Below are 57671 nucleotides of genomic sequence, written 5' to 3'. Positions count from 1 at the left end.
TAAAAGACCCCAATCCTAAGAAAAGCTTTTTCCTTTTTGACAATACTGAATGATGCATAGGCAAACACCCGTAATAATACTAATTTTAAAAAACGTAATACTATTTAGCAATTTTGATGCCAGTGTTGTGCGTTTAAATAGACATTTAGCTAGGAAAAATATCAGAACTTAAAAAGAAGTGGTACTTTCAACCATGATGGAGGGAAAGCACCACAAAATTAATTTTAACTACTTAATTATTATATAAATTTAGGCTTTTAAATTTAATGAGAAGCGCATCTTTTGATTCTAAAAAGTTAGGGTCTGGATCGATACAGTTAATCGGACACACAGCAATGCATGTAGGCGATTCATAAAAGCCTACACATTCAGTGCAACGTTGTGGGTCGATTTCGTAAACTTTTGCACCTTCATAAATCGCTTCATTGGGGCATTCTGGGAGGCACATATCGCAATTGATACATGCCGTCGTGATCATGAGTGCCATGTCTTAGTTCGCTACATAAGCCAAAGCAGAAGATTGTAATTGCTCTTTTGCATGAGGCAGGTTGCGAATTAATAAAGCATAAGCAATATCTATATCTTGTGGCAGTGGAATCTCTACGATATGACCTGAGCCTTTAGCATTGTCGATTGAATTACCTTTTAGGTCACGCATATGCTCAAGCACAAAAGAAATATTGCCTTTCGGTGTCATCAATTCTAGAGAATCACCTACGAGGAAGCGATTTTTAACTTCAATACGAACATAGTCGCCGTGACGTTCCAATACTTCACCGCAGAATTGTTGATAATCAAAATGTGATGAACCATCTTCATAGTTTTGATAGTCACTGTGAATATGTCGACGTAAGAAACCTTCGGTATAACCTCGATTTGCCAAACCTTCGAGTTGATGCATTAAACGTTGATCAAAAGCTTTGCCTGATAAAGCATCATCAATTGCTTTACGATAAATTTGTGCTGTGCGCGCACAGTAAAAATAGGATTTCGTTCTCCCTTCAATTTTAAGAGATGCAACACCCATATGCGTCAGACGATCTACATGTTGTACTGCACGGAGATCTTTTGAGTTCATAAAGTAAGTTCCATGTTCATCTTCTTCTGCAGCAAACATTTCTTCGTCATTACGTTGAACTAAAACTGTTTGTGTAGTGTTTTCTGAATCCGCGTTTGAACAACATTGTTTAGGTTCGTCTAATTGCTGAACAGGGATGACATCACCATTGGCATCTTCTTTTGCATCATGGATTCTATATTCCCAACGACATGCATTGGTGCAAGCACCTTGATTGGCATCACGTTTATTCATATAGCCCGATAGAAGACAACGACCTGAATAGGCCATGCATAAAGCACCATGCACAAATACTTCTAATTCGATTTCAGGTACATGTTTTTGGATTTCTTCAATTTCCTCAAGTGATAACTCACGAGAAAGGATGACACGACTTAGTCCATAGTCTTTCCAAAATTTTACGGTTGCCCAGTTAATCGCGTTTGCTTGTACTGAAAGATGTATTTGCATATCAGGGAAATGTTCACGCACCATCATAATCAAACCTGGATCAGACATAATTAAGGCATCAGGTTGCATCGCAATAATCGGTTCAATATCTCGAATAAAATTTTTCAGCTTACTGTTATGTGGTTGAATGTTGACAACAACATAGAATTTTTTACCTAAGGCATGTGCTTCATCAATACCGATTTTTAAATTGTCATGATCAAACTCATTATTACGAACACGTAAACTATAACGAGGTTGACCTGCATAGACAGCATCTGCTCCATAAGCAAAGGCATAACGCATATTTTTAAGAGAACCAGCAGGCGACAGTAATTCGGTATTCATGTAAAAACACAAAGGCATATAAAAAATATGGGATTATTCTAGGAAGAACAAGAAAAGGATTCAACCAAGTATTTAAGTCAGGATTTTTAGCATTAAATCCTTATTTGCCAATGCTAGTCTCACCTTTAAATAAGTCTAAATTTATAGAATCTCCAGAAATCTTGCTTAGATAATAAAAAAGCACCCGAAGGTGCTTTTGAATTAGTGACGACGATGTTTACGTTTTTTCTTATATTTTTTAGATTGGTGATTGTCATAATAACGATCTTGACCAACTTGACGACCTAAAGCTGCACCGCCAGCAGCACCCGCTGCTGCACCGATGTAACCACCCGTTGTTCCACCTAGATTTTTACCAACTGTATAGCCACCGACACCACCTAAACCGCCACCGATAGCAGCTTCGGTACGTGTACGTTTACTACTTGCAGCAGCTGCACCACCAGCACCACCAATCGCAGAACCAATCATAGCACCGCTGTTTCCACCAACTTCTTTACCAATTGCAGTACCGACAACACTACCAAGCGCAGATGTTGCTGCTACACGTGTACCATTATCTGCATGAGCAACGGTCATCATAGAGGTACTTGCTAAAATCGCACATAACCAAGCATTGGCTTTCATTTTTAACTCCACGTTCCTATTGGATAGGACATCTTTTGTAATGCGAGCAAATGTAACAAAGTTTGAGATGGAAAATGTGGAGATGCTTTCCTGAATTATTACGGTTTAGTGATTGGATTGTAGTGTTTTGTTGCTTTCGATGAGAAATAGAGCGATAAATCAATTCAAAACCCGAAGTAGATAACGATTTAATCTTGTTTGAAAATACAGAATTATAAAAATAGTAGGCAATGTTCTAACTTGGATATGTTATTTCAAATTTTACACTTCGCTTCAATAAATAAAACTGCTCAGAACAGATAAAACCAAGTGATTTGTGATGAAATGATGGTGGAATAGTAAGTTAGCAAACTTCTCTATGTTATTTAATCAGGAGAATCTGTAAACTATGCGCAATTTTTTGATTTTGCTCGTGCTTCCGCCAGTTGTGTTGCATAGAGTCTTTAGATTTTGAGATATTCCACCCATGAAAGCATCACTCCGTTTAAGATTAGATCAATTATGTGATCGTCATGAAGAGCTGACTGCATTGCTCGCAGATGTAGAAGTTATTTCGGACAATAAACGTTTTCGTAAACTGTCACGTGAACATAATGATTTAACAGAAATTACTGAGGTTTGGGCTAAATATCGTCAAGCTGAAGAAGACATCGAAACTGCTGAAATGATGAAGTCTGATCCAGACTTTAAAGATATGGCAGAAGAAGAAATAAAAGAAAATAAGGCGTTTTTGGTTGATCTCGAAGATCAATTGAATGTATTGATGATTCCTAAAGATCCAAACGATGCCAATGCTGCTTATCTTGAGATTCGTGCAGGAACGGGTGGTGATGAAGCTGCGATCTTCTCTGGTGACTTATTCCGTATGTATAGCAAATATGCTGAAACTCAAGGTTGGCGTATTGAAGTGCTTTCTGAAAATGAAGGTGAGCATGGCGGTTATAAAGAAGTGATTTGTCGTGTAGATGGTGAGGGCGTATACGGTCGCTTGAAATTTGAAAGTGGTGCACATCGTGTACAACGCGTACCTGCCACTGAGTCACAAGGCCGTGTTCATACCTCTGCATGTACAGTTGCGATTCTTCCAGAAGTAGATGTAGACACAACAGTGGATATTAACCCTGCTGATTTACGTATCGATACCTACCGTGCATCAGGTGCGGGTGGTCAGCATATTAACAAAACCGATTCTGCGGTGCGTATTACCCACATTCCTTCAGGTGTTGTGGTTGAATGTCAAGAAGAGCGTTCACAGCACAAAAACAAAGCCAAAGCGATGGCACTACTCGTATCACGTTTAGAAAATGCAAAACGTGCTGCGGCTGATGCGGCAACTTCAGAAATGCGCCGTGACTTAGTAGGTTCGGGTGACCGTTCTGAACGTATTCGTACTTATAACTACCCACAAGGCCGTATGACGGATCACCGTATCAATCTAACTTTATATAAATTAGATGCGATTATGGAAGGTGATTTAACAGAATTGTTGGATAGCTTGCATCGTGAATATCAAGCGGATCAATTGGCTCTGCTTGCTCAGGAAAATGGCGGCTAATGAATATTGCTCAAGCATTAGAAATCAAAGGCGAAATTGATAGCTACGAACGCCAAGAAGCTGCATGGCTACTTGAGCATATCGTAGGAGTCGGTGCTTTGGAGCTAAAGTTAAGGCTTGAGCAAGAGTTGACTGAAATACAAGAACAAGCTTATTTAGATGGGCTGGCGCGTATCGAACAGGGCGAGCCATTGGCTTATGTTACGGGTTCTCAGCCATTTTGGACGCTAGATTTAAAAGTAACCCACGATACTTTAGTTCCGCGTCCTGATACTGAAATTTTGGTTGAAACGGTGCTGAAACTTCCAATCAGTACGAATGCCAATATTGTCGACTTAGGTACAGGAACTGGTGCAATCGCTTTGTCTTTGGCAAGTGAGCGTCCGCAATGGCAGGTTACAGCAACTGATGTTTATCTACCGACCTTAGATGTTGCAAAAGAAAATGCGACTCGACATGGTTTAACGCAAGTTAACTTTGCCTGTGGAGCTTGGTTTGATGCTTTAGAATCGCAAACATTTGATTTGATTGTATCTAATCCACCTTATATCGATCCAGAAGATGTGCATATGCAAAAGCTCAAGTCTGAACCTGAGCGAGCATTAATTGCAGATAATCATGGGCTAGCAGATATTGAAATCATCATTACTCAGGGAAAAGACTGGTTAAAGCCAAACGGTTGGATTGTGCTTGAACATGGTTATGATCAAGGACAGGCGGTACGTAATATCTTTGAGCAACAAGGATTTAGTCAAATCCAAACCATTCAAGATTATGGTGCAAATGATCGCGTTAGCTTAGGGCAGAAATCAGGTTAATCTTGAATATATCGTTGGACTGCTTGTGCTAATTTAGCTTCACCTTGTTGCTCTAAACCATCCACAACACCGACGGCATCAACTTTATCGCGATTTTGACTGAGTTTAAATTTTCCAGTCATTTGCAGGATTTCAATTTCTATTCCAGTGATGCCTTTGAGTTCTTCAGCAATATAGTCACTTGGTGCGTCAGACATCTTCCAAGGTTTAGCTTGTCCCGCCTCATGTGTTCGAGTCAATTTTGCGAGAATACCGCGTAAGGATTTTTCATCTTCTAAAAAGCGAATAGCGCCGTTGACGTGAACCACTTGATAGTTCCAAGTCGGTACGTGTTGATGGTGTTGTTGCTTGCTTGGATACCAGTTCGGTGAAATATAGCCTTGTTCACCTTGAAAAATGACAAGCACCTCTGTTCCATTTCTGATTTGGGTGTGTAGAGGATTATTTCTTGCAATGTGTGCAACGAGAATAGCACGATGATGTTCAGGTTCACGGAGCAGCTTAAATGGTAAATGATTAGCCTCTAAGCCATTGGAGCTTTGGCTAACTAATGTCGCAAAGGGATAATTTTCAATGAGTTGATAAAGCTTCTCATGATCTTTTTCTTCAAAAATCTCAGGAAGATACATTTTTAACCTCCATTTATTACGAATCCAAATTGCTTAAAAAACTCTTTTTGTTGGGGGATGATTTACGGTAAGTACCTGGGCTTACACCACTCCATTTTTTAAAAGCGCGATGAAATGCACTTGGATCATGGAAGTTCAGCTCATCACTAATACTTTGAATGGAATCATTGGTTTTACTTAGGCGTTCAATTGCAATATCGCAGCGGATATCATTTTTAAGCTGTTGATAGCTAACACCTTCTTGTTTCAAGCGCCGTTGAATCGTTGCCGTCGACATATTTAATTGTTGTGCGATATCTTTTAATTCAGCCCATAGTGAAGGCGGTTGCAACAGTAATTGACGACGAATCTGCAAGCTTAAAGAATTTTCATTTTTAAAACGTACAATTAGGTTATAAGGTGTCTGACTCAGAAAATCTTTTAATGCCTGTTTATCTTTCTTAATTTTATGTTTGAGATAATGTGCATCAAATTCAATTTTATTCTGTTCCGCATTGAACTGAATGTCTTCGCAGAAGCGAACACGATAATCTTGTATTTCTACAGGTGGATGGCATCGAAAAGTCATACTTTGAAATGCGATACGTTGATCGCTCAACCAACACATCAAACTGTGCACTAACATTAAAAAAGTTGAATAGGTGAACATACGTTTAGGCTGTTCGTGATCGTGCAAAATCAAATAGGCTTTGTCACCTTGTTGAACAAGTTCACCATGAATATCATCTAAGATTAAACTGAGAAATCTAAGGATTTCTTTTATCGCTTGTTCTAATGTTTCAGCATTGAATGCGAGTTGAGCCAAGAGCTTATAACTGCCACGTCGCATGGGGTGTTGATCCATTCCCAAGAATTCATCATTCATGGTTTCTGCAAGTTCTACCCATAATTGTGCGCATTGAGTTACAGGAACACGCGCTTTGGTCGAGGTTAGCAATTCTGCTGAGATACTTGCACGATTGGCAATACTCACGATATTTAAACCACGACTTGCGGCAACACTTAACGCTTCGCGGATTAAAGCATTAGAAATAGTATCTTTGGCCGAATTTATATCTAAAGGTAAGTTTTTGCTCATACAACAATGAAATACAGGAGAAAAAAATAGATTAAATGCTCAAAAGTTGCATTAAATTTGCTACTTTTTGGAATTGTATCGGAAAAAACTTCGCTTTACTCTGACTTATAAAAATTTATATCTTTAATTTGATAGGAAACGTAAATGAAAATTCAAGGAAAACATTTTGTCATTACTGGCGGTGGTTCAGGATTAGGTGCAGCTACAGCAGAATATCTAGTAAAAAAGGGCGCATCGGTAACGTTGGTGGATATGAATGCTGAAGTTGGAGAACAACAAGCTAAAGCACTAGGCGATCAAGCTGAATTCGTAAAATTAGATGTAACGGATGAGCAAGCCGCTGAACAATTTTTTAAAGATGTTGTAGAAAAGCATGGTGCACTACATGGTTTAGTCAATTGTGCGGGCATTGGCCCATCGGCGAAAGTTGTGGGGAAAGAAGGGGTTCACGATCTTGCGATGTTCTCTAAAACTTTACAGATCAATGTGACTGGTACATTCAATATGCTTCGCTTTGCTGCTGATGCTATGAGTAAAAACACTCTAGCTGAAGGTGATGAAGACCGTGGTGTGATTGTGAATACGGCATCTGTAGCTGCTTTTGATGGTCAGATTGGACAGGCAGCATATTCAGCTTCAAAAGGTGCAGTTGTTGCGATGACTTTACCGATCGCAAGAGAACTAGCACGTCATGCGATTCGTATTATGGTAATTGCACCAGGTATTATGGAAACGCCAATGTTGAAAGGATTACCGCGAAACGTACAAGATGCATTAGGGCAAATGGTTCCATATCCTTCTCGTTTAGGTCGTCCTGAAGAGTTTGCTCGTTTGGTTGCACATATTGCCGAAAATTCTTACTTAAATGGTGAAGTGATTCGTTTGGATGGTGCTATTCGCATGGCAGCAAAATGATGATTTCTGTTTAAGTTTTACAAGCAGGTTTTGCTGATAGACCGTTGTGAAAAGAAATTTTACAACGGTCTTTATTTTAAGGTTCGATGCTTAGACTTGCCCATTTGATTATTACATTTTAATGTTAGGTAAAAGATTTTATGTAGCACAATAAAAATAATCGAGTTTTGGAGCTTATTAATGCAATCTATAAAAACTTTATCAGTCGCATTTACATTACTTTTAACAGGCTGCGTTGGTAATATGAATCCAACGGGTAATATGACTCGACCAAACTATCCATACTATACGACACAACAACCGATAGCCGTTAAAAATATACGTGTACCCGCTGGCACGACACTTGTGTATGAGAAATATGCATTTAAAAAGGGTAAGCAAGAGCGTCTATTACCTGAAGATAAGCTCACAGATATAAAATTACCAGAAGGAAAAACAATTGTTTGGGGAGGTGTACCTGTCACTCAAATTTCTCGATTTTTTAATACAGAAATGCGGGGTTACTCAGTATATGCAGATTTCAATCAGCTTGAACTCAAGCAGTGGACGAAGTTTTCGCAGTTGTGGCAAAGTTGCAATGATGACTTAGGAATTACGGTCAAAGATACCCGCGACTGGTCGTTTAATAAAAATAATATCGCTGATGTAGAAAGTTGTAGCGTAAATTATCAACGATATTTCAAAGATGATGCTCAACAAAAGCAGTTTTTAGATACATTGTATTCTGAGTTAATGAAAGTTGATTCGCCATCATAACCGATGGTTTTACTAAGCTATTGCTTGAGATGAAATACTATTTCAGTGTTGGTATATAAAAGGGAAATGGAACTGCATTTCCCTTTTGAATTAGAGCTGAGCTTTTACTTCTTCACCAATCAAATAAAACGTTCCGCCAGCAATGTAATGAAGACTTCTTAAAGACTTATCGACATCTTCAAAATGCCAGTGTCCATCACGGAAAACGCGTGAATCTGCCCAAGCTGCAATGACTGAACCAATAAATAGATCATGGTTTTGTTGATTATGCGGTTCAGGGATTACTTTACAGATTAACCATGCAATGCAGCCATCAACTAATGGAACTTCTAGATCATCTTTATAAAATAGCTCAGTTTTGCAGTCTGCTAACTTATGAGGATGATCAAACTTACTGATAGTACCCAACTGATGCACCATATCAAGTTGAGCGAAACATGGAACTTGAAGTGCAAAGTATCCACTTTGTTCAACCAACTGGCGCGTTTTGGTACTTTTATCCAATACCACAGTGACCTTCGCGGGTGTTAGCTCTAAAGCACATGCCCAAGCTGCCGCCATAACATCAGCGTCTTGCTCATGCTGAGCTGAAACAAGCACTGTAGGGCCATGATTTAAAAGACGATAAGCTTTAGGTAACTCAACCGCTAATAGATTTTGAGTGTTCATACACTTTCCGAATATTTCTGAACACAACTATTGTTGCATAAAGATCGCTATGATTTACTCATTTTCCCAACGTTTGTAGGCACGATTAAAACTTGAGGTGGATGAATAACCGAGTTTTTTTGCAACTTCTTCTTTCGTGATTAACGGATTTAATAATAACTTACGCGCTTTTTGTTTACGCACGTCGTCATGTAGACTTTGAAAGCTGACCGCTTTCTCTTGCAGCATCCGCTGTAATGTTCTTTTGGTTAAATTCAACTTTTGAGCCACTTGATCAATGCTGAGCAATCCTTCTATTGGATCATCAATCAACCGCTTAACTCGATAAAGAATATCTTGTGTCGCAACTAACTCATCAAGCTCTTTTTGACAGAGCAATTTAAATTTTTCAGAGGTAAGAGGGTCAGACATACTCAAAGGTCGATCTAAAAATTCGGCAGGTGCAATTAAACGAGTATGTGGTTGTTCGTAACGTATTTCTTCAAAAGTAGTATTCAGAATTTTATTAAAACGAGAAAAATAGGGCGGATATTTACATTGTAAATCAATGCTTGGTTTAAAATCAGGAATGAAAAATCTAACTAAGTGAACGAAGCCAGTTAAGAAAAAAATACAACTAAACTCATATGATCGAGTATCTGAAACATCAGTGAAGTTCAATAGAGATGGATCATAAATAATCGTATAGTAGGCTAAATGTTGTTCGATTTTGAAATCAAATTCTACAAACGAACATTGTAAGCTAACGAACTGATTAATCGTTTGAATTGCGTCATAGGCATTTTTAGATATTGCGACAGTAAATCCAAGTAAGCCATGAGAACTGATTTTAATCTGTGTTCCTGCATAAAATCCGATGCCTTCTTCTTGTGTCAGCTCGATCGTACGCTCAATGACTTTTTTAAACGAAGCGAGACTAATTTTATAACTTAGATCATTCAGCTTATCAATTTCTACACCAGTTCCCCAAAAGAGGGTTTCAACTGAAATATCCCATTGAGCCACGACCTCACTTAGTAAATGTGCATAAGAGCTACTTATAAAATGATGTTTATGATGCCGAGGAAGACTCATGATAGTAACTAAATTCCATTTTTAAACTGATCCTGCGACTTTGAAAATAATCCAGCAATGTGAATTTGAAAATGTACATTCATCGGAATTTTCGGATTCGAGCATAATTTTGGCGTCTATTGTTATGAATTTGGCGCAGTTTGTTTTAGTCTAAAATTCACGCAATATTTGTAGGGAGTATAATTTTGCAGTTCATTTGTATGTTTGGAATGAATCCGCATACAAATCGCACGGACTATATAGCTGTAATAAAAACGAAAAATGCTAGGAGCAAAACGTGAAGAAAAAATATTTAAGCGCTATGACGTTGATGGCGGGTATGCTGATGAGCAGTGGATCTGTAGTGCATGCAGGTTTATTCGACTTCTTATCACCAAAGGCATCATGGCAAAATTGTAATGTGAACTCATGTTCAGTCGGCGGTAGTACTTATGTTACCTCTAGTTATGCCAAAACAAAGTATCCAATCTTATTAGCACATGGTATGGCAGGTTTCTCTGCTGTTGGGCCTTTACAGTATTGGAATGGCATTACAGAGGACTTGGTTGGTAATGGTGCAAATGTGTTTGTCGCTCAACAAGCATCATTTAACTCATCAGAAGTACGTGGAGAGCAATTACTTTTACAAGCAAAACAAGTGCTTGCAATTACAGGCGCTCAAAAGGTCAATTTGATCGGACATAGTCATGGCTCACAATCAGTTCGTTATGTAGCGAGCCTTATGCCAACTAAAGTTGCCTCAGTAACTGCTGTAGGTGGACCAACTAAAGGTTCTGATGTTGCTGATGTAGTTTATTCCATCACTCAATCACCAGTAGGGCCGATAGCAGCACCTGTTGTTGCAGCCGCAGTGGATGCTTTCTTTTCTTTAGTGGGTATTGGGTCTGGTCATTATTATGATCAAGATGCAATCGCAGGACTGAATTCACTTACAACTGCTGGCTCAGCGAATTTCAATAGTCGTTTCCCAGCAGGTGTTCCAACGACCGCTTGTGGTTCGGGTACTGAACTTGTCAATGGTGTTCGCTATTATTCTTGGGGCGGTACAGGGGTGTTAACCAATGTATTAGATCCTCTAGACTATGCTTTAGTCGCAACATCATTACTCATACGTGGTGAGAATGATGGCTTGGTGCCGCGTTGTTCAAATCATTTAGGCACAGTCATTCGTGATAATTATAATTTTAACCATTTGGATGAAGTGAATCAGGTGTTAGGCTTGGTTGGTTTCCTACAAAATCCAGTCACTCCTTATCGAACTCAAGCAAACCGCTTGAAGAATCAAGGTCTATAACTACTCAAATATAAGGGAGTATGTTCTACTCCCTTTACCATATAACGGTTCACACAATTAATTATAAATAGAGCAAGGGATTATGAGCGGTAAATTTATAAATCATAAGACAATTATATTTGGTGTTATTACGAGTGTATTGCTCTTACTACTGCTGATTTACTATGTATTTAAACCAGAAGCTCAAACTCAAAACCAAAATATAAATACGCAGACAATACAGCCAGAAAACACAGTTTTAGAAAGTGCAACTGTAAATAATAAACAAGGAAAACTGCCAACCCTAGCAGCATCATTACAAGGTACAGAGATTGACTGTCCAATTCAGGTTGATGCAAATGGGAAACTCATTTTAACGGTTGGTATTCGTAGTTGTTTTGATTATTTCTTTTCTAGCTTAGGTGAAAAAACGGAAACAGAGCTTGTCGCAGATATACGTCAATACTTACTCGCAACATTGCCAGAGTCCGCTTCAAACTATGCAATTTATTTACTTGATCAATATGTTGCTTATATGCATGCACTACAAAACTTAAAACTAAATGCAGGCTTTAAATCTAATAATGTTGATGCTTTGCAAAAAGTCGTAGATCAAATGGCAAAAGTACAACAACAGTTTTTTAATACTGCTGAAATTAATGCTTTGTTTGGTAATGAAAGAAATCTAAATCAATTTAATCTTGAGCAAATGCGTATCCATGCCAATAAAAATCTAACGACACAAGAAAAGGCTACAGAGCTTGCGAAGTTGATTGATGAATTACCTCCAGCGCTGGCCGATGGCGTACGAGTTTCAATGCAATTTGCTGAATTGCAGCAACTTACGAAAGAAATCCAAGCAAAAGGCGGATCAGCTCAAGATTTAAGAAGTATGAGGGAAAGTTTACTTGGGCCTGAAGCAGCTGATCGTTTGGAAAAAGTTGATCAAGAAGAAGCAGTGTGGCAAACGCAAGTTAATCAGTATTTATCTGCGCGGGATCAAATTTTAAAAAGTGATGCAAATGATGCCAGTAAACAACAATCCATTGCTGAATTACGTAATAGTTCATTTGGGACGAAAGAGGATTTATTAAGAGCTCAATCCTATGAAGTGATGCATGATCAAAAAAGTAAAGGATCATAATCAATCATTATTTCTAGCTGTAAGTGCTCTCCATTATATTTCCCTGAAATGACTTGTAGAAATGGAGGGGAACTCACTTCAATAAAAAATATGAATTTGCTATTTATTCGTATTTTATGCAATTTAACTTTCATAAAAATGCGCCGACACTTAGAATCTAATCTGTTCGGAACAGGCTAGAGAATTGTTGTGTCAAACCATTTAGAAAACGAATTTGAGCTAAGTAATGATGAAATGCATCTTTATAGTCGTCAGATTTTATTAGATGGTTGGGACATTGAAGCACAAGAAAAACTCAAACTCGCCAATGTTTTGATTATCGGTGCAGGTGGCATAGGTTGTACAAGTGCTGAGCTGTTGGCACGAGCAGGTGTGGGTAAAATTACGATTGTTGATGCTGATACCATCGAGATGAGTAATCTTCAGCGACAGATTGCATTTACATTGAATGATCTAGGTCGTTACAAAGCAGAGATTTTGGCCAAGCATCTACAAACAATTAATCCCCATATACAAGTGAACTATCAAAATATACGTTTTGACCCAACGAATGCTGATGATTTAGTACAGCATCAAGATGTAGTTTTAGATGGTTGCGATAATTTTAGTACGCGTTACTTGGTCAATTCGATTTGTCGAAAATATCAAATCCCATTAATTAGTGCTTCAGCGATTGGTTTCGAAGGGCAGTTATTTATGGTTGATGCTGAGACCGCATGCTATGAGTGTTTATTTCCTAAAGAAAATCATGCAAATGAAGGGTTGCGCTGCGCAGAATCAGGTGTACTAGCCACTACGCCTGTCATTATAGCGTCATTACAAGCACATCACACTTTGTTGTTCTTAGGCCGTGGATTAATGCCACTTAAACAGAAACTCTTGCTTTGGAATGGTTTAAATCTTTCACAGCGTATTCTGCAATTTGAAAAAGATGCAAATTGTCCAGTTTGTCAGGCAACTTAATCGGTAAACGCCGTGAAATTTGATAAACTAAAACCATCTATGAGGCAATGAAAGATTATGAAAAGAAATATTTTATTCGATGGATTGCGTTCTGTTGCACGTATTGGTGAAACAGTGATGGTTGCAGCACAGGCAGGTGTAAAATACGCAACTGAAAAACCAAGTAACGCAAAACTTATGCGTGAGACTTTTGAATCATTGGGTTCTACTTATATTAAACTTGGTCAATTCATCGCAAGTACACCATCTTTATTCCCTCGTGAATATGTTGAAGAGTTCCAAGGCTGTTTAGATCAAACACCAACTTTGCCTTTTAGTTATATTCAACAAGTTTTAGCTGAAGAATTTGAAGGTAAGAATCTAAATGAAATCTTTAGCTTTATTGATGAAAAGCCTTTAGCATCGGCATCAATCGCACAAGTACATGCGGCTCGATTAGTTACAGGTGAAGATGTTGTATTAAAAGTACAAAAACCTGGTGTGGAAACGATTCTATACACAGATTTAAATGTAGTTCATTGGGCAACAAAACTCCTTGAAAAGGCAGTTCCTAAAATCAAATTTGCCTCCTTGTCTGAAATCGTTGATGAAATCAAAACACGTATGGTACGCGAAGTAGATTTTATCGAAGAAGCACAAAATCTTGATGATTTTGTACAGTACCTAAATGTTTCTGGTAATCAAGCTGCAACTGCACCAAAGGTTTATCATCAATTCTCTACACGCCGTGTTTTAACGATGCAACGATTGTATGGTGTGTCTTTAACTGATTTTGACGTTGTAAAGAAATATGCAAAAGACCCAACACAAGTATTGATTACAGCTATGAATACATGGTTTGGTAGTTTGATGTTATGTAAAAGTTTCCATGCAGATTTACATGCAGGGAATCTAATGCTGCTTGAAGATGGTCGTATCGGTTTTATTGATTTCGGTATTGTTGGTCAATTAAAACCAGAAGTTTGGACGGCATGTATGGCATTTATGGATGCTTTGCAGCATACCAATTACACTGCTATGGCTGAAAATATGCTCAAAATGGGGATGACGCATCAGAAAATTGATACCCAAGTTTTAGCTGACGATCTCGAGCGTTTATTTAGTGGTGTACTTTTAGCCGATCCTCAAGAGATTTTGACTTCAAATCCAGCTGATCTCAATGACATTATGATGGATATGATAGGGGTTGGTGAACGTCACGGCATTAAATTCCCGCGCGACTTTGCGCTATTATTCAAGCAAATGTTATATTTTGATCGTTTCATGCGTGTTCTCGCACCCTATACCGATATTTATGCTGACCAACGTTTGAAAATGGTTCACAATATCGAACCTGCTTCATTCTTGAAGCACTAAAAATTCTTTTAAATCCCCCTTGTTTCAAGGGGGAAATTTTATGTGATGTTGAGTTAATGGACGCCATTATTATAGAAGGGCTAAAAGTTGATACGGTTGTTGGTTGTTTTAATTGGGAACGCCAAATCATTCAGCCTTTGATGTTGGATTTAACGATTCATAATGACTTGAGTCAGGCTGCTCAGTCTGATGAGTTGGAAGATACGCTGAATTATGCTCAAATTTGTGAGTTAGCTGCACAAGTGATCCAACAAGCACAACCTAAGTTAATTGAGCATGCTGCGCAATTGGTTCTTGAAAGTTTATTTACGACTTTTTCTTCGATTGAATCTATTATTATCACTATTCGTAAACCTGCAATTATTGCTCAAGCAACTGCAGTAGGAATTCGCCTTGAACGCAACAGAAACGATTTTTGCGCTCGCACTGGCGAGTAATGTCCAACAACAACATCATTTCAGCTTTGCTTATGCTCAAATTAAGCAATTGGGTGATGTGAAATTTTCTTCTATTTATCAGATTCCATGTCGTGATGGTGTCGGTGCTGATTATTGGAACTCCGCTTGTTTATTAACAAGTACCTTGTCTGTTGAGGACATGATTGAGGCATTAAAAAAATTAGAATTAGAATCTGGGCGTATTCGGCCATCGCATCATATTAGCTTAGACATCGATGTTATTGCATGGGGCAAAGATTTGAACCATATGCAATTTAATCCAAAGAAGCTACCATTAGCAGTAGATGTGAAAATTCCTTTAGTTGAATTATGGCAAGATGATGCGCTGAAATATAATGCAGAGCTGCAATATCCTGTCATTACAATGTAATTTTTATTGTTTGTAACACCATAATAATAGGAATAATTTTATGAAAATTATTTTTCAAATTTCATTTTTAAGTCTTTTACTGTCTGGTTGTGCAGCCATGAGTGTTGATCAATGCAAAACGGCAAACTGGACAAGTGTTGGTGAAAAAGACGGTTCTGCAGGACGAGAGTCAAGATTAGATAAATACTATTCATCGTGTCAGAAAGCGAATATTGTTCCGAATCAAGCGCTTTATGAAAAAGGTTATAAGCAAGGTTTAAGTTATTATTGTCGTCCTGAATCAATCTTCTATGAAGCGATAGAAGGACGCGGGAATTATCAAGTTTGCCCAGTTGAAAAACGTGATGCGTTACGATCATATTATCAAGTTGCTAATGAATACTACCAAGCAAATTCTGAATTTGATCGCTCACAAAATGATGTCAGTTATTATTTGAGAGAATTAGAACGTAAAGATTTATCATCAAAGCTTAGAGATGACTATAAAAAGCGTTTATACGATTTACGCTCAAATAGCAGCAGAGTTCAATATCGTTATCAAGATGCTGTAAGGAACCTTGAACGATTTAAAGCAGAACATGGATTGAATTAATCCAATCCTAAAACCTATGGTGCTGCCATAGTTTTTTTTATAAATAGAACAATTGAAACACATACTAAAAGCTTAAGCAGTGTTTGAATATTCACATGAATTATTTGAAAGGAACGGCATGAAAATTAAATATCTGATATTGGGCTTACTTGCGTGTAGCGCAATGAACTCGGCGTATGCGATTGATGCCAAATATAGAGAGTTACTAATCCAATCAGGTTGTACACAAGTGAGTGAAATGCAAGGTTGTGATATTTATAAAAGCAAAGAACAGAATGCAACGTCGGGTTTCGTCACACCACAACCTCAACAAATGATATCAAATCAAAGCATTCATCAAAAAGATTGGGTTGCTCAAAAAGCTGATGGTTCAAAACTAGCAACCATCAAAATTGATGATGCAAAACGTGTATGGGTGAATAGCAAACGAGTGTTCTTTGTTAAAAAGGGCAAAGATCAGTTACAGTTCAAAAAAGATAAAATAACCTATGTGATTTTTACTGATCAAAATAGATATTCACAAAGTTATTGGCATAATCAAAAAGCAAACATGCATGGCAAGATTCTTGCTAAATGATCTGTGATTGATCATAAAAAAGGGCGTTGTGTTGAAACGCCCTTTATCTTTTATAAATAGTAACTGGTTTTAGTCATGAGTTTAGAAATGGCTGTCATGCTAATACGAACAGGTACAGGTAAATCAACACCACCCGCATTGAGTGCTGTATCTCGATGATGAAGCTCATCTTCATTCATTTGTACTAAGATTTTACGTGAACGCTCATCATGTTCGGGTAATTGTTGAATATGATCTTGTAAATGTTGGCTGACTTGACGCTCTGTTTCTGCAACAAAACCTAAGCTATATTTATCGCCAGCAATTCCTGCAATTGCACCCATGCCATAAGACAATCCATACCAAATCGGGTTAAGTAGGCTGGTGTGACTGTCTAACTCTTTTAAACGATCTTCACACCAAGCAAGATGGTCTTGTTCTTCGATGGCAGCTTGTTGCATTTCTTCACGAACATGAGGGAGTTTTGCTGTCAATGCTTGTCCGTGATAAAGCGCTTGAGCACAGACTTCGCCACTATGATTAACACGCATTAAACCTGCAACATGACGAGCATCACTAACGCACAGTTGTGATGGTTCATGATCTGCTGGATTACCGCGTTGAGCACTCGTTGCACCAGGAACTAAGCTGCGTAATGCTTGGTCAAATGAGTTAATCAGCTTATCTAGACCTGTATACTGACGCATAAGTTAATCCTCTAAAGTGTTTGGAACATTTGCAATAAGTGGTTTTAGTCGTTTCAACAACCAAATGGAAAAAAATGCACTTAAAACAGCCGTAATAATAAATAAGATTTTAATATCAATTTTTAAAATGCTTAAGACTAAAATTGAGAAAATTGCAGATGAAACCATAAATACAGCATTTAAAATATTATTTGCGGCCACAACACGCGCACGATGAGAGCGCGGAGAATAAGCCTGCATCATGGCGTACAGTGGCACGATATAGAAACCACCACTAATACCCAGTAGAGTGACTGCTAACATTACGTGATAATAGACTAAACCTTGAGTAAAAATGTCGCCAAGATTGAGAAGATCACCCGTGCGTTCAGGAACAAAAGCAAGGCTTGTAGCTAAATAAAGTGCAAATACAGTCAGACCAACAGCACCGTAAGGCACCATCTTGATATTGATATCACTACCGCCAATCTTTCTGCATAGTAGTGAGCCAACACCAATTCCTACAGAGAAAAAGGTCAGTAATAAGCTCACGACATTTTCAGAAGCATGTAAGTTTTGCTGAGTGAGTTGAGGAATTTGGGTGAGGTACGTAGCGCCATAAAACCAATACCAAGAATTACCCAGCAAAATAATGAAAACAACAGGAATACCTTTAACGTACTTTAATGTCTGAAAGCTAGTACGGACAAAGTTCCAATCAATTTTTAAGTCTGGTTCAGCAACTTTTTGAGGTAAAATAAATCGGCTACATAAATAGCCTAAGCAGGCAATTGTGACAACTGTGACACTAATCCACAATAAGTTTCCTTCAGACGAGGCGATGACAGCGCCACCTAAAATCATACCGAGTAAAATTGCAATAGAAGTACCCGACTGAAATAATGCATTACCAGACATTAATTCCTGAGGTTTTAAAATTTCAGGCAAGATGGCGTACTTAATTGGACCAAAGCAGGTTGAATGTGTACCCATAAGAAATAAAGCAAACAATAACAGCCACAAATTACCAAGTAAAAAGCCTGCTGTTCCGATGAGCATGATGACAATTTCTAATATTTTAATAAATCGAATAAGCTGAGATCTTTCATATTTATCAGCGATTTGACCTGCTGTCGCTGAAAAGAAAAAGTAAGGTAGAATAAAAAGAAGTGCAGCAAGATTATTTAAAGTACTAATGGGTGCGCTTTGTTGCTGAATCCAACCATAGGTAATGACTAAGAGTAAAGCTTGTTTATAAACGTTGTCATTCAGTGCCCCAAAAAATTGTGTGAAAAACATCGGAACAAACCGACGTGATGTCATTAAGTGGTCATCTTGTTTCATCGTGTGTTCACTTCATTGTGTTTTATAAAAAAATGTGACTTACTGTAAAAATACTACAAAATGCATGTATGATACTTTCAATGTTTGATTGGATGAAAATCAACGATTTGAAGAACTTTTCACCCATCAAAAAAAGATAAATTAAAAATAAGTTTAGAGTTTCACATGCCATCTAAAGCTAAGTTTAAACAGTCAACACTGGTTCATTCTATGCATTTAATATTTAAAATGCAGGGCTTTCCTAAACTTATTTGTAGTAGTTTTTTAATTAGTTCTTGTATATCAGTTGCTTGTGCTCAAGAGCAGGTTTCTGATCTGTCGAAAAATGAAACAATTGAACAACCTACAACAACAGTTGATTCAGACACTGTACAAGAAACAACGACGTTTAATACCCAATTGGTCAATGCTTTACCAAGTTCGAATATCAATGTGCAAGACAGTTTGGACGCGTTAAAACAGCAAGAACAATCCGTAAATCAAATTAACGAATTGAAACCAATTCAGTTAGACGACAACTTAGAAGATTTACCAACGGTCACAGTTGATCAAAATATGGCAGACGAAATTTTCCGTGTTGCTGAAGAAGCAAAAAATGATGCGAAAAATTATCGTGATAATCCAACTAAAACGTCCGATGTATTGGTGAATGATGCTTCGCAGGCGGAATTGACAGAGATTACCAAAGCACCTGTGAATATTGATCAATTGATGCAGGAAATCCAAACAGACAGCAAGATTGTTGTTGAAGCAAATGAATCAGGGCGAACACTACCTGAACTGCAAGTCGATGATGACAAGAAAGATGAAAAAGTTGGCTTCTTTAAAAGAATTTGGAATCGTTTACATCCCGATAATCTACTCAATGCTGAGAAAATACCTCGTATTTCAGCAGATGTTTCAGGTGCTCCCGATGTGTTGGCAACAAATATTAAAGCTAAACTTTCTACTTTTACCCAAGAGTCGTTTGAAGATTTCAACGTTGCATTACCACAGTTAAGATCACTTACAAATCAAGCGGCGCAAGCGGTAGGTTATTACAATGCTGAATTTAAATTTGAAAAAGTCAGTGATAGCAAGGTTAAAGTCAACGTTACGCCAAATGAACCAGTTAAAATCAAAGAGCAAAATATTGAGTTTTCTGGAGCAGGTGAGAATTTACCACAACTGCAAATTCTCCGATTGATTCCTGAGCAAGATGAAGGTGATATCTTCAATCACGGTAAATATGAAGAGACTAAAACTAAAATCGTCAGCGCTGCAACCGACAATGGTTTCTTTGATGCTTATTGGCGATTACACGATGTAAAAATTACTCAACCAGATAAGACAGCGGAAATTAACCTGAAATATGAGACAGGCGACCGTTATAAGCTTAAAAAAGTTGAGTATCGGATGAGCGATCCGAGTAAGCCTTTGCCACTAACACAAAAAGTTTTAGATAGCTTAGCTCCTTGGAAAGAAGATGATGACTATGCTTTCTGGCGTGTTAACGCATTAGCAAACAACCTCACTAATACCCGTTATTTTAACTACACCTTGGTCGATACGATCAAGCCAGACCCGATTCAACCTCCTCTAGAGTTAGCACCTGATTTACAGGCATTGGTTGATCAACAAAATATTCAACAATCACAACTGATGAGTAGCCAACAGAAAGCTGATTTGGCTCGGCAAAAAGTCGTTTCTGCTGAAGAAGTGACTCAAGATGTCGTGGATGAATCACAGTTCTCTGGTGGTGAGTCACAACAATACTCACTTGCACGTGCAATGCCGCTTTCTCATGAACACGATGATGAAGAGGAAGAAAGACAAAAACTCGAAGAGCAGACGCGAATCGAGAAAAAAATCCCTGTTGTTGTGACATTAAATGCTGATCGTTTAAATAGTTTAGAAACTGGTCTTGGTTATGGTACGGATACGGGAGCACGTATTCGTAGCCAATATCGACGTGCGATTGTAAATAAGTATGGACATTCATTTGATGCCAACATCGAGGTTTCACAAATTCGTCAATCAATCGATGGTCGTTATAGCATTCCTTATAAACATCCATTGAATGATTACTTTAACCTTGTCGGTGGTTATGAGCGTGAAGAGCGTGACGATATTGGTCCAGATGTAAATCTGCTTGTTGAATCAGCGGTATTGGGTGGTGAGCGTGTAATTAAAAACCCGCTCGGTGATTGGCAACATACGATGGGTGTTCGTTATCGTCTAGATCGACTCACTAAAAAAGGTGATGTTGATGTAAATGAGTTACCTGATGCATTTAAAGTATCAGGAATGGATTCAGAACAAGAATCTCTATTGTTTGGTTATGAACTATCTAAAACCAATGCCAATTCACGTTTAAATCCAACCAAAGGCTTTAAACAGACCTACAAAGTTGAACTGGGAACTGAATCATTACTTTCTGATGCAAACATGGCGATCTTAACTGCTGGTTGGAGATTTATTTATTCACTAGGTGAAAACGATGACCATCAGTTTGTTGGTCGTGGTGATGCAAGTTATATTTTCACTGATGACTTTAATAAAGTACCTTATAACTTGCGTTTCTTCACAGGTGGGGATCAGTCATTACGTGGATTTGACTACAAGAGTTTATCGCCTGAAGAAGATGGTTATAAGATTGGTGGTCAGGCGTTAGGGGTTGGTTCCCTAGAATATAACTATCAGTTTAAAGATGGCTGGCGAGCAGCAATTTTTTCTGATTTTGGTAATGCTTACGATAAAGATTTTAACAATCCGACAGAATATAGTATTGGTGTTGGTATTCGTTGGAGATCGCCAATTGGCCCAATTCGATTAGATGTTGCATCAGGTATTTCAAATGATAACAATCCTATTCGATTGCATTTCTTTATTGGCCCACAGCTTTAATACAGTTTAAAAATCCTTTAAAAGGTCAAATAATTTTCAGGTTGATTATGACGGAAGTAGAACAGCAATTAACACCTCCAACTGGACCTAAATCAGAACGGCATATTTTCCGTAGTATTGTGCTGATTATATTTATCACGCTTTTACTATTGGTAAGTTCAGTGCTAGTAATGATGTCTACAGATAAAGGTAGCCGCTTTCTACTAGATCGTGTACTTCAGACTCAGCAAATTATTAAGTATGAATACGAAGGTGGGAATTTACTTTCAGGCATTATTCTAAAAAACGTACTTGTACAACTGAAAGCGATAAACGTGTCCATTGATCGTGCGGATGTATCACTTGGTTGGCGTGCAATTTTAAATAAAGAAATACACTTGAGTCATGCCGATATCAATAATCTGGTCATTATTAATAAAAATCCACCATCAGGTAAGCCGTTTGCTTTTGATACAATTAAATTACCTTTTGTTTTGCGCGTAGATGAAGCGACCTTAGATCGTTTAGAAATCAAAACAACAACATCAACTGTTGATTTTAATGATATTTATTTAAAAGATGCATTATGGTCAGGTACAAAGCTGAATTTTGAAGATTCACGTATGGATATGGGCTACTTAGCCCTACAAAATGCCACAGGTGAAATGGACTTTAGTGGTAAATATCCACTGAATGCCAAAGCTGATGTGATCATTCCTGCACTCAATAGTCTAGATATTAAAACCATTAAGCTTGTTGCGACGGGTACATTGGATACCTTAAAGGCAGGCATTGCAACACAAACACCTGATATGTTGACAGGTTGGGTCGTGGTTCATCCTGTACGTGATCATGTTCCCATGAATGGCGAACTATTATTTAAAAACTACCATGTGCCATTACTGAAAGAGCAAAAGCTATTTGCTAAAGATGGTGTTGCACGTTTTCGTGGTGATATTCAGAAATTAGTCATTAATTTAGATACTGATCTAAAGGGCGAACAAATTCCAGAAGGCAAATACAATGCGCTTATGGATACAGACCTAAAAAATCAACTGAATATACGAGATTTTAATGGGCAACTCATGGATGGATCTGTTGCTTTAAATGGTTTGGTGAATTGGCATGAGCATGTTTCTTGGGATATTAAAGGCCGTTTAAGTCATTTGAATCCAAAAAATGAAACCATACCCCAAGTTGCTCAAGACTTTTTACCACCAAATTTAGATGCGAATATTAGTTCATCGGGAACAATGGAAAAAGGTTTGGCATTAGTTGCTGAATTGGCTTTTGATAAATATGAAACATGGAATGTAAAGCTTAACCAAGCTGAAGCGAAGGACAAAAAGCCTCAACCGATGCTATTAGATGTTTCTTGGAAAAATATCGACCGTGCTGTTCCCTATATTGGTTGGTTAAGCAGTGATGAAGGTCAAACCAATATTGTCTTGAAAGAGGGTCAACAAGATATTTATCTATCGACAACTGTACGCCCGCATGAGCAAACACTATTACCAACAGGTAAGTACAATGCACGTCTTGATGTAAAAGGCAGTCTGTTAGATGTTGAAAACTTTAGTTATCAAGCTGCCAAAGGTAGCTTAGTTGGTCAAGCAAAAGTAAAACTCCCATCTGAAAAGCAACAACTTTCATGGCAAGCTCAACTCAAAGCAGAAGATTTTAATCCACAAACAGTTTCGGCTTCAGCACCCGTTAATTTGCTAAACGGTGAAATTAAAGCGACAGGATTTGCCAAGCCAAATCAACAAATTATTAAGCTAGAGCAGATTGATTTAAAAGGTCAGCTTGCTCAAGCGGGTAGTAATGAAACGATTGCTTTAAAAGGTAAAAGTACAGCCGCACTCATTTTCCACGATCAAAAAGCAGGTGGTGGCTTTAAAAGCTTTGCTGTGAACTATGACGGTTCATTGAATGCTTTAAATCAGGGGAATGGTTTATTAAAAATTGATATTGCTGGTACACCAGAATTTATTAAAGTGAATGAACTCAAACATGACGGTGTAGCAGGGAAATTGTTTGCTACAGGTTCAGTAAATCTAAAAGATAAATTAGGTTGGGATATTGATGCTTCATTAGTACGATTTAAACCACAGTACTTTGTTTCTAGTGTCAAAGGTGAAATTTCGGGTCATGTAAAATCACAAGGCGTTTGGTCAGATCAATTGAAACGTATTGATATTCGTCAGTTAAATGCAGCTGGTTTTATTAATAATAAGCCTGTACGCGGTCGTGGAAATCTTACTTTATTACTTGATTCAAACCAAAAAGGCTTTTTGCCGCAACAGTTTGAAGCAAATGATTTGTTCCTTGCGTATGCTCAAAATCAATTGCAAGCAACAGGCAATGCTCAAAGCTTAAAAATCAAATTAAATGCACCTGCACTATATGAGCTATATCCAGGTTTGCAAGGTCGTGCATACGGTAGTTTAAATATCCAATCGCAACCGCGTTTGAAAGCTACAGCAAATATTGCAGTTGATGATTTTGCATTCAATGATTTGGTGAGCACTAAGTCTTTGCGCATCCAAGGTGAATTACCGACATCTGAAACAACGCCTACTTTATTGACTGCAAAAATTGATAATTTACGTAGTGGAAATAAAGAAATTGAAAATGCAGTTGTCAGCCTCGCAGGAACTCGAAAAGCACATCTATTAAAAGTTGAAAGTAAAAATCGCCAGTCAAATTTCTATGTTCAACTTGCTGGTGGCTTCAATGCAAATAATGATTGGTTAGGGCAATTGCAAAAAGGCAACTTTAGCTCACGTCGTGTCAACTTAGTGCAAAGTCAAAACGTGCCAATCATTTATACAACCTCATTGTCTGAACTGTATATCGGTCAGCATTGTTGGCAGAGTTCAAATAGTCAGTTGTGTTTAGATCAGGCAGCACGATTAAGTAAAGCCAAAGGCCATTTCTCTGTTGTCACGAAAAATCTTGAACTCAATGACTTTGCAGCATTTATGCCTGAAGGCTTAGCCGTTACTGGCCAGTTAAATGGTTATGCACGTGGCTCATGGGTAAATGGTAGTCGACCAAAACTTGATGCTAGTCTGGTCACACGTAAAGGTGAGATTGGTTTAGCTGCGGCTGATCCACAAGATATTGCAACGACAGTAACATATGACGAGTTAAGTCTGATTGCGAAAAGTGTGAATGATGGTTTGTTGTTCCGTGTTGATATGAAAACACCTGATATTGGTACAGGTTATGCCAATGTGATTATCAATCCATATCAAAATAACATGCCGATGCGAGGTGAAGTTGCATTTGATGATGTTCAACTAAAAGTATTCAAACCGTTCATCAAAGATGTACGTTCAATGTCAGGTACGTTGGCGCTCGCTGGTAAGGTCAATGGAACACTAACTCAGCCTCAGATTACGGGTGAAATGCGCTTAAAAAATGGTGCGATCAGTATGATTTCGTTACCTGTGAATCTTAGCAATATTCAGCTTTATTCATCGATTCGCCAAGACTCAGCAAGTATTGATGGTGCATTTAACAGTGGTCGTGGTGTAGGGCGTCTCAAAGGTAACTTTGATTGGAAAAATGATCCGCATTTAGCCTTAACATTAAAAGGTGACAATTTACTGGTGCGACAAGCACCGATGATCACTGCGATTGTGCAACCTGATTTAAGTTTGGATGTTTATCCATTCCAACAAAAATTAAGTTTGAAAGGTTCAATTGATGTGCCGCGTGCTCGTATTTCGATGCCAGAAAGTTCTGCAACTGTAGTTAATGTTTCACCAGATGTTCGTGTCGTACAGCAAGGTCAAGATTTATTAGCAACTTTGAAAGCAGCTAAACCTTGGGAAATCCGTGCAGATATGACAGTAACTTTAGGAAATCAAGTCATCTTCCAAGGCTTTGAAAGTAATATTCCTTTAGTCGGTCGTCTACATTTATCTCAACGTGGTTTAGAAACTGCAATGCGTGCCAATGGTGCAATTGGTGTAAGTCAAAAAGTTAAAATTGAAGCTTATGGTCAAAGTTTAGATCTTAATCGAGCAATTGCACGTTTTAATGGGCCATTAGCAAATCCAACTCTTGATATTGATGCAAATAAACCTGTCCAAGGCAGCATGGTTGGCGTACGTGTGACTGGTACAGCAACCGTTCCGAATGTACAGGTTTATAACGATGCAGGTTTATCTGAACAAGAAGCACTAAATGCATTGTTAACTGGTCGAATCAATGAGGGTAATACAGGCTTGAGTAATACCGAAGGCTTTAAGTCGGATGTAAATAACACCATTGCAGCTGCGGGGATTAGTATGGGGCTTGGTGGAACACGAGCGTTAACCAATCAAATTGGACGTACTTTCGGATTGAGTGGTTTAGCGCTTGATGCTCAAGGAACAGGTGATGATACACAAGTGAGTTTAACGGGATATATCACACCTGATCTATTCATTCGTTATGGCATTGGTGTATTCACGCCTGTGAACAAACTTACATTGCGTTATCAAATGAATCGACGATTATATTTGGAAGCAAGCCAGTCTTTAGAAAGGGCGATTGATATATTCTATAATTGGCGTTTCTAATCCATTTCAGTCAAACCTGCTTTATTTCGATGAAGCAGGTTTTTTTGTTTGTGGTTATTTTTGCAAATAAATGTGATACAATTAATATAAGTAATTGAAAATTAAAGAATAAATGACATTTTTTGGAGAAATGAGATGAAATCTGTCACTTTTAGTCAGGTTTTGGCAACTGTAAGCATTTGTATGCTGAGTAGTGTATTTCATGTGAATGCGAAAGAATATTACAAGTGGGTTGATGCACATGGTGTAACAACATACTCAGCAACGCCACCGCCAGCTAAAAAACAAGAACCTCAACTTGATCCTGCACAGAAAAAAATAAATGCTGTGGCACCGCCGCCGATTGCTGTAATTCCACCTCAATCCAATAATGAGGTTAAAACCAATTCAACTATAGTGAAATCAACAGTAAATGCTCCAGCAAAAAATACCACTGTGAGTGCAAAAATAGAGCTGAATATTCCTTTAAAAAGCTGTAATGGGGTGAGATGTTGGGATACGAAAGGTAAGAACTATAACTTAGTTCAGGGCAATACTTATTTGTCATCGACTGGTGGTAAATGTCAAAAAACAGGCAATAACATGCATTGTAGTAAATAATTTGTATGCTTTTATTAATGGAAGCCATGTTTTAAAAACATCTTTTTTGCAAAATGACTGAGTTTCAGTATGATGTGTGCATTCGATTAGCTGCAGTATGATGATGAAAAAAGTTCTATTGATTGCATTGGGTTTAGCTTTGGTTGGTTGTGCTGAAAAAAAGCCGTTAACACCTGAAGAAAAATGGCATGGCTATTGCGTCAGTGTGGGGAATGCAGCACGTTCGATTACTTTAGATCGCCAAAATGGAATTGAACAGAAACAAGCAACAGAACATGCGGGTAAAATCGAAGATGAAACGACACGTAAATTCATTTTTGAAATTATTGAAAATGTATATGCAATTCCAGCAGATCAATTGAAATCTGATCCAGAAGCATTACGTGAAAAGTTAAAGCAAGAATACACTGATAAATGTTTGGCAACACCACATGATAAATTGCCAAACTATAAATTATTCTAATGTTAAAATGAAAAGACAACGTTGTTGTCTTTTTTTATGCATTTAATTCATTGTTTTATTGGACTTTAATCTACTACCAAAGCGGTATTTAAAACAGATGAACATTTCGCTATAAAATAATGGGCATCACGTAGAAATACGGTAGTTGCATTAACTTTTAACGCGAAGTCTAGTAAAATTTTGCTGTCCATATTACTTGTAAAGCTTGTTTAAAGCTGGAACTTACAAGTAATTTTTTAAAGAAGAGGAATAACACCGTGCTAGAAGCTTACCGCCAACACGTTGCAGAACGTGCCGCACTCGGAGTCCCACCGAAGCCGCTTGATGACGCTCAAACTGCTGAATTAGTAGCATTATTAAAAAATCCACCAGCAGGCGAAGAAGCATATTTAGTTGATTTGCTTGAAAACCGTGTTCCAGCAGGTGTTGACCAAGCTGCTTATGTAAAAGCTGCTTTCTTAGCTGCGATTGCAAAAGGCGAAGCAACTTCTCCACTTGTTACTAAAGAGCGTGCTGTTTACTTACTCGGTACTATGCTTGGTGGTTACAACGTAGCACCACTTGTTGAACTTCTTGACAATGCTGAACTTGCAGAATTAGCTGCTGAAGCATTGAAAAAGACTTTACTTGTATTTGATGCGTTCCATGACGTTGCTGATAAAGCAAAAGCGGGCAATGCAAATGCAAAAGCAGTTTTACAATCTTGGGCTGATGCTGAGTGGTTCACTAGCCGTCCTGACGTAGCTGAAGAAATCAAAATCACTGTGTTCAAAGTAACTGGTGAGACAAACACAGATGACTTATCTCCAGCGCAAGACGCTTGGAGCCGTCCAGACATCCCATTGCACGCAACTGCAATGTTGAAAAACGAACGTGATGGTATCAACCCTGAAAAACCAGGTGAAGTTGGTCCTACAACTCAAATCAACGATTTGATCGCGAAAGGCAACCAAGTTGCTTACGTAGGTGACGTTGTTGGTACAGGTTCAAGCCGTAAATCAGCGACTAACTCTGTACTTTGGTTCTTCGGTGACGAACTTCCACACATTCCAAACAAAAAAGATGGCGGTGTGTGTTTAGGTGGTAAAATTGCTCCGATCTTCTTCAACACAATGGAAGATGCTGGTGCGTTACCTGTAGAAATCGATGTTTCTGACATGAACATGGGTGACGAAGTTACACTCAAGATCAACAAAGAAGCAGCGACAGTTACTGCATTCAAAAACGGCGCTCAAATTGCTGAATCAGAACTTAAAACACCTGTACTTTTAGACGAAGTACGTGCTGGTGGTCGTATTAACTTGATTATTGGTCGTGGTTTAACAGCTAAAGCACGTGAAGAGTTAGGTCTTCCTGCTTCTGACTTGTTCCGTCAACCAAAACAACCTGCTGACACTGGTAAAGGCTTCACCCAAGCTCAGAAGATGGTAGGTCGTGCATGTGGTCTTGCTGAAGGCCAAGGTATTCGTCCAGGTACTTACTGTGAACCTAAGATGACAACTGTTGGTTCTCAAGATACAACTGGTCCTATGACTCGTGATGAGTTAAAAGACTTAGCGTGCTTGGGCTTCTCAGCTGACTTAGTGATGCAATCTTTCTGTCACACTGCTGCGTATCCAAAACCAGTAGACGTAACAACTCACCATACATTACCTGACTTCATCATGAACCGTGGTGGTGTATCTTTACGTCCAGGTGACGGTATTATCCACTCTTGGTTAAACCGTATGTTACTTCCAGATACAGTAGGTACTGGTGGTGACTCACATACTCGTTTCCCAATCGGTATTTCATTCCCAGCGGGTTCTGGTCTTGTAGCGTTTGCTGCTGCAACTGGCGTTATGCCACTGGATATGCCTGAATCTGTACTTGTTAAGTTCAAAGGTAAAATGCAGCCTGGTATCACTTTACGTGACCTTGTACATGCAATTCCTTACTACGCAATTCAAGCGGGTGACTTAACTGTAGAGAAGAAAGGTAAGAAAAACATCTTCTCTGGTCGTATCCTTGAGATCGATTTGTCAGAAATGGAAAATGACTTGACTGTTGAACAAGCATTCGAACTTTCTGATGCTTCTGCTGAACGTTCTGCAGCTGGCTGTTCAATCACACTTTCTGAAGAGAAAGTTGCTGAATACTTACGTTCTAACATCACAATGTTGAAGTGGATGATCGCTGAAGGTTATGGCGATGCACGTACACTTGCACGTCGTGCTGAAAACATGCAGAAGTGGTTAGACAACCCAAGCTTGTTGAAAGCTGATGCTGATGCAGAATACTTAAAAGTCTACGAAATCGATCTTGCTGACATCAAAGAACCAATTCTTTGCTGCCCGAACGATCCAGATGATGCAAAACTTCTTTCTGACGTTCAAGGTGACAAAATTGATGAAGTATTCATCGGTTCTTGTATGACGAACATCGGTCACTTCCGTGCGGCTGGTCAATTGTTAGATAAAGTGCCAAGCGGTTCATTATCTACTCGTTTATGGTTGGCTCCACCAACTCGTATGGACGAGCATCAATTGATGGAAGAAGGCATGTACAACATCTACGGTCGTGCTGGTGCGCGTACTGAGATGCCGGGCTGTTCATTGTGTATGGGTAACCAAGCACGTGTAGCACCGAACACAACATGTGTATCAACTTCTACTCGTAACTTCCCGAACCGTTTAGGTCAAGGTGCGAACGTTTACTTAGCTTCTGCTGAGCTTGCATCTGTAGCTGCGGTTCTTGGTAAATTACCAAGCCCAGAAGAATATCAACAGTACGCGTCGCAAATCGACAGCGCTTCTGCTGACATCTACAAATACTTGAACTTCGATCAAATGGGTGAATACACCAAAGAAGCTGATCAAGTAGATACTAAGAAAATCCAAGCAGCTCAATTGACTTGATGTGTTGATTTAGCAAAAATAAGGGCTGATTAATCAGCCCTTATTTTTTATAAAATGAAAAGTATTTTGACGATAAAAGATAATATTTCTGAACTAGTTAACATTATCCATAAAAAGCAGAAGGTTGAGGATCTAGAAATAGCAATTAAAGATTTAGTTTCTTTAATGTTAAAGGATTATCCTTATTTAAAACCGCCAAAATTTTCAATTATTCCGACAAAAACTTTAGCATTTTCTGTTTGGTATGAGGAACCAAATGCAATTACAGAGACACTACTGATTGAGCAAAATGATTTTACTGCTTATCTTTGGAGATGTGATGACCAAAAATGGTATTTGGATGATTTAGATTCTGAACCTCATGAAATTGCTTGCAAATTAATAAAAAATATACCCGTACTTCACTCTATTCCTGAGAACCCTAAAGAGATTAAGCATTTACTTGAAATTGGATTAATATATTTTAATCCAATTTTATTTCCTTGTTTTTCAAATAAAAAGTTAGAGGATAGTAGGGAAGTATTAACATGGGACGATCGCTTTTTATTAGTAGGTACTCAACTGAAGAATCTTAAGCTTTATAGCCATGAAGAATGGAAAGCTTTGATCGATAGAGAAAACTACCACTTAAACTGAGGTTCTATTTATGGCACTAATACATGATTTTGTTTTATTGAATAAAAATGAATTCTCTTATGATGGTTGCTGCGAGCTAGTCGGTAATGTTTCTTATGATGTTTCAATCCATGATGATCTAATTATTTATTTTAATGATTTTTTAAAATGGATACCTACCTATAATCCAAGTTTAAAAGTTAGGCATACTGGTTTAAATTATTATGGTGTAACAGTGATTGATGGAGATGGGGCTAAAGAAGCATTTCAATTGTTTTCTAGTCTAATTAATGTTTTAAAGTTATCACCAAAAATTTTAACGTTAACAGGCACATATACTTTTGTTCATGCATATGATGATGTGATTGATCCAAATGAAAATGTTGATCGTATTTTACGAGAAACAGCAGGTTATGAAAAAATCATTATGCAAAAGAGTGAAGTAATAGGACAATTTGAAATATTGGCAGAACTTATGCAGAAGATCATTCATTCTAATAATAGTTTGTATGTGCTGCATTTGGGTATTTAAATTTAGAGGAACATTTCTATTCGTACAGAATGTTCCTCATATTCAAATCACCAATAACCCAACACTTTCCACCATAGTCCGCCAATCACCACAAAGATGAAGATATTGACGACACTCATGACAAAGCCAGCTTTCCACCATTCACCCAGAGTGGTGTAACCCGAACCGAACACCACAGGTGATGTACCTGTCGCGTAATGTGTTAAGGTCATCATGATGCTTGACGCTGCTGCCATCATTAAGGCAAATAACATCGGTGGCGCACCTAGTGCAAGTCCTGCCGTATAAAAGGCTGCAAACATCGCTGTGATATGTGCCGTGGTACTGGCAAACATATAATGTGCATACAGATAGGCGAGCATTAACAATAAACAGGCAGGCATCCAACTTAGCCCCAATGAGCCGATACTACTTTCAAGTAAACCCGAAAACCAAGTAATCAAACCGAGTTTATTTAAATAAGTCGCCATCATCACCAAAGCAGCGAACCAAGTAATCGTATCCCATGCGCTTTTTTGCGTCAGAATATCATCCCAAGTCAAAACACCTGTAAGCAGTAATAAAGCTAAACCGATGAAAGCAGTTGCTGTTGGATCAACAGCCCAAGCTGAACCCAATATCATTGCAGGAATACCTGCCCATAACAGCAACAAGATTCCAAAAACACCAAGCATAATGATTTCATCTTTACTCACTGCACCCATTTCTTTGAGTTTAGTTTTCGCAAATTGAGCAGCATTGGGTGTTTCTTTGACTTCAGGTGGATACATCCAATACATAATCAAAGGCATGATAATTAAAGCAATCAGACCCGGAACTAACATTGCGATTGCCCATGTGCTCCAGCTCAATGAAATTTCACTATTTGTTGCTTTAGCAACAAGATCAACCACCAATGGGTTTGGGGCGGTTGCTGTAATAAACATTGCTGAGGTAATTGGGTTGGCTTGATAATTGACGAGAGATAAAAATTTCCCCATACGACCCTCAGTGCCTTTGGCTGGATCAGAGTCATAACTGGTAGAAATTGCACGTACAATTGGATGGATAATTCCTCCACCGCGTGCTGTATTACTTGGCGTTACAGGAGCAAGGATTAGTTCAGACAGTACCATACTGTATCCGATACCGATGGTTTTTTTACCCCACACAGCGATAAATAAATAACCTAAACGTGCACCAAGCCCAGTTTTCTGCAAGCCTTTCGAGATCATGATTGAAATACCAATCAACCAGATCAATGGATTTGCAAAGCTACTCAATGCATCTTTGATTGCGCCAGATGGGCTATCATTCGTTACGCCAGTGACGGCAACTAAGGTGATTGCAATGATTGCAATAGCACCAATCGGCATGGCTTTTACGATAATGGCAGCAATCACACCAACAAACATTGCCAATAAATGCCAAGCATTTGGATCAACACCAGCTGGTACAGGAATGGCAAACCAAATAATCAATGTAAGAAATAAAGAAATAAGTGTAGGGATAGGTTTGAATCCCATTTGTTTTCCCCTTGTTATCATGGGTTTAATAAAATTTATAGTTCTTTATGAAAGTATCGTTAAAGAAGCAACCGTTAAGTTTCTATTATCAAAGCATAGGCTAGATTGATTCAAACAGAGTTTTGTTTATAGAGCGTTATAGATCAAGCAATGCATAAATCACTTATCAAACAACCAAGCAACGTGTTACATTTTTAAAAGCTTGAGATAACTATAAGTAGGATATGACTAATTTTTCGTTACAACGATTACGCCTTTTTGTTTATAACAATTTGCACAATGATGACTATCAAACCACTTTTAGTCGATGTGTGAACTATTTCCTTATTTTTCTGATCGTTGGAAATGTCGCTGCGGTTATATTGGAGTCGATCACTGAAGTCTATATTGCTTATAGAAACTATTTTGATATGTTCGAGTTTACCTCGATCGTGATCTTTTCTGCTGAATATTTCTTGCGATTTTGGAGCGTAGCGGAAAATGATCCTACGGATTCTGCATGGAGCCAACGCTGGAAATGGGCAAAAAGTGGTGGAGCAATTATTGATTTAATTGCTATTTTACCTGCTTACTTTAACTTCTTTGTACATATCGACTTACGCGTATTACGTATCCTCCGATTATTGAGACTCCTGAAACTCACGCGTTATTTTGTTTCTCTGCAAATCTTACTCAGAGTCATAAAACGTGAAAAAGGCTCGTTTCAAGCGGTCATTTTCATTTTAGTGATTATGATCGTCATGGCTGCATCAGGAATTTATGTGGTCGAAAATAAGGCTCAGCCTGAAGCGTTTAGCTCTATTCCAAAAGCCATGTGGTGGGCGGTTGTTACCTTAACAACGGTAGGCTACGGAGATGTAACACCTGTTACCAGTATGGGTAAGTTTCTCGGTGCTTTGATCACTATTCTCGGGGTTGGTATAGCGGCATTGCCAGCTGGTATTTTGGCTTCTGGTTTGGCAAATGAGTTGAATCAAAGAAATCAGAAATTAGAACAAGAATTTAGGGAGCTTTTACAAGCACAGGGGAATGATGTATTACATAATCAAGCAGAGCTTGAAAAACTAAGGCAGCGTGTAGGTTTACCTAAAGAGCAGATGCACGAGATTATTGTACAACTCATGCGTGAACATTTGCTTGAAGAGCAAGACAAAAAACAGGGAAAGAAGCATTACTGTCCTTATTGCGGTGAGAATCTTGCTGAATAATTCAAAGATTTATCATAGAAATTTAGATCAGAATTAAGCTTAAAACTCTTAATCATTTTTATAGTTTATCAAGTTAAAAATTAGGCATTGCAGATGCTTAGAGCTTTTTATATTCAAAATAAAAGCTTTGAAAATTAAGTTTTACTTAATAGAAATTAAGATTCATTTAAAAAAGTTAACAATAATCTTTATCATTTGTGATAGTTTCTTATTACCTATCTTTTTTTAAGCTTATTTTAAGTTTACGCATCCTATGAAGTTCTCCCAACATGATTAAGCGGCGTTACCTGATTTTATTATTACTTCCACTGGCATTTATTTCTTTATTTGTCGGTGTGGGTGAGATGAGTCTTGCTGGTCTTTGGACTGGCAATCCTCAAGAGTGGCAGTTGTTTTGGACCAGTCGTTTACCCCGTTTGATGGCGATTATTGTGGCGGGTGCAGGTCTAAGTGTCTGTGGTTTGATTATGCAGTCGCTAAGTCGTAACCGCTTTGTCTCACCAACCACCGCAGGTTTATATGACTGTGCACGTTTAGGTGTACTGGTTTCGATTATTTTACTGCCAAGTGCTTCAATCTTTATTAAAACTGGTTTTGCGATTGTCGTAACGCTCATTGGTGCGATGGCCTTTATGAGTATTCTGGCGACTTTAAAGCATCGTGATACCGTTTTTGTTCCACTGGTGGGGATGATTTTTGGCAGTATCATTTCTGCATTTACCACCTTTATTGCGCTGCAACTGGATTTATTGCAGAACTTGGCAGGTTGGTTGCAAGGGGACTTTTCCACCATTTTAAATGGTCAATATGAGCTGATCTACCTCAGCGTACCCGTTCTGATTCTGATTTATATCTTTGCCAATCGTTTTGTTTTGGTTGGATTGGGGCAAGATTTTGCGACGAATCTTGGACTGAATTATAAGCAGACCCTTTTTATTGGCCTACTACTGGTTTCGGTCATTACGGGTGTGGTGATTGTCACTGTGGGTGCGATTCCATTTCTTGGATTGATTGTACCGAATCTGGTGAGTCTGTATCTGGGTGACAATATCCGTAGAACGCTTTCGCATACTGCATTGTTGGGTGCTTTGCTGGTTCTACTCTGTGATGTATTTGGCAGAGTGGTAATTTTCCCTTATGAAGTCTCTGTGAGCCTGATTATGGGTGTGGTGGGAAGCGTGATTTTCTTGTGGTTGCTACTCAGGAGATATCGTTATGCCTCATAAAACCAAGCTGATAGTTTTGGCTGTATTGGTGATTGCAACGATTGCACTGTACCTCGGCTGGAATTTAGGTGTGGCATGGCAATATGCCTTGAATCTACGCTTAAAAACGGTTGCTGCCATTATCGTGGCGGGTGTGGCGGTCGGTGTTTCGACTTTGGTTTTCCATACTATTGTGAATAATCGGGTGGTGACACCACAGGCTTTAGGATTAGATAAGTTATACGAACTTTCCAAGACGGCGATTATCTATTTCTTTGGTGCCAGTACGTTATTGTCACTGAACTTTGTCACTGATTATCTGATCAGTTTGCTGTTAATGGTGACCTTTGCCTTGCTGCTGTATCGGTTTATTTTCCAGAAAGTCGCACAGCAAAATATCTATTTCCTCCTGCTCGTTGGTCTGATCTGCTCGACTTTATTCGACAACATGACCACGTTCTTTCAGGTTTTGCTAGATCCAGATGAATTTCAGATCGCGGCTTATGCTGGTTTTGCCAGTTTTAATGTCGTGAAAATGGAAACTGTGGGGCTGTCCTTGCTGACCATTGTACCGATTTTATTTTATAGCCTGAAGCACTATCACAAGCTCGATGTGATGGCACTGGGACGTGATCATGCGCTGAATTTAGGGCTGGATTATGACAAGACCAGTCGCTTGCTGTTGATCCTCGTGGTATTGGCATTGGCTTCTGCAACAGCGTTAGCTGGACCAATGATGTTCCTCGGATTATTGGTTCTCAACATTACCTTAGAACTGTTCAAGACTCATCAACATCATATCTTACTGCTTGGTATTATTCTGGTCAGCATTCTTTGTCTGATGCTTGGGCAATTCATGGTTCTGCATGTACTGAATTTCAAAACAACGCTCAGTGTGATTATTAACTTTGTCGGTGGAATTTATTTCTTCTGGATCTTATTGAAGGAAAATAAAAAATGGCAATAGAGCTTAAGAATTTAAGTAAAAGCTATCAACAGCAGCGTGTGGTAAACGCGCTTTCCCTGACAATTGCCAAAGGACGGTTTACGGCGTTTATTGGCCCAAACGGTGCAGGTAAAAGTACTGTACTTTCGATGATGAGCCGCTTAATTGAAGCAGATCAAGGTCAAGTTTTGCTAGATGGGCAAGATCTGCAACAGATGAAAAGTGCTGACATTGCCAAAAAACTGGCGATTTTAAAACAGTCTAACCATACCGAGCTGCGCCTCAGTATTGAGGATCTGGTTGCTTTCGGACGTTTCCCATATTCACAAGGTCGCCTAACGCAGGAAGACCGTGAGGTGATTGATCGCTCAATTGCCTATATGGATCTGGAAGCCTTAAGACACCGACAAATCAGCGAATTGTCGGGTGGGCAGCGACAACGCGCTTATATCGCCATGATTCTGGCACAGGACACCGAATATATCTTGCTCGATGAACCCTTAAACAATCTGGATATGAAGCATTCTTCACAGATTATGCGGGTCTTAAAAGATTTGACCGAGAATCATGGCAAATCGATCATTGTGGTGATTCACGACATTAACTTTGCTTCCGTCTATGCCGATCACATCATTGCCATGAAAGAAGGTGAATTGGTGTATCAAGGGCATCCACAACAGTTGATGGATGAACATATTCTGCAAGATATTTTTGATTTCCATATTCCGATCCAGCAGGTTCAGCAACATAAATTAGGTTTGTATTTTATTAGTTAGGAGTTTGTTATGCGTTTCAAAAAAACATTGCCAGTCATGATGCTAAGTGTGGCATTGGCTGCATGTGGCAATTCCAACACACCTTCGGCAAATCAGGAAAGTAATACTGCTGCTACACATGAAAGCTTAAGTTTTAACAGCAAGGCAGGGCAGATTACCATTCCAGCGAATTTATCGCGTATTGCTGTACTGGATACTAGTGCTTTAAATACCATTCATGCTTTGGGCGCGGACGATAAAGTGGTTGCTTTGCCAAAAGGAACGCCGTTGCCGAAAGTCTTGCAAAATTTCAGTGAAGGTAAATATCTGGATGTAGGGACGGTGAAAGAACCGAATCTGGAAAAAATTGCAGCCAGTCAGCCTGAGCTGATCTTGATGAGTGGCCGAATGGAAAATCTAGTGGGTCAAATCAAGCAAATCGCGCCAACTTACTTTGTCGATGTGGATTACAACGATCAGTTCAATTCTTTTAAGCAGCAAACCTTGAATATTGCTGAAATGGTGGGCAAGAAGTCTGAGGCTGAGCAGCAATTACAAAGCTTGGAAAAAGATATTGCTACATTAAAAGACAAGACTAAAGGTAAAACGGCTTTGGTGATTCTAGTGAATAACAGCAAGATTGCTGCCTATGGCCCAGGTTCACGTTTTGGTAATATTCACGACCTGTATGGATTTACACCAGCAGATCCTTCAATCAAGGTGGGATTGCATGGTATGGCGGTATCGCATGAGTTTATTGCCCAGAAAAATCCAGATTATCTGTTTGTCATTGATCGTGGTGCAGCAATTACTGAAAATCAGGAAGGTGCAAAGCGCGTATTGAATAACAAGATTATTAATGAGTCCAAAGCTGCGAAAAACGGCAATATTGTCTATCTCGATTCGAGTAACTGGTATTTAATGAATAATGGCTTGGATGGGATGAAAGCCATGCTGAAGGAAGTCGCGGATGCTGTAAAATAAAGCTTAATTCGCCGATTTTATAACAAAAACCCGCAGGACTTTCCTCGGGTTTTTTATATGATGTCATAAGTAAATGAATCAATACTTTTTATAAAATGATGCGAATTTCTTTATTAGGTTTGGGAACAACGATTATAGCTATTGTTTTGATTATTTCTGGGATTAAGCCATATGATCGAATGACGTGGTTGATGGAAGTGATACCAGTCTTGATTGTGATGCCTGTGTTATTTATGAGCTTTAAAAAATTTCCTTTGACGAACTTGCTATATAGTCTAATTTTTTTGCATGCAATTGTTCTTATTGTTGGCGGTGCTTATACCTATGCACGCGTGCCTTTAGGCTTTGAAATTGCAGACTGGTTTAATTTAGATCGTAATCCTTACGATAAAATAGGGCATTTCATGCAAGGTTTTGTTCCAGCAATAGTTGCCCGTGAAATATTGATTCGAAATCATATTTTAGGCAAAGGCAAAATGCTGAGTTTTATTGTGATTTGTATTGTGTTGGCAATTAGTGCGACCTATGAATTGATCGAATGGGCCGCAGCATTGTTGTTGGGACAGGGAGCAGAAGAATTCCTCGGAACTCAAGGTTATGAGTGGGATACACAGTCTGATATGTTTTTTGCATTAATTGGCGGTAGTACCGCGTTGCTATTTTTATCGAAATGGCATGATTGGCAGATTTCTAACTTAATCAGTAAGCCTTAAATTTGATATTTAATGATGATCTTTTATAAGAAAAATAAGGCATTATGAGAAAAGGTCGTCTGCTGAAAAGAATCTATAGCTAACAAGCTATAGATTCTTTTTTGTATATTTTGCGACAGCTAGAGCGATTAATAAAATGATTAATCCACCTAGGCTTAAAACAAAACCCACCCAAATTGGTGCGAGCCAACCCATATTATGACTAAGCACCCAGCCACCTAGGAATGCACCAAGTGCGTTGGCTAAGTTGAATGCAGAATGATTCAGTGAGGCCGCTAGTGTTTGTGCATCACCAGCAATATCCATAAGATAGGTTTGTAAAGCACCACCAAGACCAATCACTGTAAAGCCTATCAGGAATAAAGCCAATATTGCTGAATATAGGTTTGACATCATAAAGCTGGCAAATACGAATGCGAGTGCTGAACTAATCAAAATTCCAATCATGGTTTTAAACAAGTCTTTATCCGCTAACCATCCAGCCACAAGTCCTCCAAATACCATACCTGTTCCCCAAATTGCTAATGCGATAGGAACGATTGAGATATTTGCTTCTGTGTATTCAGTCAGAATAGGAGATACATAACTATAAACTGAGAACATACCGCCAAAACCAACTGCACCTACAGCAAGTGCCAACCACATATTGATATTTTTGAGTCCAGCAACTTCAGCACGGATACTTGCGGTTTTCTGTAGTGGAATGTTCGGTACAAATAGACTTACCCCAATCAGGGTGATGAAGGCAATAATTGCGGAAAACTCAAAACCCGCTTTCCATCCGAACTGCTGACCCAACCACGTTGCAATTGGTACACCAATCACATTGGCGATTGTTAGACCCATCATGACTTGTGCAATCGCAGTTGCACGACGTTGTTTACCTGCAAGCTCAGCTGCAACCAACGCAGCTACCCCAAAATAAGCACCATGAGGAAAACCTGCGATAAAACGAGAAACTAACATTGTCTCTGGAGTTGTCGCAAAAGCTGTAGCAGCATTCGCCAACCCATAGAACAGCATTAAGCTAAGTAATAACGTTTTTCGAGGAACTTTCGCGCCTAAGATTGCAATAATCGGTGCACCGACCATGACCCCAAGCGCATAAGCACTGATGAAATAACCTGCATGAGGAACACTGACATTTAAGTCCGTGGCGATTTCCTGAATCAGACCCATAGCGACAAATTCAGTTGTTCCAATACAGAAACTACCGACAGCCAATGAAAAAATAACCAGAAATAGGGAATAGTTGTGTGAGGGAGATGTGTGCAAGGGAGAGCTTGGCGAGGACATAATATCTCGAGTCTAAAAGTACCGCCGTATTATATTCGAGTCGCTTTCAGAAAAGTGAAACTGCACATAATTTTTATCTCATTCTCTGCATAAGTTCAGGTCAAAAAAGATATTATGTAATGATAATTATTTTCATTTATGCGTTATAATGCAAAACATACATATTTAGATGACAACTTTCAGGGTGGAAAAGTGAAAAAATTATTAATCAGTTCATTGCTACTTGTTTCTGGCTATAGCGCTGCACATGAACCGTATGTTGCACCAATTGCCTATACAACTGAACAAACACAAGTGGCGATTATTTCTGGTTATGCAGAAGAAGCTTTAAACAGTGAATATGCTTTGAAAGATGCAAAATTTGAGATTACTGCGCCGAACAATACCAAAACCAGCATTCAAGCTGATTCCAAACTTGGTTCAGCGACAGTGTTTGATTTGAAATTGCCAGAAGCGGGCACTTATCTGATCCAAACTAAGGCATCTTATCCATTGAAATACGTACAAGATCAAAAAGAATGGAAAATGTTCTTTGATATGCCTGCTGATAAAGCACCTGCAAAAACTGAGCGTGATTTTGTGATTCCTGCGGATCTAAAAGCTAAAAAAATTAGCCCAGTAGAAATCACGCGTGAATGGACGTTATTGACTTATGTGAGTAAAGAAAAACATACTCCCGTTCAAGCAAGTACAGCACCGATTCAAGTTGAGTTTTTAACGCATCCAAATGAGTTAAAGGCCAATCAGGCAGTAAAAATTAAAGTATCGAAAGCCAATAAAGCCTTAGCAAATGCCGAGGTGGTGATTCGTGCCAAAGGTGCGACCGATAAGCAAGGAATTAGCTTGAAAACGGCGGCGAATGGCAGTGCTGAATTGTTATTTCCAAAAGCTGCTGAGTATTTGATTGAAGTGAGTGAAACGGTGGATGTGAAACAAAAGCCAAGCAATCAGTTCTATAGCATTATCAGTGTTTCTGTAAATTAAGATGTGAAAAGGCTAATTCACTAGAATTAGCCTTTTTATTTCGATTTCATTTTTATTAATTGGACTCATCATCCATCGCATTACTATAAAATTTCACACCCAGTTGAATTCGGTCACGACCATTGCTCATGCGCCAGCGATTGGTATCTCTAAGCGAATAGACGCAGCCACAGTATTCTTGTTGATAAAATTCTTCTCGTTTGCTTATTTCTAACATGCGTACAGCGCCGCCATGCTTGCGCCAGTTGTAATCCCAATATTGAATATCGGGATAATGAGCAGCGGCACGAAGCCCACAATCATTGATTTGCTGCATATTCTTCCAGCGAGAAATGCCTAAAGAACTACTAATTAAACTAAATCCATGTTCATGTGCGTAGAGCGCTGTTCTCTCAAAACGCATGTCGAAACACATGGTACAGCGAATGCCTTTTTCAGGTTCATTTTCCATTCCTTTGGCTCGAGCAAACCAGTTATCGGTATCGTAATCACAATCGATAAAAGGGATATTATGCTTTTCGGCAAAACGGATATTTTCTTCTTTACGAATCAAATATTCTTTGACTGGGTGAATATTAGGATTATAGAAAAAGATAGAGAAATCGATACCAGACTCTATCAGTGTTTCCATGACTTCGCCTGAACATGGGGCACAGCATGAATGCAACAGCAATTTGTTATGACCTTTCGGTAAGCTGAGTTTTTGGCGTTCAAGCGTCTTTTGGCTTTGACGTGTCATGGTTTTATAAGGTCTACAGAAATCCAGCTGATAGTTTAAAAGTTTTAATAAATGATAGGGCTTGGATTGAATGAAATGTTTTCAGTTCAAACTGAAATTTTTTAACTGCCGATACTTGCTGCGTACTTAGCCGTCCTATCGTTTAGTATTCTCAATTTTGTGATGATTGAATAGGTGATATTTCAAATAATTAAATTTCATTTAATAAAATAACAATTAAATAGAATTCATGTTGAGACTATCTCATTAATGCTATGTTAAGATGAAAACAATTCAATTAATAAATTAAAGGGCAGCAGCTTATCCTTTCTATCTGTGCATTGACTAGATTTAGATTAAAGGAAAGTTGTTGTTTTTCTGGTTATTATTCATGTTAGAACTTCGTCATTTAAAAACGCTTCTTGCTTTAAGAGAGCATGGTTCATTGGTCGCTGCGGCAGCAGATTTATGTCTCACACCTTCAGCAATTTCACATCAATTAAAAGAACTTGATCATTGGTATGGCGTTGAGGTAGTCAACCGCCGTAGTCGTCCTGTGGCTTTCTCTAATGTGGGGCAACGACTGCTTAAACTGGCGGATGATGTATTGCCGCAAGTTCAAATTGCGCAAACAGATATTACTCGTATTGTGCATGGTCAAACTGGACGTATCATTTTTTCATCTGAATGCCACAGTTGCTTTGATTGGTTAATGCCTTTGCTTAATCAATACCGTCAACAATATCCTGATGTTGACCTAGATTTTGCAGCAGGTTTTGAATCTAATCCACATGAATTATTACAGAATGCAGAGTTTGATTTACTTATTACCGCCGATCCAATTGCTTTGAAAGGGATTGAATATTTTCCAATTTTTGAATATGAATCGCGTTTAGTATTATCAACTACGCATCCATTAGTGCGTGCTGAAAAAGTTTTGATTCAAGATTTGGCAGAAGAAACATTGATTACCTATCCTGTCGATAAACATCGTTTGGATATCATGGCGCATCTGTTTATCCCTGCAAATATTCATCCAAAGCACATTCGGACGACCGATTTAACGCAAATGCTGATTCAATTGGTTGCAAGTGGACGAGGTATAGCGGCTTTACCAGATTGGGTTGTCAATGAATATGAACAAAAAGGATGGGTGGTCAGCCGCCGTTTAGACTGTGTATCGACAAAAGGTTTAAGACGTACACTTTATGCGGGCTATCGTACAGAAGACACAGAAAAGAGCTATTTTGAGGGCTTTTTAAAGCAGTTGGAAAAGTTTTCACAAAAGCGTGCAGTTTATTATGAACGCTGATCGTGCTTAAACTAAGACTTACCAATCAAAACCGATAATATTCCTGCTGCGATGAGAGGGCCAACTGGAACTCCTCGTAGTAGGGCAACGCCTGCAACAGTCCCGATTAATAAACCCGCGACGACATCTGGTTGATTGCTCATGAGCTTCACTCCACGGCCACCCAACCATGCCACTAATAGTCCGACAGCGATCGCGAGAAGTGATTTCCAGCTTACAAAAGATTTTAGAATACTTTCACCGCTTAGTTTGCCACTTGCGATTGGCGATAGTACACCAATGGTCAAAATGATGATGCCGACATTAAGCCCATGTTGCTGTATAAAAGGGAAAAACTGATCAAGAGGCGTAAGCTTCACGAGAATCAAAACACCAGCAGCCACGGTCACGGCTGTATTATGACTAAAGATTCCACAGCCTAAAAGAATCAACAATACAAGTAAGTTAACGTCAAATTGTGAAAACATAGCGGAAGAAATTAAAAACAAAGTTGAATTGTATTGTAATTCTCAACTCGATGCAGATAAATTTGGCGAATTTTTACATTGAAAAATATGTCTTGATGACGTTGGTTTTATCTAGCGTATCTGCAATTACTTAAAAGATTCCTGAGTACAAATCTGATCAAACCCCAATGCCAGATCGGCAAGTGTCGTTGCCTTGAGTTGGGTAAGTAAGATCGTTTGCGCTTGATTCATTGCATCATCTAAAGCAGCATTTACGACTCTTTCGACAGCACAATCTGGATTTGCTCTTTCATTGCCCATTGCAAAAATAGTTGGCTCGCCAACCGCATTATAAATATCAAAAAGCGTAATTTTACTTAGGTCTTCAACCAATGACCAACCGCCTTTAGGACCTTTTTCAGAATGAATAAAGCCTGCTTTTTTCAAGCCAGCCATAGTCCTTCGAATCACCACTGGATTGGTAACTAGCATTTGCGCTATTTCATCAGAAGTATAAGTCTTGTTATTTCTAGCCATGTGTAAGAGCACATGTAGCATTCGTGAAAGCTTGCTGTCTGTTCGCATAAGGTAGGATTGTAAAAGTTAAAGTTGTCTTAATGTAACATCAAAAGTTGCAAAATAAAAAGAATAGCTTTATTGTAACTTTAAAAGTTACTTATGGGTGTGATTATGATTTATGATGTTGCAATTATTGGTGGAAGCTATGCGGGTTTAGCAGCTGCGTTACCTTTGGCTAGAGCGAGACGAAATGTTGTCATTATCGATGCAGGAGAAAGGAGAAATCGCTTTGCCGAATTTTCTCATGGCTTTTTGACTCAAGATGGTACGTCTGCAAGTGAAATTGCGCATATTGGCAAACAGCAATTAATGAAATATGAAACTGTGAATTGGCAGCAAGGCAAAGTAAAGCGAGTTGAAACGAAAGATGGGCATTTCCATGTTTGTATTGATGGCGTTCAATCCTTAACAGCAAAACGTTTGATCATAGCCACAGGTATAAAAGATCAATTACCCGAAATTAAGGGAGTTTCAGAGCGATGGGGAACCAGTATTTTTCATTGTCCATATTGTCATGGTTATGAGTTAAATAAAGGCAATATTGGAATCATTGCCTCATCAGAACATTCTATCCATATGTCGATGATGTTGATTGATTGAGGGAGTGTCACTTTATTCTTAAATAATCAAGGTATTGATATAGAAACAGAACAAGCACTGCAAGCTCGAAATATCAAGATTGAAAAAAGAAGGATTAAAAAAATTAATGGAGAATGCAATATTGTTTTAGAAGATGATAGCTCGGTTGCTTTAGATGGGGCGTTTGTGAGTACACGATGTCTAATTAATCAAGAGTGGATTGTTAATCTAGGATGTGAGTTAGAACAGAACTCTATGGGTGAAATGATTAAAACCAATACATTGAAAGAAACTTCAGTTACTGGTGTTTTTGCTTGTGGAGATGTTGCGCGTTTAGGTGGTTCTGTTTCATTGGCTGTAGGAGATGGAACAATGGCGGGCGTAGCAGCACATAGATCACTATTGTTCTAAATGACAAGGTCACTTCAATATTGAGTATAGAAATGACCTTGATCTAAAACTAAGCCAGTTTTCGGAAAGTTTCATATTGATAAGTTGCAATTTGCTCATCCCAAAATTGCTGCCATAAATCACAGTATTCCAAACAGATTTGACGAATTGCTGCGTAATCTGATTCGACGCATGCTTGAGCAAGTACAAACCATAAATCATCTTCATGATCATCATCTGCCGCTTCAGCTGTTTCATCATGTGATACGCCGTGTACATAGTAGTAACCGCCATCAACATCAAATCCAATAGCTTTGGTTGCTTGACGTAAAGCAGGGCTAAACAGAATAACTTCTTCTTCTGCTACAGCAAGTAGAGCCGAAACAGCTTGGTAACGATCAAATGAACGTTCTAAATAGTTTCGAACTTGTTGTGCAATAATTGATGGTTGGTAATTATTACGCTCAGATTGCGATAATTCAAAATCACCAAGCACATCTTCAAACAATGGATAGTGCGCATATTGAGGATTACCAGAGTAATAGCCATCTTTATCAACTGCAGGACGGAAACCGAATTCATCCAGAATGTTAAGATTTAATAAAAAGCGAGGATACATCTTCGAACCCGATAAAAGACGTGGCTCAAGTTGCTTGGTTTGAAATTGTGCCATCAACAACGCATCTGTAAACACTTGGACAATGGCATGTCGATATTCTAAATGAATATGTTTTAAGGTTTCTTTATCAATCAAGCCATCATTTAATAGCTGGATTGCGGGGTGCTTTGAAACTGGATGATTTGAAATTTCTGCGCGTAATTCTTTCAGAAAATTCAGGTTCTTATTCCATAACGTTTCAGAAATACTATTTTTCATTCCGTCTATAGCTTTCTGTCTAGGGTTGTCAAAATCTTCGAATTTTTTTGGCATAGTCTTCTACTCAATGAATTAATATTATTGCTTTTTCCAATTATATAGTTTCGATTTGCTTTGGTTGCTTATGAATATAACTATTAGATCAACCAAATACCTTTTTATTGGATAATTTAAATATAAAATGATTTTTTTGTGAAATCAATTTATTAAACAATCTGAAAAATTAAAATAAACTTTGTAGATTTAATCTATTTTTAAGAAAAGGTGAGGTAGTTCACTTAATATTTTAATTTTTTAAGAATCGAAAGATTTTTTTACAAATTAGCTTGTCTGTGTGTGACTTTTTGCTTAATTTATATAGGTGTAGATAAGGTATTTTTAGCTATTTTCTGTAATACTCATAAAATAATATGAAGGAACATGGTTGCCAGAATTATCCAGCTTTAACCGTGTCTAAATAATACATTAAGTTGTTTTTAAAATTCTAAAAGGATAATAACATGTCAAAAAAAGAAGATATTATTGAAACGGCTCTTAATCTCTTTAATCGCCATAACTATAGCTCGGTTGGGGTTGATCGAATCATTAGCGAGTCAGGTGTAGCAAAAATGACTTTTTACAAGTATTTCCCATCTAAAGAAAGCTTGATAGAAGAGTGCTTATCACGTCGAAATAAAAGCATCCAAGCTGCAATTGAGTATGAGGTGAGTTTACAAAAAGAAGATGACTATCTTGGCAAAATTAAGGCAGTCTATTTTTGGCACTTAGCATGGTTTAACTCAGATGACTTCCATGGTTGTATGTTTCAAAAAGCATCATTAGAAATATTACAAACCTATCCCTCTATTATCAAACCGATCGTTGAATATAGAGAGTGGTTAATGGGTTTGGTTGAAGGTTTATTTGAAAAGGCAAAGGTCTATCAACCTCATGTATTAACGTCGATGTACATTAATATTTTGGATGGAATGACTGCATATGCAAAAGTGAATAAAGATCATCATCAAATTGAAGAGTGTTGGTATTATATTGAGCGATTAATATCACTCGATGCTGCCTAATTATTAAGTTAATACTTAATAATATATTAAAGCTTTTTAAATTTTAATATTTATTTAAGTGGTTGTGAAGTTTTAATTAATAAATAAAAAACCGAGGTATAAACCTCGGTTTTTTTATGATAGGTATTATTTTTCAACGAATGCGCGTTCGATTACATAATCACCCATTACACCCATACGTGGTGATTCTACTAAACCATGTTGGTCTAATAATGCCGCAACGTCTTTCAAGAAAGCAGGGCTACCGCAAAGCATCGCTCGGTCAGTTTCACGATTGAAACGTGGTAAACCAATTTTTTCAAAAAGTTCACCAGACTCGATTGCTGTCGTTACGCGGCCTTGAGTGTGGAATGGTTCACGAGTAACTGTTGGGTAATAGACCAATTTATCTTTGATACCTAACTCTTGGAAGAATTCATGGTTAGGAAGCTCGTTTAAAATTAAGTCTTGATATGCGAGTTCAGAAACGTAGCGCGTACCGTGTACCATGATTACTTTTTCAAATTTTTCGTAAGTTTCTGGATCACGTAGTAAAGCTAAGAAAGGCGCAAGTCCAGTTCCAGAAGATAAAAGGTATAAATTTTTACCAGGTAATAAATCATCGTGTACTAAAGTACCTGTAGGTTTTTTAGAAATAAGGATTTCATCACCCACTTGAACTTTTTGTAAAATGGAAGTTAAAGGACCGTCTTGTACTTTAATAGAGAAGAATTCTAGTTCTTCTTCATAATTCGCACTCGCGATCGAATAAGCACGCATTAAAGGCTTACCATTCACTTCAAGTCCGATCATCACAAACTGACCATTTTTAAAACGTAAGCTAGCGTCGCGTGTAGTTTTAAAACTGAAAAGTGTGTCATTCCAGTGGTGAACATCAGTAATGCGTTCAACGTTAAAAGCAGCCATTAAAGGTCTCGATCACAGTTAAAAGAAACAGATTGCTATTCTAATCTAAAAACATTCTCGATAAACTGAATATATTTAATTGTGTTTATCAGAAAAAGTGATGATTAACTCTGTTGTTATGCCGATCATTGGGTATATGCATTCACCTTATAACGAAAAATTCGGCATACCGAGACAGCCCAACCTGGTCCAAGTCGAGTCCTACATTGATATGATTGAGCCATACAATGATATTTTAGCTTTCGAGGGGATCGAAGAGTTTAGTCATTTATGGTTACTATGGCAGTTCCATGAAAATAAAAATAATGATAACTCTTTGAATCAAATGTCTAAATTTCGTCCTCAAGTACGACCACCACGGCTTGGCGGGAATCAAAAAATAGGTGTTTTTGCAACGCGAAGCATGTATCGACCTTCGCCAATAGGTTTATCTGTTGTGCGATTTTTGCGTGTTGAAAAGCAAGGAAAGACACTTCGGCTGTATGTAACTGGAAGTGATTTATTAAACGGCACGCCTATTTTAGATATCAAACCTTATATTCAATATTCTGATGCAATTGCAGATGCCGTGAGCGGATACGCACAAGATGTGCCTAAACGTAAAAACATTGTTTGGTCAGAATCAGCTCAAATACAGCAATTTGATTTGATAAAAGCTGATGCTTCAATCAAAAAAAAGCTAGAAGAACTGGTTGAAGTTTTATCTTTAGATCCACGCCCTGCATATCATGACGACGAAGAGCGAGTATATAAGATGAAATTTTCAGAGTGGGATGTAAACTTTAAAATTGTAGATAACCGAATCTTTATTTTAAGCCTATAATATTGAAGACTTAAATTCTAAACCACAATAGGATAGCCAAAATAGCCATATGTACAATTTGTGCTGGAACAAATGCCAGTGCATAATGGTAGCCACCAGTTAGGCCAGCATTGATGCTTTTAGAAATAGAATGTGCGAGTAAGCCAACCATAAAGGCGATCAATAAAGGCATTGATTGAGCTGTCTCTGGTTCACCTTGTACCACAATTGCAGCGATAGCAGCATGTATTTCGAATAGGGATGCGATCACTGTACCCAGTATAAGTCCTGTGCTCCCTAACCATAGGTTAAGTGCATAAATTGCAACTTGGATACCTGATAACGCAAATGTGATAATCACAGCATTTTTAAAACTAAACATTTTTGAGTCTGTATCAATCACATGATCTATCGTGTCAGATCGGCGCATCAGATACCAAGACCAAATGAACAAAATAAAAGTTGCGATCAAAGTCGGTAAGAAAATGAGTTTTAACCATGCAAAACTGATACTTGCAACAATGATCAACATTTGAATAAGTGTTGAAACACAAGACATCAATGCTGCACCAGCATTAACAATTGGATCAGCATTATTATTGCGTACTTCCATGCCTAAATTGGCGACTGTTGCGGTACTTGAAACAAAGCCAGAGGCTAAAGATGAAAGTGCCAATGCGTTTTTTGAAGAAAGTAATCTTTTGGCAATATGTGCTAAAGCTTGAACAAAAAGAATAAGGCTAAGTAATTTTAGGATCGTATATGGGTTTAATACAGGACCCCAAAAAGCTTGATCAGGAACCAGTGGTAATCCAATTAAAACTAAAGAAAGAAGTAATACACCATCGCGTAGTTCATTTTCACTGATCCATTGATTGGCAATGCCATGTAGAGATTCTTTTGCCATGAGTAAAATAGTTAATAAAACGGCGAGTCCAGCAGCTAATGTGATATTCCAGATGCATACCGCGCCAATAAAGTAAGTCATGATAAAAGCAAGTTCAGTGGTTACACCTGGGTCTTCTTGCTGGTTTTTAAGAGAAGCGATACTCATTGCCCCAACTAAAAGTGCGCCAACAATGCCAATAACAAAATTGAATAGAAAGCACAGCGTTCCTAATAAAGCTGCAATGGCAAAAGTTCTAAAACCTGCAAATGTTTTGCTTTTATGTTTTCCTTTACTTCGTTCGCGTTCTAAACCGATAAGTAAACCACACCCTAGAGAGACTGCAAAAATCATGATCAACTGATTAAATGGTGTATCTTGTAGCGATAATGTGATGACATCATTCATATGTAATCTCTTTGATTATTTACTTATTTTAAAATCGGCTAAGGCTTCGAACTTTGTTGGTGATGTTCTATGACTGGATAACAAAAAATTAGTCAAATTTCTGTGATGAGTAATTCGTTATCTATATGTTTTTATAATGCATTTAACGCAAAATAAACAGTAAAAATGATCTAAATTTTTTCAAGAAAACTCTGTTATAGTATAGTGCTTAATTGGGGTATAACAATGACGTTTAACTTTGAAATCGATATATTTTGGTGTTTAGAACAATTACAAAAAGACGGGCGTATTACAGAGCGTGACAAGTTGTTAATTCAAACAACACACCGTCAAAAAGATCAGTTGAAATGGCATCCATTACAATGGATTGCGAGTTTTAATCTAAAAGATCAAGTAAATCCTGCTACAAACTTAACACTAAATCGCTTATGCCAATGGCTAGCTGAAAAAGCACAAATTCCTCTATATGTGATTGATCCACTAAAAGCTGATGTGACTGCATTAACCAGTGTTATGTCACAAGAATTTGCTGTACGTAACCATATTTTGGCGGTAGAGGTACATGCTGAAAAACTTCTGATTGGTACAAGCCAACCGTTTTCTTTGGAATGGAAAAATAACTTAGAACGAAGTTTAGCGCCGAAAAAGATTGAAGCAGTTTTACTGAGCCCAGAACAATTACAGCGTTATTTGGTGGAATATTACCAAGTGAGTCGTGCTGTTAATTCATCACAAAATGCCAATCTTTATGATCGTGAAAATAAAGGGGTTGAAGCATTATTACAATTAGGGGATACACAAAACCCTGATGCAAATGATCAGCATATTGTCAAACTTGTAGATTGGGTATTGCAATTTGCTTTTGAACAAGGCGCTAGTGATATTCATTTGGAACCAAGAAAGGATAAAGGAAAAGTACGTTTTCGTATTGATGGTGTATTACATACTATCTATAACATGCCTGCAAATACGCTTACGGCTGTGATTTCGCGTATTAAAATTTTAGGACGTATGAATGTCGCGGAAAAACGTAAACCGCAAGATGGCCGTTTAAAAACAAGAACACCTAAAGGCCAAGAAACAGAATTGCGTCTTTCTACTTTGCCAACAGCTTTTGGTGAAAAGCTTGTAATGCGTATTTTTGACCCTGAAGTGTTGGTACGCAGTTTCCAACAACTTGGATTTGAAGGTCATTTGTTACAAAGCTGGCAATCGCTCACTCAGCATAGTCATGGCATTATTCTGGTGACTGGGCCTACGGGTTCAGGTAAGACTACGACTTTATATTCATCGCTAAAACAGTTGGCAACAGAACAAGTTAATGTCTGTACGATTGAAGATCCTATTGAGATGTTAGAGCCAAGTTTTAACCAAATGCAGGTCAATCCAAATATTGAACTTGGTTTTGCAGATGGCGTGCGAGCTTTAATGCGTCAAGACCCTGACATTATTATGGTAGGTGAGATTCGCGACCATGACACAGCGAACATGGCAATTCAAGCAGCATTAACAGGGCATTTGGTCTTATCAACCTTGCATACCAATGATGCACCATCAAGTCTTACCCGGTTACATGATCTGGGTGTTCAGCCATTTTTAACCGCAGCGACCATTTTAGGTGTATTGGCGCAGCGTCTGGTACGTCGATTATGCCCACATTGTAAGCAAGAAACACAAATGAATGAGCAAGAGTGGGAGCATCTCACCTTTGACTACATCATGGAAATGCCAACGACAATGTATAAAGCTGTAGGCTGTGAGGTTTGTCGTCAAACGGGTTACAAAGGTCGTGTGGGTATCTATGAGTTTATGCCAGTAAGCTTGGAACTAAAATCATTGATTAGTGCAAATGGCACGCTTGATCAGTTGAGAGCGAGAGCGAAGAAAGAAGGCATTGAACCTTTGAGAATTGCTGGTGCGCGTAAAGTCATTGAAGGAGTCACGACTTTAGAAGAAGTATTAAGGATTGTACCTTTAAGTTAATTGTGAGTTAAATGATCGATATGGTTTTCAGATGTGGAAATCATATTGATAAAATCTTAAGCAAAACAAAAAGAGCAGTACGCGCTGACATACTGCTATTCCCACGTTTATTCTTATTCGGTTATTATTATATTACTTCGTTAAAATCAAACGGTTATTTCGAGTTAACCGTAAACGATATTCTTCACCTGCATGCATAATTCTAATTTCACGCCCTAAAGCAAAAAGGTTGTTTGAATGTAGCATTGGTAGCGATTGAGCTGCATCAGTGCTGCGAGTAAATAAGTTAAATGGTGCGTTCATTTGTTATGCTCCGTGGTGTATTTCTTAATGTTTTAAATGATAATCATTATCGAATAGACCTGTCAACGGAAATTTTTATAATTTACAAAATGATTTATTTATTTCCTAAAATGGCATGGGAAAGATTGTTTTAATTACTTAAAATTAACTGGAAAAGATGAGAGATTTTAGACTGTTATGGCAAAAGCTACAGTTGATGTTGCAATCGCAATTTTATTACACAAATCCAAAGTTTTAGTGGGTTGGAGACAAGCTAATCAGCATCAAGGAAATAAGCATGAATTTCCTGGTGGAAAGGTGGAAAAAGGGGAAACACCTGAACAAGCGTGTAGAAGAGAAATTTATGAGGAGGTTGGAATCGGTTTAAAAGATTGGCATAGATTTGATGTGATATGTCATGAGTATGATGACATTATGGTAAATTTACACTTATTCCATGCTTATGTACCAGAAGAATTACTTAGCTTAATTCATCAGCCGTGGGTATGGTTTGACCGCGATCAACTCGCAGAGCTAAACTTTCCTAAAGCAAATGCTGCAATTTTAGATCGTTTGATTTGGCCGCATTTAATAAAAATAAATCATGAATTATCCGCTTTACCACAACAAGAAAGCTTATTTTATTGGCGGACTGAATTAGCAGATATAAAGCAAATTGAACAACAACTGCTTGAATTAGATGATCGGCAGTTAGCTAAGTTAGCTATTAATTTTGATATCTGGAAACGCTTAAATACTGAGCTAAAAGACAAAATTTCAACCATTCACCTAAAACAATCACAACTTATGAGTTTGAGTAAAGGTGATCTAAATATTAGCAAACGTTTTTTAGCAGCATGCCATGATGCGGTATCAATTCAACATGCACATCATTTGGGTTGTGATGCAATCCTGCTTAGCCCTGTAAACGCGACAGCAACACATCCAGATACGAAAGTTCTAGGCTGGGATAATTTTTCGGACTTAGCACAGAGGAGTGATATTCCAGTTTTTGCACTTGGTGGTGTTGCACCAACAGAAATAGAACAAGCCCAGAAACATCACGCTTATGGGCTTGCAGGAATAAGTCAATTTAATTCAATAGTATAAATTAAAGTGCCTGAATTGCTTTCTTGGCTTCTTGTGCTTTGACGGGATGATTACGTGCTTGACTCGCACGTAATACGATTAACCAAAGTTGTTTTTTCATCGCATTGCTTTGAGCATAGCTTAAACCACGACGTGCTAAGGCTTCTGCATTTGCATATTCCTTATTCTGTTCGGCAATTAAGCCTAGATACAAATAGGTTTCAGAAGCTTGTGGAGCGATGCGTTGTGCTTGAAGTGCATAACGCTCAGCCTCAGTATATTTGCGTTGTTTAAAGGCTGTTTGAGTCTTTTGCATCAAGTTTCTAAAAGCAGGAAGTTGGCTTCCGTCATTAAACTTCTGTTGAACTTTTTGCTCAGGAACAATCACAGGCACATTTTGACGTTTAATTTCTTTCTGCTCATAAGGCGTAATTTTGACGCCAGAAGAAGGTTGTTCAACTTTCTTCTTTTGAGTCTTATTTTGCGTTGAGTGAGTTGGTGGTTTGGTTGTTCTTTCAGGTGCAGCTGTACAGCCAGCAAGAACTAATGCACCAATAATCAATGTAATTTTCTTCATCATACTAAAAACATCCTTGTAGATTTAGTTGTCACCGTTGTAACTACCGCTTGAAATAACGCGGCTTGGAGCTGTGTGATTGTTCAGGTCAGCATCCATTTGGTTTTCACTTTCTCGAATATAGTTAGTGATGCCATCGTTGTGATCATAATCCTGATTTTCATCAGTTTGAGGAATATATGTCGGCTCCACTTCATAATGTGATTGGCCACATACCGTTGCACGACGTGGAACAGTTTGTCTTAATAGTGGAATATACATTGCACCATCACAGCCTTGAGCAGATAAATCACCAGTTGCACTATCAATCCATTGCCACTGAACATTATCTGTTTGACGTAGATTAACTGGTTCTTGGCGTAGTTGCTTCATCACATTAATCCAAACAGGTAAAGCACCTGATGAACCCGTTAAACCTGTCACTTTGTTATCATCTAAGCCTAACCATACAACCGCAAGATTATTACCAGAGTAACCAGCAAACCATGAGTCACGGGTATCATTAGTTGTACCTGATTTACCTGCAAGATTGAGAGTTTCAGGAAGGCTGTTATAGGCAGAGCGGCCTGTACCTGAACGCATGACTTGTTGTAAACCATAATTCAGAATATAGGCAGCAGCTGGATCAATGGTTTGTTGAACGTTTAAACCATAACGATCAAGTAGGCGACCTTTAGCATCAACAACTGTACGGATCGAGCGTGGTGGATATTTAAAGCCACCCGTTGCAAAGTTGCCGTATACGCTCAGGACTTCCATCGGTGACATATTTACAGCACCAAGGTAAATAGAAGGGTAGGCTGGAATGTCAGAGCTAACACCGAATTGTCGTAATTTATTACTAAATGCAGCAAGGCCAAACTCATTTGCCAAACGGACTGTCGATAAATTATATGAGTTCGCTAGCGCTTGTTGCATTGGAACAACGCCGTGTTCACCGCCACTATAGTTCTTTGGTGTCCAACTCTTATCGCCATCAATAGGAATATTTACAGCGCTATCTTCAATCGGGCTAGCCCATGTATAGCGGCCTGACTCAATCGCATTGAGATAAATAATAGGTTTCAATAATGAACCTACTTGGCGTTTGGCATCTAAAGTACGGTTAAAGCCTGTAAAGTCTTGGGTTGAGCCTACTGCTGCAATGATTTCACCATTTTCTGGATGTGCAACAAGCACAGCACCTTGTAGGTTCTTTAAGCGAGCAGGATTATTTTTTGCTAAACGCTCAACTGTACTCTTGAATGAGTTTTGAACCTGTGTTTGTGCGATAGGATCAAGCGTTGTAAAAATTCTCAAACCTTGATTGGTAATGTCACTTTCTTGATATTCAGTGCGTAATTGACGACGAACGATATCAAGGAAATCAGGGAATTTTGCTGGCCCTAAAGTTGGTTTATTGACTACATTTAAAGGACGAGCAATTTCATCTTGGTATTCTGCTTCTGTGAGATAGCCCATCACCAGCATGTTATTGAGCACGACATCACGACGTTTTTTTGCTGATTCAGGATTACGCCAAGGATTATATAAAGAAGGACCTTGAACTAAGCCGACTAAAAAAGCTTGTTGTGAAATATTTAACTCACGTAACGGTAAACCAAAGTAAAATTGTGAAGCCAAACCGTAGCCATTAATTGAATAGTTACCATTTTGACCGAGGTTTACTTCATTTAAATAGGCTTCAAGAATCTCATCTTTGCTGTAGTGCAACTCAATTAACAAAGCCATTAACGCTTCATTAACCTTACGCTTCAATGTTTTTTCAGGTGAAAGATAAAAATTCTTGACCAACTGTTGAGTTAAAGTAGAACCGCCTTGACGTCGACCACCTGTGATATTGCTAACTACTGCACGGGCAGTACCACGAATCGAAATACCATGATGATGATAAAAATTACGATCTTCGGTTGAAATTAACGCTTCTATGAGTGTTTTAGGAACTTTGTTTAATTTAATAAGTACACGGTCTTCATTATGCTGAGGATAAATTCCCCCAATCAATAATGGCTCTAAGCGTGCGATCCCCGTATTTGATGGCTTGGTTGAGCGTACATCACTCACTTGACCATCATTGAAAGCAAGTTCTAATACTTGTTCAGGGTCGGTACTATCACCATAGTCAAAACCGCGTGTATGAACATACATTTGGTTTCCTTGAACAACATAGCTACCTGATTTGTCGTAATTCGCTGTGTTTTTGTAGCCGAGCAATTTCAATTCTTGGGTGAAATTATCTTGAGTGATTGGTGCATTCGCATAGATCTCTAAAGGCCGAGCAAATACCTTTGCAGGGATATCCCAACGCTTACCTTCAAACTTGTCCCGAATGATATTATCTAAACGGATCAAATAGATACTAAAGGCAATAAAAACACCGATCACTAAAATTGAAAATAAAAGTGCTAGAAAACCAATACCACGTTCAAACTTCATAGATTTGCGTTAAAACCAAAACAATGGTGGTAATGATGCGATAGCTTGTCAGTAATTTGCAATCATAAAACTGTGAATAAATAGCAACATGCAATAAAAACTTTAAGAATCCGTTGACATTAATCGTATAAAAAAACAACGGATAGACATTTTTATACTTTTTAATCAATCATCAACGCAACATTGATTGTTAATGATATGATAGTCAGGAATCGCAGCGGAGCTGAATTATTCGTGCAAATTTCCCATAAATCCTTTCGAAATATTGGTCTAATTGGGCGACCAGATAAATATTCTGTAGTAGAAACGTTATGTTTAATTCATGATCATTTGATCACTTTAGGCTTAAACCCAGTTTTTGACCAAGAAACGGCAAAACTTGTACCTTATAGTCACGGTCAAACAGTAAGTCGTAACTTGCTGGGTGAAGTTGTAGATCTTGTGATCGTCGTTGGCGGTGATGGTTCGCTGTTACATGCTGCGCGTGCCTTGGTTCGCTATAGTACGCCAGTCATTGGTATTAACCGCGGTCGTTTAGGTTTTTTAACTGATATAAAACCTGCTGAAGCCATTTTTAAACTTGATCAGGTATTACAAGGCCAATTCCAGCTCGATCGCCGTTTCTTATTGGAAATGGAAGTTCGGACGAATGGTGAAACGATTTATGATGCAATTGCGCTAAATGACGTGGTATTGCATTCGGGTAAATCAGTTCACATGCTTGATTTTGATTTGAATATCGATGGTCAGTATGTGTACCGCCAGCACAGTGATGGTTTAATTGTTTCAACACCTACTGGTTCAACAGCTTATGCGTTGTCGGGTGGTGGGCCGATTCTACATCCTAGTATGGATGCAATTGCTCTTGTTCCAATGCATCCTCACACATTGTCATCTCGTCCAATTGTGGTTGGTGGTCAGAGTGAAATCAAAATTACAATTCGTGAGAATCGTGTTTTGCCAATGGTAAGTGCTGATGGACAACACAGTGTTGCATTAAATGTTGGTGACACCGTGCATATTCGTAAACATCCGTTTAAACTTAGCTTATTACATCCGCCTGGTTATGACTTTTATATGGCTTGCCGTACTAAACTGGGTTGGAATCAAGATTTTGAATCTTTTCAACAGGATGAATCATGAATATTGAACAAATGCTCGCTATTTTAAATCCTGAGATTGTAGAGCGCTTAAAAACTGCTGTTGAAATTGGTAAATGGCCAAATGGTGTGGCTTTGACTAAAGAGCAACGCGAAATTTGTATGCAAGCTGTTTATGCTTGGGAAATGGAAAATTTACCGAAAGAACAGCGTAGTGGTTATATTGACCGTGGTACTAAAAAAGATGGTGAAGAGTGTGATGATGATCATCACAAAGATGAACCTGAATTTAAGCCGATTCGGTTTGTTTAATTTAAAAGCCCAGTGATGACTGGGCTTTTTTGTGTAGCTAATTTGCACCTGAACCGATCAATATAATG

General features: G+C 38.3%; 54 protein-coding genes and 1 pseudogene (1 of these 55 running past the window's edge). 34 read left to right on the top strand and 21 right to left on the bottom strand.

The window, feature by feature from the left end:
* From ACF8D3_RS03845 to ACF8D3_RS03830, 4 genes are all read right to left on the bottom strand, one after another.
* Window positions 1-58, bottom strand: the 5' portion of a protein-coding gene (locus tag ACF8D3_RS03845; RefSeq protein ID WP_392470261.1) for an ABC transporter permease. The gene continues 878 nt to the left of window position 1, outside the view; the window shows 58 of its 936 coding nt (coding positions 1-58); the start codon lies at window positions 56-58; the stop codon falls past the left edge of the window.
* Window positions 59-232: 174 nt separating this feature from the next.
* The gene (locus tag ACF8D3_RS03840) at window positions 233-487 is read right to left on the bottom strand and encodes a YfhL family 4Fe-4S dicluster ferredoxin (RefSeq protein WP_136458504.1); all 255 of its coding nucleotides are present in this window, start codon (window positions 485-487) and stop codon (window positions 233-235) included.
* 3 nt (window positions 488-490) lie between these two features.
* Window positions 491-1855, bottom strand: coding sequence for a tRNA 5-hydroxyuridine modification protein YegQ (yegQ, locus tag ACF8D3_RS03835; protein ID WP_392470258.1), 1365 nt, complete (start codon window positions 1853-1855; stop codon window positions 491-493).
* Between the two features lie 201 nt (window positions 1856-2056).
* Window positions 2057-2482 (bottom strand): hypothetical protein, encoded by a 426-nt coding sequence (locus tag ACF8D3_RS03830; protein ID WP_392470256.1) that lies wholly within the window; start codon window positions 2480-2482, stop codon window positions 2057-2059.
* Between the two features lie 466 nt (window positions 2483-2948).
* Between ACF8D3_RS03830 and prfA the strand changes: the two genes are divergently transcribed.
* Complete coding sequence (gene prfA / locus ACF8D3_RS03825) at window positions 2949-4037, top strand: peptide chain release factor 1 (protein ID WP_392470255.1); 1089 nt, start codon at window positions 2949-2951, stop codon at window positions 4035-4037.
* Window positions 4037-4855, top strand: a complete 819-nt coding sequence (prmC, locus tag ACF8D3_RS03820) for a peptide chain release factor N(5)-glutamine methyltransferase (RefSeq protein WP_392470253.1) — start codon at window positions 4037-4039, stop codon at window positions 4853-4855. Before prfA ends, prmC begins: the two co-directional genes overlap by 1 nt.
* Here the strand turns inward: prmC and ACF8D3_RS03815 are convergent.
* Together ACF8D3_RS03815 and ACF8D3_RS03810 are read right to left on the bottom strand one after the other, a co-directional pair.
* The gene (locus ACF8D3_RS03815; RefSeq protein ID WP_392470252.1) at window positions 4852-5484 is read right to left on the bottom strand and encodes an FMN-binding negative transcriptional regulator; all 633 of its coding nucleotides are present in this window, start codon (window positions 5482-5484) and stop codon (window positions 4852-4854) included. The genes prmC and ACF8D3_RS03815 overlap by 4 nt on opposite strands.
* Window positions 5485-5500: 16 nt before the next feature.
* A complete protein-coding gene (locus ACF8D3_RS03810) occupies window positions 5501-6562 on the bottom strand; it encodes an AraC family transcriptional regulator (RefSeq protein WP_392470250.1) in 1062 nt (353 codons plus the stop codon).
* Window positions 6563-6706: 144 nt separating this feature from the next.
* Here ACF8D3_RS03810 and ACF8D3_RS03805 point away from each other — a divergent pair, with 144 nt between their 5' ends.
* Both ACF8D3_RS03805 and ACF8D3_RS03800 read left to right on the top strand, forming a co-directional pair.
* Entirely contained in the window at window positions 6707-7477 is a 771-nt protein-coding gene (locus tag ACF8D3_RS03805; RefSeq protein ID WP_392470248.1) for a 3-hydroxyacyl-CoA dehydrogenase, read from the top strand.
* A gap of 180 nt (window positions 7478-7657) precedes the next feature.
* Window positions 7658-8233: a hypothetical protein gene (locus ACF8D3_RS03800; protein WP_392470246.1), complete on the top strand. Its 576-nt coding sequence runs from the start codon at window positions 7658-7660 to the stop codon at window positions 8231-8233.
* A 90-nt stretch (window positions 8234-8323) separates the two neighbouring features.
* Here ACF8D3_RS03800 and ACF8D3_RS03795 read toward each other — a convergent pair whose 3' ends face one another.
* Together ACF8D3_RS03795 and ACF8D3_RS03790 are read right to left on the bottom strand one after the other, a co-directional pair.
* Window positions 8324-8902 (bottom strand): flavin reductase family protein, encoded by a 579-nt coding sequence (locus tag ACF8D3_RS03795; RefSeq protein WP_392470245.1) that lies wholly within the window; start codon window positions 8900-8902, stop codon window positions 8324-8326.
* Window positions 8903-8956: 54 nt separating this feature from the next.
* Window positions 8957-9976 carry an AraC family transcriptional regulator gene (locus ACF8D3_RS03790; protein ID WP_023012521.1) on the bottom strand — a complete coding sequence of 340 codons (1020 nt, stop codon included), beginning with the start codon at window positions 9974-9976 and terminating at the stop codon, window positions 8957-8959.
* A 277-nt stretch (window positions 9977-10253) separates the two neighbouring features.
* On the opposite strand from ACF8D3_RS03790, the gene ACF8D3_RS03785 reads away from it, so the two are divergent.
* From ACF8D3_RS03785 to ACF8D3_RS03750, 8 genes are all read left to right on the top strand, one after another.
* On the top strand, window positions 10254-11270 hold the full coding sequence (locus tag ACF8D3_RS03785; protein ID WP_136458492.1) for a triacylglycerol lipase: 1017 nt from the start codon (window positions 10254-10256) through the stop codon (window positions 11268-11270).
* Between the two features lie 82 nt (window positions 11271-11352).
* A complete protein-coding gene (locus ACF8D3_RS03780; RefSeq protein WP_392470242.1) occupies window positions 11353-12393 on the top strand; it encodes a lipase secretion chaperone in 1041 nt (346 codons plus the stop codon).
* Window positions 12394-12627: 234 nt separating this feature from the next.
* On the top strand, window positions 12628-13356 hold the full coding sequence (locus ACF8D3_RS03775; protein WP_392470308.1) for a HesA/MoeB/ThiF family protein: 729 nt from the start codon (window positions 12628-12630) through the stop codon (window positions 13354-13356).
* Between the two features lie 57 nt (window positions 13357-13413).
* Window positions 13414-14712 (top strand): AarF/ABC1/UbiB kinase family protein, encoded by a 1299-nt coding sequence (locus ACF8D3_RS03770; RefSeq protein WP_004880058.1) that lies wholly within the window; start codon window positions 13414-13416, stop codon window positions 14710-14712.
* 56 nt (window positions 14713-14768) lie between these two features.
* Window positions 14769-15149 carry a dihydroneopterin aldolase gene (folB, locus tag ACF8D3_RS03765; RefSeq protein ID WP_392470240.1) on the top strand — a complete coding sequence of 127 codons (381 nt, stop codon included), beginning with the start codon at window positions 14769-14771 and terminating at the stop codon, window positions 15147-15149.
* Window positions 15106-15540, top strand: a complete 435-nt coding sequence (locus tag ACF8D3_RS03760; protein WP_392470238.1) for a 2-amino-4-hydroxy-6-hydroxymethyldihydropteridine diphosphokinase — start codon at window positions 15106-15108, stop codon at window positions 15538-15540. The genes folB and ACF8D3_RS03760 overlap by 44 nt, the downstream gene beginning before the upstream one ends.
* Window positions 15541-15580: 40 nt before the next feature.
* Window positions 15581-16132, top strand: a complete 552-nt coding sequence (locus ACF8D3_RS03755; RefSeq protein WP_392470237.1) for a DUF2799 domain-containing protein — start codon at window positions 15581-15583, stop codon at window positions 16130-16132.
* Between the two features lie 118 nt (window positions 16133-16250).
* Entirely contained in the window at window positions 16251-16709 is a 459-nt protein-coding gene (locus tag ACF8D3_RS03750; RefSeq protein WP_392470235.1) for a hypothetical protein, read from the top strand.
* A 50-nt stretch (window positions 16710-16759) separates the two neighbouring features.
* Here the strand turns inward: ACF8D3_RS03750 and coq7 are convergent, their stop codons facing one another.
* Both coq7 and ACF8D3_RS03740 read right to left on the bottom strand, forming a co-directional pair.
* A complete protein-coding gene (gene coq7, locus ACF8D3_RS03745; protein ID WP_392470234.1) occupies window positions 16760-17395 on the bottom strand; it encodes a 2-polyprenyl-3-methyl-6-methoxy-1,4-benzoquinone monooxygenase in 636 nt (211 codons plus the stop codon).
* 3 nt (window positions 17396-17398) lie between these two features.
* Window positions 17399-18718, bottom strand: coding sequence for an MFS transporter (locus tag ACF8D3_RS03740; protein WP_392470232.1), 1320 nt, complete (start codon window positions 18716-18718; stop codon window positions 17399-17401).
* Between the two features lie 165 nt (window positions 18719-18883).
* Here ACF8D3_RS03740 and ACF8D3_RS03735 point away from each other — a divergent pair, with 165 nt between their 5' ends.
* The 7 genes from ACF8D3_RS03735 to ACF8D3_RS03705 all read left to right on the top strand — a co-directional run bounded on the left by ACF8D3_RS03735 (window position 18884) and on the right by ACF8D3_RS03705 (window position 31264).
* Window positions 18884-21604, top strand: a complete 2721-nt coding sequence (locus ACF8D3_RS03735) for an autotransporter assembly complex family protein (RefSeq protein WP_392470230.1) — start codon at window positions 18884-18886, stop codon at window positions 21602-21604.
* Window positions 21605-21651: 47 nt separating this feature from the next.
* The gene (locus ACF8D3_RS03730) at window positions 21652-26157 is read left to right on the top strand and encodes a translocation/assembly module TamB domain-containing protein (protein ID WP_392470227.1); all 4506 of its coding nucleotides are present in this window, start codon (window positions 21652-21654) and stop codon (window positions 26155-26157) included.
* A gap of 135 nt (window positions 26158-26292) precedes the next feature.
* Window positions 26293-26757, top strand: a complete 465-nt coding sequence (locus ACF8D3_RS03725; protein WP_061392161.1) for a DUF4124 domain-containing protein — start codon at window positions 26293-26295, stop codon at window positions 26755-26757.
* Between the two features lie 97 nt (window positions 26758-26854).
* Window positions 26855-27220: a hypothetical protein gene (locus ACF8D3_RS03720; RefSeq protein ID WP_004880036.1), complete on the top strand. Its 366-nt coding sequence runs from the start codon at window positions 26855-26857 to the stop codon at window positions 27218-27220.
* A gap of 257 nt (window positions 27221-27477) precedes the next feature.
* Window positions 27478-30117, top strand: a complete 2640-nt coding sequence (locus tag ACF8D3_RS03715) for a bifunctional aconitate hydratase 2/2-methylisocitrate dehydratase (protein ID WP_061396949.1) — start codon at window positions 27478-27480, stop codon at window positions 30115-30117.
* 54 nt (window positions 30118-30171) lie between these two features.
* Window positions 30172-30753: a hypothetical protein gene (locus tag ACF8D3_RS03710; RefSeq protein ID WP_392470224.1), complete on the top strand. Its 582-nt coding sequence runs from the start codon at window positions 30172-30174 to the stop codon at window positions 30751-30753.
* A gap of 10 nt (window positions 30754-30763) precedes the next feature.
* The gene (locus ACF8D3_RS03705) at window positions 30764-31264 is read left to right on the top strand and encodes a hypothetical protein (protein WP_392470223.1); all 501 of its coding nucleotides are present in this window, start codon (window positions 30764-30766) and stop codon (window positions 31262-31264) included.
* A gap of 47 nt (window positions 31265-31311) precedes the next feature.
* On the opposite strand, the gene ACF8D3_RS03700 is transcribed toward ACF8D3_RS03705, so the two are convergent.
* Window positions 31312-32769 carry a DASS family sodium-coupled anion symporter gene (locus ACF8D3_RS03700; RefSeq protein WP_392470222.1) on the bottom strand — a complete coding sequence of 486 codons (1458 nt, stop codon included), beginning with the start codon at window positions 32767-32769 and terminating at the stop codon, window positions 31312-31314.
* A gap of 224 nt (window positions 32770-32993) precedes the next feature.
* Between ACF8D3_RS03700 and ACF8D3_RS03695 the strand changes: the two genes are divergently transcribed.
* The 6 genes from ACF8D3_RS03695 (at window position 32994) to ACF8D3_RS03670 (ending at window position 38580) form a co-directional block, all read left to right on the top strand.
* A complete protein-coding gene (locus ACF8D3_RS03695) occupies window positions 32994-33977 on the top strand; it encodes an ion transporter (protein ID WP_136458468.1) in 984 nt (327 codons plus the stop codon).
* A 269-nt stretch (window positions 33978-34246) separates the two neighbouring features.
* Entirely contained in the window at window positions 34247-35203 is a 957-nt protein-coding gene (locus tag ACF8D3_RS03690; protein WP_278396331.1) for an ABC transporter permease, read from the top strand.
* Window positions 35193-36149, top strand: a complete 957-nt coding sequence (locus ACF8D3_RS03685) for an iron chelate uptake ABC transporter family permease subunit (RefSeq protein WP_069578332.1) — start codon at window positions 35193-35195, stop codon at window positions 36147-36149. The genes ACF8D3_RS03690 and ACF8D3_RS03685 overlap by 11 nt, the downstream gene beginning before the upstream one ends.
* The gene (locus ACF8D3_RS03680) at window positions 36140-36904 is read left to right on the top strand and encodes an ABC transporter ATP-binding protein (RefSeq protein ID WP_392470220.1); all 765 of its coding nucleotides are present in this window, start codon (window positions 36140-36142) and stop codon (window positions 36902-36904) included. The genes ACF8D3_RS03685 and ACF8D3_RS03680 overlap by 10 nt, the downstream gene beginning before the upstream one ends.
* 9 nt (window positions 36905-36913) lie before the next feature.
* Complete coding sequence (locus ACF8D3_RS03675) at window positions 36914-37867, top strand: siderophore ABC transporter substrate-binding protein (protein ID WP_392470219.1); 954 nt, start codon at window positions 36914-36916, stop codon at window positions 37865-37867.
* A 95-nt stretch (window positions 37868-37962) separates the two neighbouring features.
* The gene (locus tag ACF8D3_RS03670) at window positions 37963-38580 is read left to right on the top strand and encodes a DUF2238 domain-containing protein (RefSeq protein WP_392470218.1); all 618 of its coding nucleotides are present in this window, start codon (window positions 37963-37965) and stop codon (window positions 38578-38580) included.
* A gap of 87 nt (window positions 38581-38667) precedes the next feature.
* On the opposite strand, the gene ACF8D3_RS03665 is transcribed toward ACF8D3_RS03670, so the two are convergent.
* Window positions 38668-39876 (bottom strand): MFS transporter, encoded by a 1209-nt coding sequence (locus ACF8D3_RS03665; RefSeq protein WP_392470216.1) that lies wholly within the window; start codon window positions 39874-39876, stop codon window positions 38668-38670.
* A gap of 192 nt (window positions 39877-40068) precedes the next feature.
* Between ACF8D3_RS03665 and ACF8D3_RS03660 the strand changes: the two genes are divergently transcribed.
* Entirely contained in the window at window positions 40069-40860 is a 792-nt protein-coding gene (locus ACF8D3_RS03660) for a DUF4198 domain-containing protein (RefSeq protein WP_392470214.1), read from the top strand.
* A 55-nt stretch (window positions 40861-40915) separates the two neighbouring features.
* Here the strand turns inward: ACF8D3_RS03660 and ACF8D3_RS03655 are convergent, their stop codons facing one another.
* A complete protein-coding gene (locus ACF8D3_RS03655; RefSeq protein WP_392470213.1) occupies window positions 40916-41599 on the bottom strand; it encodes an epoxyqueuosine reductase QueH in 684 nt (227 codons plus the stop codon).
* A 370-nt stretch (window positions 41600-41969) separates the two neighbouring features.
* On the opposite strand from ACF8D3_RS03655, the gene ACF8D3_RS03650 reads away from it, so the two are divergent.
* On the top strand, window positions 41970-42890 hold the full coding sequence (locus ACF8D3_RS03650) for a LysR family transcriptional regulator (protein WP_392470211.1): 921 nt from the start codon (window positions 41970-41972) through the stop codon (window positions 42888-42890).
* 11 nt (window positions 42891-42901) lie between these two features.
* On the opposite strand, the gene ACF8D3_RS03645 is transcribed toward ACF8D3_RS03650, so the two are convergent.
* Window positions 42902-43357, bottom strand: a complete 456-nt coding sequence (locus tag ACF8D3_RS03645) for a DUF441 domain-containing protein (protein ID WP_061523831.1) — start codon at window positions 43355-43357, stop codon at window positions 42902-42904.
* Window positions 43358-43483: 126 nt separating this feature from the next.
* On the bottom strand, window positions 43484-43921 hold the full coding sequence (locus ACF8D3_RS03640) for an Rrf2 family transcriptional regulator (protein ID WP_061392146.1): 438 nt from the start codon (window positions 43919-43921) through the stop codon (window positions 43484-43486).
* A gap of 105 nt (window positions 43922-44026) precedes the next feature.
* Between ACF8D3_RS03640 and ACF8D3_RS03635 the strand changes: the two are divergent.
* A pseudogene (locus ACF8D3_RS03635) lies at window positions 44027-44905 on the top strand (NAD(P)/FAD-dependent oxidoreductase).
* A 49-nt stretch (window positions 44906-44954) separates the two neighbouring features.
* On the opposite strand, the gene ACF8D3_RS03630 reads toward ACF8D3_RS03635, so the two are convergent.
* Window positions 44955-45815 (bottom strand): hypothetical protein, encoded by an 861-nt coding sequence (locus tag ACF8D3_RS03630; protein WP_392470209.1) that lies wholly within the window; start codon window positions 45813-45815, stop codon window positions 44955-44957.
* A 446-nt stretch (window positions 45816-46261) separates the two neighbouring features.
* On the opposite strand from ACF8D3_RS03630, the gene ACF8D3_RS03625 reads away from it, so the two are divergent.
* Window positions 46262-46822 carry a TetR/AcrR family transcriptional regulator gene (locus tag ACF8D3_RS03625; protein ID WP_004880004.1) on the top strand — a complete coding sequence of 187 codons (561 nt, stop codon included), beginning with the start codon at window positions 46262-46264 and terminating at the stop codon, window positions 46820-46822.
* Between the two features lie 126 nt (window positions 46823-46948).
* Here the strand turns inward: ACF8D3_RS03625 and ACF8D3_RS03620 are convergent, their stop codons facing one another.
* Entirely contained in the window at window positions 46949-47728 is a 780-nt protein-coding gene (locus ACF8D3_RS03620; RefSeq protein ID WP_004880003.1) for a ferredoxin--NADP reductase, read from the bottom strand.
* 118 nt (window positions 47729-47846) lie between these two features.
* Between ACF8D3_RS03620 and tsaA the strand changes: the two genes are divergently transcribed.
* Window positions 47847-48551 carry a tRNA (N6-threonylcarbamoyladenosine(37)-N6)-methyltransferase TrmO gene (tsaA, locus tag ACF8D3_RS03615; protein WP_392470306.1) on the top strand — a complete coding sequence of 235 codons (705 nt, stop codon included), beginning with the start codon at window positions 47847-47849 and terminating at the stop codon, window positions 48549-48551.
* A 10-nt stretch (window positions 48552-48561) separates the two neighbouring features.
* On the opposite strand, the gene ACF8D3_RS03610 is transcribed toward tsaA, so the two are convergent.
* The gene (locus ACF8D3_RS03610) at window positions 48562-49824 is read right to left on the bottom strand and encodes an MgtC/SapB family protein (RefSeq protein WP_392470208.1); all 1263 of its coding nucleotides are present in this window, start codon (window positions 49822-49824) and stop codon (window positions 48562-48564) included.
* 225 nt (window positions 49825-50049) lie between these two features.
* Between ACF8D3_RS03610 and ACF8D3_RS03605 the strand changes: the two genes are divergently transcribed.
* On the top strand, window positions 50050-51807 hold the full coding sequence (locus ACF8D3_RS03605) for a GspE/PulE family protein (protein ID WP_392470206.1): 1758 nt from the start codon (window positions 50050-50052) through the stop codon (window positions 51805-51807).
* Between the two features lie 132 nt (window positions 51808-51939).
* Here the strand turns inward: ACF8D3_RS03605 and hemP are convergent, their stop codons facing one another.
* A complete protein-coding gene (gene hemP, locus ACF8D3_RS03600) occupies window positions 51940-52110 on the bottom strand; it encodes a hemin uptake protein HemP (RefSeq protein WP_004661888.1) in 171 nt (56 codons plus the stop codon).
* A 177-nt stretch (window positions 52111-52287) separates the two neighbouring features.
* On the opposite strand from hemP, the gene ACF8D3_RS03595 reads away from it, so the two are divergent.
* Entirely contained in the window at window positions 52288-53199 is a 912-nt protein-coding gene (locus ACF8D3_RS03595) for an NUDIX domain-containing protein (RefSeq protein ID WP_392470204.1), read from the top strand.
* A gap of 1 nt (window position 53200) precedes the next feature.
* Here the strand turns inward: ACF8D3_RS03595 and ACF8D3_RS03590 are convergent, their stop codons facing one another.
* Both ACF8D3_RS03590 and mrcB read right to left on the bottom strand, forming a co-directional pair.
* The gene (locus ACF8D3_RS03590; RefSeq protein WP_023012553.1) at window positions 53201-53758 is read right to left on the bottom strand and encodes a tetratricopeptide repeat protein; all 558 of its coding nucleotides are present in this window, start codon (window positions 53756-53758) and stop codon (window positions 53201-53203) included.
* 21 nt (window positions 53759-53779) lie between these two features.
* A complete protein-coding gene (gene mrcB, locus ACF8D3_RS03585; protein WP_392470202.1) occupies window positions 53780-56191 on the bottom strand; it encodes a penicillin-binding protein 1B in 2412 nt (803 codons plus the stop codon).
* 234 nt (window positions 56192-56425) lie between these two features.
* On the opposite strand from mrcB, the gene ACF8D3_RS03580 reads away from it, so the two are divergent.
* Together ACF8D3_RS03580 and ACF8D3_RS03575 are read left to right on the top strand one after the other, a co-directional pair.
* The gene (locus ACF8D3_RS03580) at window positions 56426-57334 is read left to right on the top strand and encodes an NAD(+) kinase (RefSeq protein WP_004879991.1); all 909 of its coding nucleotides are present in this window, start codon (window positions 56426-56428) and stop codon (window positions 57332-57334) included.
* Window positions 57331-57603, top strand: coding sequence for a YeaC family protein (locus ACF8D3_RS03575; RefSeq protein WP_136458442.1), 273 nt, complete (start codon window positions 57331-57333; stop codon window positions 57601-57603). The genes ACF8D3_RS03580 and ACF8D3_RS03575 overlap by 4 nt, the downstream gene beginning before the upstream one ends.
* The last annotated feature ends 68 nt before the right edge of the window (window positions 57604-57671 follow it).

The organism is Acinetobacter sp. YQ_14, from assembly GCF_043102985.1.
GTDB classification, from domain to species: Bacteria; Pseudomonadota; Gammaproteobacteria; order Pseudomonadales; family Moraxellaceae; genus Acinetobacter; species Acinetobacter venetianus.
The sequence above is the reverse complement of the archived record's forward strand: the minus strand, read 5'-3'. Positions and strand labels throughout refer to the sequence as shown.

What these genes read in the sequence shown, in the direction of transcription:
- ACF8D3_RS03840 (WP_136458504.1), bottom strand. Translation starts at nt 487, where the DNA reads ATGGCACTCATGATCACGACGGCATGTATCAATTGCGATATGTGCCTC.
- yegQ (WP_392470258.1), bottom strand. Translation starts at nt 1,855, where the DNA reads ATGAATACCGAATTACTGTCGCCTGCTGGTTCTCTTAAAAATATGCGT.
- ACF8D3_RS03830 (WP_392470256.1), bottom strand. Translation starts at nt 2,482, where the DNA reads ATGAAAGCCAATGCTTGGTTATGTGCGATTTTAGCAAGTACCTCTATG.
- prfA (WP_392470255.1), top strand. Translation starts at nt 2,949, where the DNA reads ATGAAAGCATCACTCCGTTTAAGATTAGATCAATTATGTGATCGTCAT.
- prmC (WP_392470253.1), top strand. Translation starts at nt 4,037, where the DNA reads ATGAATATTGCTCAAGCATTAGAAATCAAAGGCGAAATTGATAGCTAC.
- ACF8D3_RS03815 (WP_392470252.1), bottom strand. Translation starts at nt 5,484, where the DNA reads ATGTATCTTCCTGAGATTTTTGAAGAAAAAGATCATGAGAAGCTTTAT.
- ACF8D3_RS03810 (WP_392470250.1), bottom strand. Translation starts at nt 6,562, where the DNA reads ATGAGCAAAAACTTACCTTTAGATATAAATTCGGCCAAAGATACTATT.
- ACF8D3_RS03805 (WP_392470248.1), top strand. Translation starts at nt 6,707, where the DNA reads ATGAAAATTCAAGGAAAACATTTTGTCATTACTGGCGGTGGTTCAGGA.
- ACF8D3_RS03800 (WP_392470246.1), top strand. Translation starts at nt 7,658, where the DNA reads ATGCAATCTATAAAAACTTTATCAGTCGCATTTACATTACTTTTAACA.
- ACF8D3_RS03795 (WP_392470245.1), bottom strand. Translation starts at nt 8,902, where the DNA reads ATGAACACTCAAAATCTATTAGCGGTTGAGTTACCTAAAGCTTATCGT.
- ACF8D3_RS03790 (WP_023012521.1), bottom strand. Translation starts at nt 9,976, where the DNA reads ATGAGTCTTCCTCGGCATCATAAACATCATTTTATAAGTAGCTCTTAT.
- ACF8D3_RS03780 (WP_392470242.1), top strand. Translation starts at nt 11,353, where the DNA reads ATGAGCGGTAAATTTATAAATCATAAGACAATTATATTTGGTGTTATT.
- ACF8D3_RS03775 (WP_392470308.1), top strand. Translation starts at nt 12,628, where the DNA reads ATGCATCTTTATAGTCGTCAGATTTTATTAGATGGTTGGGACATTGAA.
- ACF8D3_RS03770 (WP_004880058.1), top strand. Translation starts at nt 13,414, where the DNA reads ATGAAAAGAAATATTTTATTCGATGGATTGCGTTCTGTTGCACGTATT.
- folB (WP_392470240.1), top strand. Translation starts at nt 14,769, where the DNA reads ATGGACGCCATTATTATAGAAGGGCTAAAAGTTGATACGGTTGTTGGT.
- ACF8D3_RS03755 (WP_392470237.1), top strand. Translation starts at nt 15,581, where the DNA reads ATGAAAATTATTTTTCAAATTTCATTTTTAAGTCTTTTACTGTCTGGT.
- ACF8D3_RS03750 (WP_392470235.1), top strand. Translation starts at nt 16,251, where the DNA reads ATGAAAATTAAATATCTGATATTGGGCTTACTTGCGTGTAGCGCAATG.
- coq7 (WP_392470234.1), bottom strand. Translation starts at nt 17,395, where the DNA reads ATGCGTCAGTATACAGGTCTAGATAAGCTGATTAACTCATTTGACCAA.
- ACF8D3_RS03740 (WP_392470232.1), bottom strand. Translation starts at nt 18,718, where the DNA reads ATGAAACAAGATGACCACTTAATGACATCACGTCGGTTTGTTCCGATG.
- ACF8D3_RS03735 (WP_392470230.1), top strand. Translation starts at nt 18,884, where the DNA reads ATGCCATCTAAAGCTAAGTTTAAACAGTCAACACTGGTTCATTCTATG.
- ACF8D3_RS03730 (WP_392470227.1), top strand. Translation starts at nt 21,652, where the DNA reads ATGACGGAAGTAGAACAGCAATTAACACCTCCAACTGGACCTAAATCA.
- ACF8D3_RS03725 (WP_061392161.1), top strand. Translation starts at nt 26,293, where the DNA reads ATGAAATCTGTCACTTTTAGTCAGGTTTTGGCAACTGTAAGCATTTGT.
- ACF8D3_RS03720 (WP_004880036.1), top strand. Translation starts at nt 26,855, where the DNA reads ATGATGATGAAAAAAGTTCTATTGATTGCATTGGGTTTAGCTTTGGTT.
- ACF8D3_RS03710 (WP_392470224.1), top strand. Translation starts at nt 30,172, where the DNA reads ATGAAAAGTATTTTGACGATAAAAGATAATATTTCTGAACTAGTTAAC.
- ACF8D3_RS03705 (WP_392470223.1), top strand. Translation starts at nt 30,764, where the DNA reads ATGGCACTAATACATGATTTTGTTTTATTGAATAAAAATGAATTCTCT.
- ACF8D3_RS03700 (WP_392470222.1), bottom strand. Translation starts at nt 32,769, where the DNA reads ATGGGATTCAAACCTATCCCTACACTTATTTCTTTATTTCTTACATTG.
- ACF8D3_RS03695 (WP_136458468.1), top strand. Translation starts at nt 32,994, where the DNA reads ATGACTAATTTTTCGTTACAACGATTACGCCTTTTTGTTTATAACAAT.
- ACF8D3_RS03690 (WP_278396331.1), top strand. Translation starts at nt 34,247, where the DNA reads ATGATTAAGCGGCGTTACCTGATTTTATTATTACTTCCACTGGCATTT.
- ACF8D3_RS03685 (WP_069578332.1), top strand. Translation starts at nt 35,193, where the DNA reads ATGCCTCATAAAACCAAGCTGATAGTTTTGGCTGTATTGGTGATTGCA.
- ACF8D3_RS03680 (WP_392470220.1), top strand. Translation starts at nt 36,140, where the DNA reads ATGGCAATAGAGCTTAAGAATTTAAGTAAAAGCTATCAACAGCAGCGT.
- ACF8D3_RS03675 (WP_392470219.1), top strand. Translation starts at nt 36,914, where the DNA reads ATGCGTTTCAAAAAAACATTGCCAGTCATGATGCTAAGTGTGGCATTG.
- ACF8D3_RS03670 (WP_392470218.1), top strand. Translation starts at nt 37,963, where the DNA reads ATGATGCGAATTTCTTTATTAGGTTTGGGAACAACGATTATAGCTATT.
- ACF8D3_RS03665 (WP_392470216.1), bottom strand. Translation starts at nt 39,876, where the DNA reads ATGTCCTCGCCAAGCTCTCCCTTGCACACATCTCCCTCACACAACTAT.
- ACF8D3_RS03655 (WP_392470213.1), bottom strand. Translation starts at nt 41,599, where the DNA reads ATGACACGTCAAAGCCAAAAGACGCTTGAACGCCAAAAACTCAGCTTA.
- ACF8D3_RS03650 (WP_392470211.1), top strand. Translation starts at nt 41,970, where the DNA reads ATGTTAGAACTTCGTCATTTAAAAACGCTTCTTGCTTTAAGAGAGCAT.
- ACF8D3_RS03645 (WP_061523831.1), bottom strand. Translation starts at nt 43,357, where the DNA reads ATGTTTTCACAATTTGACGTTAACTTACTTGTATTGTTGATTCTTTTA.
- ACF8D3_RS03640 (WP_061392146.1), bottom strand. Translation starts at nt 43,921, where the DNA reads ATGCGAACAGACAGCAAGCTTTCACGAATGCTACATGTGCTCTTACAC.
- ACF8D3_RS03630 (WP_392470209.1), bottom strand. Translation starts at nt 45,815, where the DNA reads ATGCCAAAAAAATTCGAAGATTTTGACAACCCTAGACAGAAAGCTATA.
- ACF8D3_RS03625 (WP_004880004.1), top strand. Translation starts at nt 46,262, where the DNA reads ATGTCAAAAAAAGAAGATATTATTGAAACGGCTCTTAATCTCTTTAAT.
- ACF8D3_RS03620 (WP_004880003.1), bottom strand. Translation starts at nt 47,728, where the DNA reads ATGGCTGCTTTTAACGTTGAACGCATTACTGATGTTCACCACTGGAAT.
- tsaA (WP_392470306.1), top strand. Translation starts at nt 47,847, where the DNA reads ATGCCGATCATTGGGTATATGCATTCACCTTATAACGAAAAATTCGGC.
- ACF8D3_RS03610 (WP_392470208.1), bottom strand. Translation starts at nt 49,824, where the DNA reads ATGAATGATGTCATCACATTATCGCTACAAGATACACCATTTAATCAG.
- ACF8D3_RS03605 (WP_392470206.1), top strand. Translation starts at nt 50,050, where the DNA reads ATGACGTTTAACTTTGAAATCGATATATTTTGGTGTTTAGAACAATTA.
- hemP (WP_004661888.1), bottom strand. Translation starts at nt 52,110, where the DNA reads ATGAACGCACCATTTAACTTATTTACTCGCAGCACTGATGCAGCTCAA.
- ACF8D3_RS03595 (WP_392470204.1), top strand. Translation starts at nt 52,288, where the DNA reads ATGGCAAAAGCTACAGTTGATGTTGCAATCGCAATTTTATTACACAAA.
- ACF8D3_RS03590 (WP_023012553.1), bottom strand. Translation starts at nt 53,758, where the DNA reads ATGATGAAGAAAATTACATTGATTATTGGTGCATTAGTTCTTGCTGGC.
- mrcB (WP_392470202.1), bottom strand. Translation starts at nt 56,191, where the DNA reads ATGAAGTTTGAACGTGGTATTGGTTTTCTAGCACTTTTATTTTCAATT.
- ACF8D3_RS03575 (WP_136458442.1), top strand. Translation starts at nt 57,331, where the DNA reads ATGAATATTGAACAAATGCTCGCTATTTTAAATCCTGAGATTGTAGAG.